Raw genomic sequence first — 57,671 nt, forward strand, 5'->3', positions numbered from 1 at the left:
TCGTGGCAGATCGGCGGTCTGCGAGACCAGGGCGTCGCGCATCGGCTGGGCCTTCCAGCCGTGCGGCAGGTGGATCAGGCGAACGAAGCGGGTCGTGCGGTCGACGAGGGTGCCTATAGCGGACCGCTGAGCGCGTCCGATGATGAGGTCTCCCTCCCAATCGCCGGGCGTTTCACGATCATTGACCGTGGCGGGTCGGTCATGGACGAGCGTCATGTTCTTGATCTTGTTGGGTGAGACGACGCCACGGCGTTGCCGCTTGCGGCGGGTGCGTCCGGTGCGCAGTCGGCCCTCACGCTTGCCCAGAAGGCCAGCGAACAGGCCACGGTAGATCGTCTCCGGACAGGCCCGCATGCGAGGGTTGTTCGGGTGCTCGCGTGCGAGGTGTCGAGCAATCTGCTGCGGGGACCACTTCTCGTCGAGCTTCTCGCGCACTGCCGCGCGCAGGGGTCCGTGGTCGCGGAGTTTCTCTTCTTTGGGGCGTTGGCGACGCAGGAGCGCCTGGTTGTGTGCCCACCAGGGTTCGTACTCCCCGTTCTCCTTCCGGCCGCGTCCAATCTCCCGGTAGACCGTCGAAACGCTCTTGCCGATCTCGGCGGCGATGACGACCGGGCTCCGCCCGGCGCGCAGACCGTCGGCGATGGCGATCCGGTCGTCCTGGGTCAGGAAGCGTGGCGAGATGGGAGGGTCAGGAATGATCATGCTTCCAGCATCGATGAACCAGTTGGACCCGCAGCTCACCGATACGCCCACTTGGCGGGCGGCCGCTGCCCCCTTCAGGCCCTTGCGCCGCAGCTCGAAGTACCGCCGTCTGGCCGACGACGGCATGCGATTGGCTCCTCCACGAGGCATGCGAACCATCTCCCCTTGGATGTTCGCAACCACCGATCGAATTCAAGCAGGGTCGAGGGGCCGGTTCTGCCACTCGGCCATGCCCTCGAGGACCTTGTCGGTGATCGTGGAGATCGTCTGGCGGGACACGTCGGCGCCATAGACCTCCGCGAGGTGGGCCTGGACCTCGCCGGTCGTCAGGCCCTTCGCCGCGAGCGAGATGACCATCTCGTCCACGCCGGACAGACGCTTCTGCCGCTTCTTGACAATCCGCGGCTCAAAACTGCCTTCCCGGTCGCGCGGCACGACTATCTCGACCGGGCCGACGTCGGTCAGCACCGTCTTGGCCCGGGTGCCGTTCCGCGAGTTGCCGCCGTTCTTTCCTGCTGGATCGTGCTTGTCATAGCCGAGATGGTCGGTGATCTCGCCCTCGAGAGCCGACTCCAGCAGCCGCTTCGTCAGCTGCTGCAGCAGCCCGCCCTCACCGGTCAGCTGCAAGCCCTCGGCCTGAGCCCGGCCCACCAGCTCGTCAATCAGCCGGTCGTCCACAGACTTCGACGGAGCCGCCTCGGACGGCTCGACGGACTCGGCCTCGGTCACGTTCTCACTGGTCATCGATGCATCTTCCTTGATCAGGAGTTACACCGATCGTTTGGCTCTGTCTCACATCCGGTGGTGACGGATCGTGAGTATGGGGTATCTCTACCTTGCAGAGAGTGCGGCCGGTGCTCTGACCTCGATGCTTTGAAGCGGATGGCAGCGCATCGGGGGCGCTGAGCTTGTCGCGCCGGACTCTCACGGACAGACGCCGGGCCGATCGGTCGGCCCCAGGGAACGACCGTTGTGGTGCACGGACCTGCGGATTCGTGATCGATGGCCTATTCGTCGCCGCCGTGACTTTCAGTCACCACCGGATGTGAGCCAGAGCCGATCGTTTTACAGTCCCGGTATCGGTCCGCCTGAGCGCTGCGGCGCTCTGCGGCAGCGACCTGCCCAAATGGCGCAGCACCGCCGACCCGCGCGACGGCCCGGACGGTCACCGGTCCGTGTTCGCGGCGAAGACAGGCCAGGGCCTTCTCGACCTGGGGCCGTCGAGAAATTACTGGTGCGTGTCGGGTCAATCGTCTGTTGTCGTTGCGTGTATGACATAGCGGGCGAGTTCGCTGGGGTCGATAAGGCGGACCGGGAGCGGGTCGCTGTGGTGGCCGTGTCGCTGTAGCAGGGGGCGGGTCTGCTGGAGGAGGGTGCGCATCTGGTTCTCGCCGACGCGGAAGAGGTGGGCGATCAGCGAGGCGGGCAGCCCGCGCTGGTCCAGGACGGAGGCCCAGATGATGTTTTCGACCGCGAGTTTGCGGTGGCGGGGTCGCTGGCCCGGTGCGAGTTGGTCGATCAACTCACGAACTCTGCTGACGAGTTGGTCGAGGGCTTGCCGGGTGAGACCGGTCAGCACCGGGTGGGTGGCCAGCGCCGCGTCGAAGGTGTGGGCCTGGCGGGGATGGGCTCGGCGCCCTTGCGGCTGCAGCGGCACGGCCGGGACGCCGGGCTGCGGCGGAATGGTGTAGTTCCACTCGCCGTGGAAGTCGTCGGGGTCGATACGCAGCGCCGCAAGGTGCTGGGCGTCAATCTCGATACCGGTGGGATAGGCGCCCTCGTCCAGGCGGGCGCTGACACGCAGGCCGGTCGTGGTCGTGGTGGAGGCGATCAGGTTGAGAGCGACTTCGTAGCTGGTCAGCGGGCGGGCGCGCCAGTTCATGGAGATGAAGGAGAACAGGCGATGTTCGACCTTGTTCCATTTCGATGTGCCTGGGGGCAGGTGGCACACGCTGATCTCCAGACCCGTCTCGGTGGCCAGGGCGGCGAGGTTGGCCTTCCAGGCGCGGGCGCGGGAGCTGTTCGAGCCCCCGCCGTCCGCGGTGATCAGGAGTCTGTGTGCGTCGGGGTAGGCCGTTTGGCCTTCCTCCCTCCACCAGCGGCGCAGGGCCGCGACCGCGAACGCGGCGGTGTCGTGGTCGGTGCCCACCACGACGAAGCCGGTATTGCGCCCCAGGTCGTAGATGCCGTACGGGATCGCCGTACCGGTAGCGTGGGAGGGGAAGTCGTGGTCGAGGACCTTCACCGGCGCACCCGGCGGCACCCACTCCCTCCCGGCCTGCGCGAACAGCCCGATCTGCTCCTTCTTCTTGGTGTCCACACTGATCACGGGATCGCCGGCGGCCAGGAACTGGCCCACCGTGTCGTTGAGGTGCCGGAACTGGGCATCACGGTCCGGGTGCGAACTCCCCGCCAGGACCCGCGCGTTCGCGCGCAGGCTGAACCCGGCCTGCTTGAGCAGCGCGGCGATGGTGTCCCGGCCCACCGCGTGGCCCTGGGCGGCCAGTTCACCCGCCAGGTGGCGCAGCGACTTCGTCGTCCACGTCAGCGGCCGTATGGGATCACCCTGGGTACTGTCCTCGACCAGGGCCAGTAGTGCGGCCCGCAGCCCCGGATCCTTCTCGGCCGCGGCCGGACGGCCCGCGCCGGCCCGGCGGGTACGGCCGTGTGGCGCGGGATCCTCCTCCAGCTCGGCCAGCCCACGGGAGACGCAGCCCTTGGAGACTCCTGCCGCCTTCGCGACGGCGGCGATCCCACCGTGACCGAGTATCCGGGCCTCCGCCCCGTACAACAACCGACGCTGACGCTCGTCCAGATGCGGCGTCACCGCCTCCAGCTTCGCCCGCAACGGACCGATCAACTCATCGAAACGCCCCATACCACATCAACGATCCGAAGGCTCGGAAGCAACCCGTAGAAAATCGACGGCCCCAGACTGAGTGAGCTCAGAGGACGTTCTTGCTGCATATGTACGGGTTCAGGGGGCTTGTCTAGCGTCTGAATTCTGCGTAAGCAGGAGGGTGTTAGCGGAATGTCCAACTGGCTGACGCGGACGTGATCCTGCGCTTCATCCCGGTTACTTCGGAAAGCTCCTGTCCGGTTCGAATACATGCTCAAAATCGCTTTTGCCTCGCCTGATCGAGCGATATGCCCGGTCGGACGCCTTGTCCATGAGTATCCCCATGACCTCTTCGCAGCAGCGCAAGCCGTACCTGAGCGACCTCTCCGATGCCCGCTGGACCCTGATGGAGCCGACCCTGACGGCCTGGCGGGCCGAGCGGCAGAAGACCTCGCTCAACCTCGGCGGCAAGGTCACCGACCTGCGAGAAGTAATGGACGCAATCCTCTTCGTCAACCGCACCGGGGTCCCGTGGCGCTACCTGCCGCACGACTTCCCTCCGCACACAACCGTGTTCAGCTACTTCAGCGCCTGGACCGCCGATGGCACGATCGAGAAGCTCGGCGTCCGCTTACACCGGCTGGTCCGTGAGCAGGAAGGACGGGCCGCCGAACCGACCGCCTGCGTCATCGACGCGCAGAGCGTCAAGACCGCTCCCAGCGTGCCCACCGACACCCAAGGCGCCGACGCCGGCAAGAAGATCGTGGGCCGCAAGCGCAGCATCGTCGTCGACACCCTCGGCCTGTTACTGCTGGTCATGGTGACCGCGGCCAGCGTCTCTGACAACGAGGCCGGCAAACAACTGCTGACCCAAATCGCCGCCACACACCCCACGATCACCAAGGCATGGGTCGACACCGGCTACAAGACCAAGGCCATCGAGCATGGCGCCGCCCTCGGTATCGACGTGGACGTCGTCCCACGAAACACCCAGGTCAAGGGCTTCTCGGTAGTCACGCGACGCTGGGTGGTGGAACGCAGTTTCGGATGGATCATGATGCACCGCCGCCTCGCACGCGACTACGAGACCAAGCCCGCCCACTCCGAGAGCGTGATCCGAATCGCGATGATCTCGAACCTTGCGAAACGAGCAACCGGCGAAACGCCCATAACTTGGCATAATCCATGAATTATCCCTCATGCAAACGGGACGTCCTCTGAGGTTGTTCCAGATCAGGACGATCGGGCCGCCGAGCTGGGTATGGGAGGCGATCAGCAGGTCGCGTAGTCGCGCCAGGAGAAACTCTTGCGTCCGTCACGGTTGCCGTTGTCCAGGCGCTGGCGGTAGATCAGCCGTGACCGTCGACCGGGTTTATAACGGTCAGGGCCGCGATCGAGATCCGTCTGCGAGAGCGGCCGCGGCCTCGCACCACGGTCACTCATACCCTGCTCCGGAGGCCGGGAGCCCGTTGCGGGGCCAGGCAGGAGGTAACGGTGGGCAGGTCGGCGGGCGCCGCGGCCCGCCCTTGTCCTGGATCACGATGCCAGGACGCGCCCGGCGGCCACGGCGGATGCCACGGTGCCACCGACGACGACGGCCGAGGCGGCGACCAGCGGGACGCGGGTGCTCCAGGCGTGCAGCACGGGCGAGTTCGAGGCGCGGGCGAGGAGCGCGTCGCGACCGCGCAGCACCGCAAGGCCGACGCCCGTCAGGGTCAGCGCCATGCCGACGCCAAACGCCGCCACCATCGCCATCGCCGCGCCGACTCGGCCGGTCAGCAGCCCGGTGAGGAGGACGAGGAACGCCGACGGGGAGGGGAGCAGGCCGCCGGAGGTGCCAAGCAGCAGGATGCCGCGCCAGGTGAGCAGGGACTTGGACGTTGGGATGTGGTGACTGTGGTCATGTCCGTGACTGTGGTCATGCCCGTGATCGTGGCCATGGCCATGGCCGTGGCCATGGCCGTGGCCATGGCTGTGGCTGTGGCTGTGGCTGTGACCGTGGCTCTGCCCGTGCTTCCGGTTGACCAGGTGGCGCCGGAGCAGGTTGATGCCCACGGCGAGCACGACCAAGGCTGCGATCAGCTGCAGCCAGTTCGTCACCCCGCCGACGTTCGGTGCGTGCTTGGCGGCGAGCCACCAGCCCACGGCGAGTACGGCGACCGATGCGGTGTGCATGACGGCGACAATGGCGCCGAGCCACACCGCGTCCCGTGTCCTGCCTCCGGCGCCTACGAGGTACCCGGCCGCGAGCGACTTCCCGTGACCGGGGGCACAGGCGTGGAAGGCGCCCACCGCCGCCGAGATGAGAAGGGCCACTGGCAGTACGACACCGTGGTCCAGGAGTGCCGCAAGGTCTGTGGTCCACACGGTCGTCGGCGATGTAGACGCAGTGGTGGCGGAGCTGCCGGCTCCGCCGAGGGCAAGGGTAAGCGTGGGGTCGCTCGCCGTATGAAGGCCGCCGCCGCCCTTCTCCGTCACCGAGATCGTGCGATAGGCCGGGTTGACGTCGGTCAGCGCGGTGATGGTGAGGGCGACTGTGTCCACGGGTTTGGGGCAGATGTAGTGCACCACGGCGCCCTTGCTCGCGAGCTGCAGGGTGTCCACTGTGCCCAGCCGGCACTCGCGCCCGTCCTGGTGCACGGTGATGTACGAGCCGAGGTAGGCCGCCTCATCTCCCTTGGCTGCCTGGTGCAGGACGTCCAAGTCGTTCTGCGGGGCAGACCAGGTGATCTCGACGGTACGGCCTTCGGCCTTGACCTGGGCGACCGGCGGTGTGCCGAAGGGGTGCGCCTCCGCCGTGCCTGCGGCGCCGAGCAGCGCCAGCGCGGCGGCCAGGCCGATCAGCAGGAGACGGGCGGCGCGGGTGCGGGTGATGCGGAGAGTGTGCACAGTGATGGTCCCGTCGGGGAGTGGAGCGCCGCGCGTTGCCTCCCCTGGCGGGGGAGGCAACGCGCGGACGGTGGATCAGTGCTCGCGCAGGTGGCGGGCGGCCAGTGCGTGGAGCGTGCCGTCGTCGGTGAGGGCGAAGACCCAGTCACCGCTGACGGACAGCGCCGAGGCCACGCTGGCGCCGAGGTTGTACTCGGTCAGCAGCTTGCCGGTGGCGCGGTCCAGGACGACCAGGCGGCCGTCGCGGGTGCCCGCGTACACCAGGTCCTTGGTGACCAGGGCGTGCATCGCGGGCGAACCGGGGCCCTCGGTGCAGCCCTGGGCGACCCGCCACTTGTCGTCCATCGGACTCCTGCCGGGCAGGTAGCCGACCTTGGTCTCCCAGAGCGGCTTGGACGGGTCGGCCGCGCTGGTGTCGTAGGCGCGGATGACGCCGTCGCGGCCCGCGATGTAGGCGGTGCTGCCCCAGATCGCGGGGCTGGTCAGCGGAGCCTTGCCGGGCTCGCAGAGCCACGGGTCGTTCGCCGCGGCCTGCCACAGGACGTTGCCGGTCTTGAGGTCGAGCCCGCGGGGACCGCCCGCCGTCGCCATCACCAGCTGCGGGTCCCCGTTGGCCGGAGCGGTGAGGGCCGGGGAGGAGTGGCTGTCGATGCCGCCGTCGGTGTCCTTCGCCCACAGCTGCTTGCAGGTCGCGAGGTCCATGGCGACCAGCGTGTTGCTGGAACCCGAGTGCAGGTAGGCGGTGTTGGAGCCGGGCTGGCGGACCGCCGTGCTGTGGAACTGGCCCCAGGCGAACGAGGCGCCGAAGCCGCCGGGCAGCATCCCGCCGGTCTCGGCGTCACGGCAGCGGATCACGTCCGCGTCCTGGTAGACGGCGACCGAGCGGTGGTCCGCGCCCGCAAGCGCGAAGACGCTGACCGGTCCGCCCGCGCGGCCGTAGCGGCGCACGGTGTCACCGTGCTGCTCCTCACGGTCGATCGACTGCCAGACGACGTGGCCGTCCTTGGCACCCAGCGCGTAGATCCGGCCGACGGCGGTGGTGATGTAGACCTTGCCGTCGTGGTAGGTCGGTGCCGACTCGGCGTCACCGTCCAGGTAGGTGCGCCAGATCTCGCGGCCGGACTTGATGTCGTAGGCCAGCATCATGTGGTTCGGCGAGTCGAACGCCCTGGAGGAGACGATCACCTTGCCGTCCGCCACGACCGAACCGTTGAGGTTGAACTGCTCGCCGGTGTTGGCCGCCCACTGCAGGTCGAGCTCGGCGCCCGGGTTGTCGCTGCTGGCGGAGCGACCCGCCTCGTCGCGGCCCTGTCGCAGCCAGTCCTGGCCGGTCTTCGGAGCGGCGATCTTGCCTTCGGGTACCACCGTGAAGGTGTTGGTGATGGTGGGCCACGCCTTGCCCCGGGTGTCGACCGCGGTCATCTCGGCCGTGTAGGTGTCCGGCCGCAGGCCGGGGAGGTGGTCGCTGACCCGGGTCCAGGAGGTCCGGGCCTCCGGGCAGGGCTCCGGGGTGCCGCCGGGGGCCGTGTAGCAGTTCTCGATACCGGTCTTGCGGACCTTGGTGCCGAACTTCATCCGCTTCTCGTGCCAGGCGATGCGGCCGCGCGAGTCGCGAAGGGTCAGCGAGGCCGTGGCCGGGGTGCGCCCGGCGTCCTCGGTGTACAGCTCGATCGGTATTCCGGCGCTGTTGCCGTGCACACTGCCCTGGGCGGGGCTGACCAGCGCGACCGCGTTGCGGACGTCGAACTGGCGGTGGGTGCCCATGACGTAGCCTGTGTCCTCGTTGCGCTTTGTTTTCGGGTCATCGGTGATGCCCTTGAAGCTGAGGATCTTGAAGTCCGGGTGGGAACCGTCGATGCCGTAGGTGCCCTGGTTGTTGATCTCGACTGAACGGTCGAAGGCCCCACGGCGGTACTCGGCCTGCTGGTTGTGGCCGGCGGCGAAGAGCCGCACATCGTACTTGGACAGCTCGTCGACGGTCGGCTGCATGCCGGCCCCCGGACCCCACTGGGTGAACAGCGACCGGTGTGCGAAGACCAGCACCTGCTTGCCGACCGCGTGGCGCTTGAGGTCCTCGCGCAGCCACTCCAGCTGGGGCTTCAGGCCGCTGGAGTCGTAGTTGTCCTCGAGGACGACGATGTGCCGGCCGTTGCGGTCGAAGCTGTACCACTCCGGGCCGAGGTTGCGGCGGTAGTACTCCAGGCTGCCGCCATAGCCCTTCGAGGTTGCGGTGCCGCCGATGTCGTGGTTGCCGACCAGGGGGTAGAAGGGCATGCCGAGCTTGCCGTCGACCAGGCCCTTGTGCAGGATGTCGTAGCCGACCTGGCGGCGCGGCTCATCGGCGTAGTCGGTCACGGTGTTGTCACCGGTCGTGATCGCCATGGTGGCGCCGTCGACCTGGGACATCGCCTCGACCTGACCGGTCCACTGCGGCAGCGTGCTGCGCGCGGCTCCGTCCGAGGTGTTGGACACCTCGATGTCGGAGTTCATCACCCACTTTTCGCTGGGGTTGGCAGCGTTCTTGTCCGGGACGAGGGCGAAGTCGATGGCGGAGCCGCCGCTCTCCGAGACCTTGTGGAAGAACTGCGGGATGTAGTCCTCGCGTAGTGCGGGGGTGTAGCCGTTCGGGGAGACGATGCTGATGAGATCGGTCTCCCGGCGGGTCGGGTCCATCTGCAGGCTGTACGAGCCGTCGGGGCCGGTCGTCGTCCATTCGGAGCCGTCCGTGACGTCGACCCCGGACATCGGAGCCTCGCCCGCGTCGCGCTTGCCGTTGCCGTTGGCGTCCTTGAAGACCGTGCCCGTGACGGTGACCGTGTTCGCGGTCGCCGCTGCCCCCTCGACGAGCGGCGCCGCCGCGGCCAGCTGGGGAGCCAGGAAGGACAACGTCATCGCACCGACGGCGGCCAGCTTGACCCGCCCGCGGCCGGCACGCACCCTGGCGACCAGCTGGGCGACCTGGAGCCGCCCGGTGCGGATCTGCCACACCGCGAGCAGCAGCGCGGCGGCCACCACGATGCCGAGTGCCACCGCTGCCCATGGGAAGGCGGGGAGCGCGTGGGTACCCGAGGCGTCGACGACGGGGGTCTGCGCATTGGCGTTGGCCGTGGTGCCGTCGAACTCGGCGACGACCTGGGTCAGCCCGCCCTCCTGCAGCATCGCGCTCAGGTCGAGCTTGTCGACGTGGCAGTTCCACGCAAGCTCGACCACGACGCCGCCAGGGACGCCGCCGGAATCTCCGGCGACGCCGGAGCCGGTGGCGGGGCAGCTCGACGTGCTCAGCAGGCGCGAGGCCCAGGCGCCCGCGTTCTGCGGTGACACCACGTCACGGTGGACGATCAGCCGCCCGCTGGTGACGTCGCTCTTGGTGGAAATGACGATTTCGCCGTGCTGCGGCGACACATGCGCCGCGGCGGGCTGCACACAGAAGCCCAGGATGGAAGCGAGCAGTACAAGGCCTAGACCTGCTGCTCTGCGAAGGAATCTCATGGGCAAGGAGGCTAGCTTGACTGAACAAGTTTCAGATCCCGGAGAGGGCGATCTTCATCGAACGGTCCCGGGGAATTCATGCGAGGACGCGTGAGGTCTCGACCTCACCCCGCAGTCCGGCCCGCAAACCGCCGCACGAGCAGACCGATGAACACCGTTCGGCCCTCCACTGCCAGATCGGTCGGAGGCCTGCGGTACCGCCCGTGCGCGGCATCCACTACGAGATGCCGGCGGACCTGGACGCCCTCCACCGGATGTACACCCGGCCGCAACTGCGGTACGCCGCCACCGTGCTGGCGAACATGAAGGCCCGCCGAGACCGACCGCCGTGCGCCACCTCTGCCCCATCTCGCCCTGAACTGGGCCGTGACCCTCTTCCACGAAGGCGGCCCGGAGGCGTACGCCTGGAGAGCGCTGAAAATGCGCGTCGAACGATGAACTCCGGGCGAGCAACCTGTAATCTCACCCCCTCCGTATTCCGACCGCTGCGTCCAGATGACACTGCGCGAGGACGCGGCACGGCCAGCAAGCCGCGCGAGGAAGGCGCCGGCCCGGGTGACCTCCCGCTTTGCGCGGTTGGCTTGCACCTTGTAGTTGACGGTTCGCCAGGTGGGTCCGGGGGCGACCCCAGCACCGCGGCCGACAGGCAGCGCTGCCCCACGTGCCACGAGCGCGACATCGTGCGCGAGGACGACTTCGTCTGCGTCTTCTGCGGAGGTCGTGCGCCATAGGCCAGGGCCGATGACAGCCTCGACCAAGTCGGCGAAGAGCGGGTCGAGGGTGCGGCAGCAGCGCGGGCGGGTCAGTCCCGGAATCGTGTGTACGAGCTGGACAGGTTCGGATGTACTGACCCTGCCGCCCTCTGCGCTCAGTCCGAAAAGCCGTCTTATGGAGACACGCAATCATCGTGCGCGGTATGCCGCTGCAACACCAACCAGACACCTGCCACGGATCTCCTGCGGTTAGCAGAGTTGTCCGGACAACTCTCCCTATCGCAAGGAGTGCAACATGCCACCTTCCCGCATCCGATCTGCAGTAGTGGCTGGATCCTGCGCCGTTGTTCTCGCGGCGGTGGGCGCACCGGTCTCGTCCGCCGCACCGACCAGCAGCACCCAGTCGGCCGTGAGCGCATCCACCCTCACCCTGGTCACCCAGCAGCCCCAGGTCGGTCAGAATCTCAACTTCAGCTACACCACCGACGCTCCCGGCGCCACGAACTGGATCGGCATATACCCCGCGAACCGCAAGCCCGGGGATGGGGCCTCGCTCACCTGGCTCTACGTCCCGAACGCCAGCGGCACCGTGACCCTGGACACCTCAGGCCTGCCCGCCGGCTCCTACTCCGCGTGGCTGCTGGCCAACGACGGGTACCAGGCACTCGCCGCGCCGGTGAACTTCGACATCGCCCCCCGTCCCCCGCGCCATGCCACCGTCCAGGGCACTGTCTTCGAGGACAAGAACGGCAACGGCATCCAGGACAAGGGCGAGCAGGAGCTGGCCGGTGTGTCCGTCTCGGACGGTGCAACCGTCGTCCGCACCGACAGCCACGGCCACTACGCGTTCTCCGCTGACCTCAACCAGTGGACCCGCACCATCGTCGACATCACCATGCCGCGGGGCTACTCGGCCACCCTCGGCAGCAACCGGGTTCCACGCTTCTTCCGCGACCTCGGCTCACCGGAGGCCGACACCACCATCACCCAGAACTTCGATCTGCGGCGCGACAAGGCCAGCGAGCGGCCCGACTTCACCTTCACCCAGATCACCGACACCCACGTGACCAGCCCCGACGGTCCGGAGGCGCCCGCAGACGGTGATGGCGTCACCCCGGGCAAGCTCGCCAAGCAGCTGGACGACATGGCCGCACTGCCGACCAAGCCGGCCTTCGTCCTGGCCACCGGAGACCTCAGCGGCGACGGCGCGCCCTCCCACTGGCAGGCATACCTCAAGGGGTCAGCCAACTCCAAGCTCCCGATCTGGCCGCTGACGGGCAACCACGACCACGGCGGTGGGGACAGCGGCCTCGCCAACTACCGTGCGCTGCTTGGGCCTTCCTGGTACTCCTTCGACTACGGCAACACCCACTTCATCCAGCTCGAGAACAACGGCGGCCTCGGCGATCCGGTGCAGATGGCCTGGTTGAAGCAGGACCTGGAGCTGAACGGCAAGAACGCCGACGGCACCAGCAAGCAGATCGTGGTCAACACCCACGAGCCGCTGGACACCCCCGATCCCGGCGGCTCCACCGGGCAGATCAACGCCCTGCTCGGACTTCTCAAGGGGTACGACGTCAAGGCCATCTTCAACGGCCACATGCACACCAACTTCACCGACCCCCACCTGATGGACGGCGCGGTGGAGTACAACACGGCCTCGGCGACCTACAACGACGACCATTCCCCCATCGGCTTCCGCGAGATCGCGATGCGCGACCGTAAGCTGACTGCCGAGTTCCGGATGTTCAACCAGGAGCACGCGATCGCGGCCACCTCGCCTGCGCCTGGCTCCCAGGTCGGCCAGGGCCGTACCGAGTTCCAGGTGGACGCCTACAACACCTCCAGCCATGTGGTGCGGGTCGAGGTGCGCATCGACGGCCACGAGGACCAGAAGCTGCGCCCCACCGGCAAGTTCTCGTGGTCGGCGCCGTGGGACACCCGCGAGCTGAAGCTCGGCGACCACACCGCGAAGGTCACCGCATTCGACGACGCGGGCCGCAGCTGGTCCACAACGAGCCGCTTCACCGTCGTGAAGAAGGCCGAACAGGTGCGCCCGGGCGCAGACGTGCCCGAGTTCCACGGCGACGCCCTCCACACCGGAGTGCAGCCCGGGAGCCTGGGCTCCGGCAGCCTCACCAACGCCTGGACCCACCGCAGCGGCGCCACCATCGGTATGTCCTCCCCGGTGGTCGCGAACGGAACCGCGTACATCGGCACCTGGGACACCGACGGGTCCAAGGGCAACGGCGTGGACGCCGTCGACGTCGCCACCGGCCGGACGAAGTGGCACTTCGCCACCGACAGCCTGGTCCAGTCCACGCCCGTGGTGCACGACGGGACCGTCTACGTCACCGAGATGCGTGGCACCCTGACCGCGCTGGACGCGGTGACCGGCGCGAAGAAGTGGAGCTACGCCCTCCCCGGATCCTCGGAGACCGGCCGCTACGACGGCTATGCCTACGGCGGCGCGACCGTCTCCGGCTCCACCGTCTACTACTTCGGCTACACCACCACGGGCAGCCACCTCGTCGCCCTGGACACTGCCACCGGTAAGCAGTTGTGGAACTCCCCGGTGGACAGCGGCTGGTGGAACAGCAGCACCCCCACCGTGGTCGACGGCAAGGTCTACATCCACGACAGCCGCGGTGGCCTGCGTACCTACGACGCCGCCACCGGTAAGCAGCTCGTCTCCGCCGGAGCCGTCGGCGGTGTCCACCACTCCACTCCCGTGGTGGCCGACGGACGGGTGTTCACCACCGGGATGAGCAACATCCTCCTGGCCCGGGACGCCGCCACCGGCAAGGAGCTGTGGCGCTACCAGAGCACCGGAGTCTCCAAGGACGACGCCGCCCAGCCCGGTGGCTCTGCGGCCGTCGACGGCCACACCGTCTACGCCAGCTTCACCAACGGCCGCATAACCGCTTTCGACGCCGCCACCGGCACCAAGCTCTGGGACTTCCAGAGCGGCAGGGCCTTCGTCGGCTCGCCGACCATCAGCGGTAACACGGTGTGGATCGGCGGCACCGACGGCCACCTGTACGGCCTGGACAAGACCACCGGTGCCAAGCTCCAGGACCTGGGCCTCGGAGCGCCCATCCTGTCGACCCCGACCGTCACCGGTAACACGCTGCTGATCGGCGCCTGGGACGGCAACCTCTACGCCTTCACCGCTCGCGGCTGACGCTCCCGCCGCACCGAACCCGAGCCGACTGCGGCCCCGGCACACCGCCGAGGCCGCAGTCGGCTGTTTGCTTCCGCAGCCGGCAGCCCATCTCGGCCGGGGGCAGCCCGACCGGCTCCCGGAAGAGTGCGGCGGCGGACGCTGCGCGAGCGGCCCGCAGTTCGCCGAGCCCGGACACAGCGGTCCGCACCAGCGTCGGCGCCACCCGCGGGCGACGGCCGAGGGGAGGTGAGGCGAAGCCGGGAGCAGGCCCGCAGGGGAGCGCAGATCCCTTCGTGACGCGACGCCGAGTCGATTCCCGGGCGGTCGGTGCGCAGCAATACGGATCGGGTCCTGGCCGCCGTCGGCGGCCAGGACCCTGGTCAGTCGTGGGGTGATGTGTCAGGCGGTCCGGGGTGGCGGTCCGTCGGCCCGGGCCGCCAGGTCCTGGAGCAGCGCCAGGTCGGCGTGGTCGAGGCCGGCGATGATGTGCCGCCCGGGCCCTGCCGGTACGGGGATCAGCGACGGCACCACCAGGATCGGGCAACCGGCCGCCGCCGCGGAGGCGGCCCCGACCGCGGTGTACGACTGCGACACAGGCGCGCGGCGGCACCCCCAGTGCCGCGGCGGCGGCGAGGTAGGGGTCGGGGGCGGGCTTGGTGCGCGGGGTGTCCTCGACGGCGACCGTGACGTCGAACCGGTGTCGCCCGATGGTCGTCAGCACGGTGTCCAACACGGCGCGCGGGGAGGCGGACACCAGCGCGGCGGGAATGCCCGCCTCGCGGAGCGCGTCCACCAGTTCCAAGGAGCCGGGTCGCGGCACCACCTGCGCCGCGACCCGGTCCGCGAACTCCCTCAGGAGCTCGCCGGCGAGGTGCGCCGCGGGTGCCCGCCCGCCGGTGCTGCGGTACAGGTGGCCCGCGGTGTGCTCCACGGATCGGCCGAGTACATCAGGTGTGTCGGCTTCCCCGAGGGCGTATCCGAGGCCGCAGGCCACCGACTCGACGGTGTCCCACCAGACCCACTCGGTGTCCACCAGGGTGCCGTCCATGTCGAAGAGGACGGCCTGCAGCCGGACTGACTCAGCGGTGTGTGGAGGCAAGGTCTGCTCTTCTGGTCAAAAGTGACGTAGCGTCAGCGAATACTCTGTCAGGTGCGGCGGGAGTCCACCAGCACCGGTCGGTCGGGGAGGGCCACGGAGACCGACGCACCCGCGCCGAGCGCGGCTGCGTCGGGTGTGGACAGGCCGGCCTTGATCTCGGTGCCGTCGGCGAGCCGTACGGTCAGCCGGGTCATCGCGCCCAGGAAGGTCGCGGCCACCACCCTCGCCCCGCCGTCGGCGTCGGACCGCACGGCAACGGCCTCGGGCCGCACCAGCACGTCCAGCTCGGCGCCCGCCGCCGCCCCGCCCGCCACCGAAAGCCGGCGGCCCAGCACCTCGACCTCGCCCTCGCCGGCCGCGCGGCCGGGCAGCCGGTTCATGGTGCCGACGAACTCGGCGACGAACGCGGTCGCCGGGTGCGCCCGATCGGCCATCGACAACGCCTCCTCCTGGTCATGGGTGACGAAGACAGTGGTGATGCCGAGGTCCTGCTGGAGCCGACGAATCTCCTCGCGCAGCGTCAGCCGTACCTTGGCGTCCAGTGCCGACAACGGCTCGTCCAGGAGCAGCACCCGCGGCCGCAGCGCCAGCGCACGGGCCAGCGCGACGCGCTGCTGCTGGCCGCCCGACAGTTGGTGCGGGTAGAGGCTGCCATGGTCAGGCAGGCCGACCAGCTCCAGCAGCTCCGCAGTGCGGGCCCGCCGCTCGGCCGCGCCCGCCTTGCGGATCCGCAGCCCGAAGGCGACGTTGTCGCGGGAATTGAGGTGCGGGAAGAGACTGTACGACTGGAAGACCATGCCTGCGTCGCGGCGGTGCGCCGGCACCCGGGTGACGTCACGGCCGTCCATCAACACCTGGCCGGATTCGGGCTGCTCAAAGCCCGCGAGCATTCGCAGCGCGGTGGTTTTGCCGCAGCCGGACGGGCCTAGCAGGGCGAGCAGTTCACCGGGCCGCACCGAGAGGGTCAGCCCGTCGAGAGCCAAGGTGGTGCCGAAGGACCGGCGCAGTTCGACGAATTCCAGCGCGGCGCCGGTCTCCGGGGCCTCTGTCGGGGTCCGGCCGGTCGAGCCGAGGTCGGCCGTATGCGGATCGATCACGGGGAGACGACCCCCTTCCGGGGAGTACGAGCGGTGCGGCGGCGCCCTCCGGCCGGCGCGAGCAGCAGCAGGAGCAGCCAGGTGAGCAGCAGGCTGAGCACCGACACGGCCACCGACAGCTGGGCGTCGGCGCCTGCGATCCCGGCGATCCACACCGCGAAGGGCTGGAAACCGAGCAGCTGCGCGACGGTGAACTCGCCGAGCACCAGGGCGAAAGTGAGGAAGGACGAGGCCAACAGTGGCGCCCGCAGGTTGGGCAGCACCACCCGCAGCACCGCCTGCGGCCATCCGGCGCCGCAGTTTCGGGCGGCCTCCACCAGGGTGCGTACGTCGACCGAGCTCAGCCCGGCATCCAGCACCCAGTGCACGAACGGCAGCGCCATCACCGTGTACGCGAGCACCAGCACCACGGGGAAGGCCGGGTTCTGGATGGCAACGAAGGTCGCGAAGAACGGGGTGCTCGCCAGGTGGTCGGGCGCCCACTTGAGGACGGTGCTGATCCCGGCCGTCAGCGCGACCGCGGGCACCACCAGCGGCAGTGAGCACACCACCTCGACCACCGGGCGCAGCCGGGGCACTCCCAGCCGTACCGCGAGCAGCGCGGGCACCACCAGGAGTAGCACCAGGGCAATGGTGGCGGCGGCCAGTTCGAGGGAGAGCAGCAGGCCGTCGCCGAAGCCGTCGGCGCCGACGATGCGGGTGTACGCGCCCAGGGTGAGGCCCGGGCCGGGGACGTCCACGGCGGTCGGTACACCGCCATCACCAGACCGGCCACCAGGACCATGTCCAGGCTGAGCGCGCGCGCCGTATTGGCCTGGCCGACCAGGACGTTGCCGGAAAGGGCGTCGGCGATCTGCAGGGTGACCAGCGGCACCGAGCTGCCGACCATGGCCGCGGCGCTCGCGTACGCGGCGAAGGCAGTGCCGAAGAGCAGCACCAGGCCGCCCAGCAGCGACGGTGCCGGCAAGGGCAGTGCGACGTACCGCCAGTACTGCCAGGCGGTGGCGCCGTTGTTCTGCGCTGCCTCCCGCCACTGGACGCGCAGGCCGTCGAGCGCGGGCACGACGGTGAGCACCATGAGCGGGATCAGGAAGTACAGGTACGTGATCACCAGGTCCCAGAAGCTGTACAGGCTCCAGCCGTGTTCGGTCAGGTGCAGGTGCTGTGTGATCACGCCGGCGTTGCCCAGGGTGGCGACGAAGGCGAAGGCGAGCGGCACCCCGCCGAAGTTGGCCAGCACGCCGGAGGCGGCGAGCACCGCCTCGCGCAGCACCCGGAACCGGGCTGTGACCACGGCCTGCGCGAGCAGCAGCCCGAGCACCGCGCCTGCACCTGCGGAGACGGCGGACAGTTCGACGCTGCCGCCTAGTAGGGCTTTGTTAGGTGCGGTGGTGTGGTTCGGGTGCCGGGGCGGGTTGGCCGCATATGGAGCAGGCGCCGGTCCAGGTGGCCAGGAGGGCTTGGAGTTCGCGGAGGACCGCGTAGAGGGTCAGGCCGGCGCAGGGGCTTTTGGGTCGAGTCTGAGCAGGGTGCAGAAGGCTTGGGCGAGGGAGGCGAGGGTGGTGTGGCGGTGCCAGCCGGGGAAGTTGCGGCCCTCGAAGTGGTCCAGGCCCAGGCCGTCCTTGAGTTCGCGGTAGTCGTGCTCGATGCGCCAGCGGATCTTGCAGATGCGGACCAGCTCGCGCAGTGGGGTGTCGGCGGGCAGGGTGGACAGCCAGTAGTCGGTGGGCTCGGCGGCGCCGGGCGGCCACTCGGCCAGCAGCCAGCACTCGGGCAGGGAACCGTCCACGGCGCGGCGGATCGTGCGGTTGGCCGGGCGGACGCGCAGTGCGAGGAATCGTGAGCGCATCTCGGCGCGGGGGTTGTTCCTGGTGGTCTTGCTGCCCTGGCGCCAGGTCACCGTCCGTAGCGTGGATCGTCCTTCGTCCAGGGCGAGTTGGCGCAAGGTGGTGTGGGGGTCGGGGTACGCCGGGCCGGGCGGGCGGCCCTGGCCGCTGTAGGGCGGGCGCCGGGGGACGGCGTCACCCGGGTAGGCGGTGGTGCTGCCCTTGACCGCGACCGCGTAGGCCAGCCCACGTTCGCTCAGGCCCTCGCGAAAGCCTGTCGCGTCCCCGTAGCCGGCGTCGGCGACCACCGGCAGGTCGGGCAGCTCCCAGTCCCCGCGAACCTCGTCCAGCATGTCCAGGGCCAGGCGCCACTTCTCCCGGTGCCGCTCGCTGTCGGGGATGCCGGCCTTCGTCCGGCGGCGGCGGATCGCCTCGGCCAGCAGCGCATCGTCCGCGTTCTTGGCGTCGTCCCAGCTCTCGGGCAGGAACAGACGCCAGTCGACCGCCGAGGAGGCACGGTCGGACACCAGGTTGACACTGACCCCGACCTGGCAGTTTCCGCGCTTGCCCAGCGCGCCGCAGTACATCCGCGCCACCCCCGGCGAGTCGTAGCCGTCCTTGGGGAAGCCCACGTCATCGATCGCGTACGCCTCGGGCGAGATGTGAGCCGCAGCCCAACGGGCCAGCCGCTCACGGACCTTGCCCCAGTTCCAGGTGGAAGAGGAGACGAACTGCTGGAGCTGCTGATGGTCCACACCCAGACGCTCGGCCATCGGCTGCATCGACTTGCGCTTACCGTCCAGCATCAGCCCGCGCAGGTACAACTCACCCTTGGCCCGCTGGTCCCGCCGCGCCAGTGAACCGAGCATCTCCGCCGCGAACGCCTCCAAGCGCGGGCGGACCGTCTCCATCTCCTCAGGTGTCACACCTGAAAGAAGATCACAACCCTACCCCTGGCCGAACATTCGGGGTACCTAACAAAGCCCTACTAGTACTGCAACCGTGTTTGGTGTGACGGCGGTTCAGTTCATGGGCTGTGGCCTCGTCGTTTGTAGTGGCTGATGCGTGCTCGGTGTTGTGCTCGTCGTCGCCAGTGGGACCAGTACAGGACGTGGGCGACGGGAGGAAGGAGACGTGCTGTGAGGTGCGCGGTCAGGCGGCGGATCTCGGGCAGGCTCAGCGGGACGAGGAGCTGTTCACCGGGTTTTGACCCCCTTTTTTGAGCTCCTCCGCGCGGACCGTTGTCAGATAGGCGTGGGCAGCCATGGCGAGGGTGATGTGCCGGTACCAGGCGTGGTATTTGCGGACCTGGTAATGGTCGAGGCCGCATTCGTTCTTCGCGGTCTGGAAGCATTCCTCGATCGTCCACCGGCGGCCGGCCACGGCCAGGAGGGTGTTCAGGGTGGTGCCTTCGGGTGCGAAGCATACGTAGTAGGCGATCTCGGTGGGATCGGTGATGCTGCGGCGGGCGAGGACCCAGTGCTCGACGCCCTCCTCGCGCCACGGACGGATCGGCGCCCGGGCCCAGTCGTAGACGCGCTCTCCGTGGGTGCCTCGTCCGCACGAGCGGCGCTTCCACGCCTGCCGGGGCAGGCCGGCGACCAGTTCGTCCACGGGATGGTCCATGTGTGAGGCGGTAACGACGGTGTCGGTGCGGCGGGTTGCCAGCACGTGGAACACCCCGCGCTGTTCAAGCCAGTAACGCAAGCCCTTGACCTGCCCGTACGCCTCATCAGCGGTCAGCCACGCGAACGGCACCCGCGCGGCGAGTGCTCGCTCGATCATGGCCTTGGCGTGCTCGATCTTCGTGGCGAAGGCGACCTCGTCGGGGACCGCGGCGGCGCGGCACCGTTCCCGGTCGTCGGTCCAGGACGCGGGCAGGTACAGCTCCCGGTCGATCAACGTGTGACCGGTATCGGTGGCATAGGCGAGGAATGTGCCGACCTGGCTGTTCTCGACCCGGCCCGCCGTGCCGGTGTATTGCCGCTGGACCCCGGCCGAGCGGACACCCTTCTTCAGGAACCCCGTGTCGTCCACCACGAGCACCGCCTGCCGGTCGCCGAGGTGTTCAATCACGAACTCCCGTACGTCGTCACGGACTTCGTCAGCGTCCCAGTCACACGTATTGAGCAGTCGCTGCAAACGGTCCGGCCGGTCATGCCCAGCGCGCTCGGCGACCGTCCACGCGTTCTTCCGCTCCAGCGACGACACCAGCCCACGCATATAGGCCAACGCGGACTCCCGGGGCTCCGAGCGCTGAAACCGGTGCACGAACCGCTCATGCACCTCCTCCAGCCCCGCCGCCCACCGCCACACGTCACCAACCTCGAGATCCCCACCCATGACAGGAACAACGACCACTACGACACACCGTCACACCAAACACGGTTGCAGTACTAGCGCGGTCAGGTACGCGCCGTGCAGCGAGGCGCTGAGGTTGGCGGTGGTGTAGCGCGAGGCGCCCGTCGTCGGGTCCTGCGCGGTGAACGCGCCGTTCAGCATGGCCAGCGCCGGGACGCCGAAGCACAGCGCGGTGAAGGCAAACAGTGGTACGGCCGCGAGCGCGGCCGCCGAGCGACGGCGCGGTTGCGGGGCCGGGCGGGACAGCCGGGATTCGGTACGGGGCCCGGGCGGAGCCGGTTCCGGGCCCCGTACCGCGGCGTTCGGCCTCACGCCGACGGACACGACGGCGGGGGAAACGGTGGCGGAGGAGTCGGCCATGGGCTGGGTCACCCGGCCACGGCCTTGCCCCAGCCCTGGGCGACGACCTGCTTGGCCTTGTCCAGCTGGGCGTCGGACGGGAAGGAGGGGGCGCCGTCGACGTGGGGCAGATTGGCGGCGGCCGCGCTGTCGACCGTGCCGCTCCGAGTCATCGAGGGCATGAGCGCCGGGCGGGCGTAGCCCTTCAGGAAGAGATTCTGGCCCTCGGCGCTGTAGAGGTATTCCTCCCACAGCCGGGCGGCCGCCGGGTGCGGGGCGTCCTTGTTGATGGCCTGCGAGTAGTAGTACTGGGCGTACTGGCCGTCGGGGGGGATGACCACCTTCCAGTCCACACCCTTGCTTCGGAACTCGTCGGCGTAACCGGCGTTGAGGTAGTCCCAGTCGATGCTGATCGGGGTCTCGCCCTTCTCGACCGTGGCCGGGGTGGACTCCACCGGGTTGTAGTTGCCGGCCTTCTTGACCTTCGCGAAGAAGTCCAGGCCGGGCCGGATATCGTGGAAGGAGCCCTTGTTCGCCAGGGCTGCGGCGAAGACGCCGCCGAAGGCGGAGCCCGACTTGGTCGGATTGCCGTTCATGGCGACCTAGCCCTTGTACTGCGGCTTCAGCAGGTCGGCGAAGGACTGGGGGCACTCCTTGACGCGCTTGGCGTCGCAGCCGATCGAGACATAACCGCCGTAGTCGTTGTACCAGCGGGCCTGAGTGTCGCGCTGCGTGGCCGGGATCTCGTCGAAGGCCGCGACCCGGTACGGGGCGAGCAGCCCCTGCTGCGCTGCGCTGAGCGCGAACGACTGGCCCAGGTCCACCACGTCCGGGGCGCGGCCCTGGCCCTTGCGCGAGGTGATGGCGTTGATCTCGTCCTGGCTGGCGCCGTCCGGGTTCTCGTCGTTGACTTTGATGCCGTACTTCTTCGTGAATCCGTCGATCACGGCGCCGTAGTTGGCCCAGTCGCGGGGCAGGGCGATCGCGTTGAGCACTCCCTCCTTCTTGGCCGCCGCGACCAGTGCGTCCATACCACCGAGGTCCTGCGCCGAGGTGGCGGTGGCGGCGTGCGGGCCGTTCGCGCAGAGAACAGGTTCACAAGGTCTCATGAGGGTGCATGAGCTGCCCGGAAAACAGTGATCGGGTACTGCCCGGACCCAGGCAACTTGTCCAAACAAGATGTCCCAAGTGCGTCGGAGCGCGATGACCTTTCGGTGAACGGAGAACAGATGCTCCCCTCTCGGTTGAAGGCTCTTTGAGACGATGCGGGCCGCGTGGGGGTGCGGTCTCCGCTGTGTGCAGGACGAGCGTGCCCGATGCGGCGGGATCGCCTACCCTGTGGGCACACGCCGGTGGCGCGCAGAGCGGAGCCGGTATCGCGGATGAGAGGGCTAGGTGTGGCGGCACGGCACGAGCAGATCGCCGGCGACCTGAGGGTTGCGATCGACCGCGGCGACTACCCGGTGGGGGGCCAGCTCCCGACCGAGGGCGAACTCGCCGAGCGGTACCAGGTATCCCGCGGCACTGTCCGCCAGGCGCTCGCGGCTCTGGTGGCCGAGGGACTGGTCGGCTCACGACAGGGCACCCGACGGGTGGTGCTCGGTGCCCGCCGCAGTCAGAGCTTCACCGAACTGCGCAGCTTCGCCCAGTGGGCACGGGCAGCCGGACACAAGGCCACCGGCAGCGTCATCGAGACCGCCCGGCGCCCGGCCTCCACCGAAGACGCGCTGCGCCTCCAACTCCCCGCGGGCGCAGAGGTGTTGTACGTCCTGCGGGTGCGTGGCCTGGACGGACAGCCGGCCCTGCTGGAGCGCACCGTCTACGCCGGCTGGATCGCGGACGCGGTCGAGCGCATCGAGCCCGACTGCGAGTCGGTCACCCAGCGGCTGCTCGACGAGGTGGGCGTGGCCTTCGCGCACGGCGAGCACGTCATCGACGCACTTGCGGCGGGCACCCGCGACGCGGAACTGCTCGGCGTACGCCGCGGCACCCCGCTGCTGCGGGTCCGCCGGGTGACCACCACCCACGCCGGCCGCCCCGTGGAGTGGTCCGACGACCGCTACCGGCCGGGAACGGTCACCTTCCGCATCCACAACTCCATCGGTGCCAACCCGCTCGTCCGCCAGCCCGGCGAATGAGCGCGGCGTGGTCCTTCAGAGGCAGATGGGCGTTCGCCGCCGGCGTCCGGGGCGACTTTTGGGCCCCGTGCCGCTCCATAACGTCTGCACTGGCTGTGATCGGGGACGATGGCCGTGGCCGCTGGTAGGGCACTCTGGGTACATATGCTTCGCGTTCCTCCGCCGCCAAGAATGCCGAAATACTGATCTTGCGACACGAGGTCGCCGTCCTGCGCCGCCAGATCGCCGCCCCGATGCGATCGGGCTGCAGTGACTGTACGCCCTGTTCGTCATGGAGGTACGCACCCGCACAGAGTCTGCGCCATCGTTACTGTGCGGGCCGATGGTGGCCCGCCGACGACGAGGTTGTCTTGTTCAGGTGCGCGAAGGTGCGAACCCACCGCTATTTGTATCGCGGGAACAAGATCCCCTCGCCCTGGCCCAGCGGGACCACGGAGACAGCGGCCGCCTGAGAAAGCTTGTGGAGAGCCGGATGCCTGGAAATCGGGCACGTCCGGTTCGGGAGGCGGACCGGGGAAACCCACCAACGGCAACGTCGGCCGGGCGCCCCGGTCCGACCTCACACGCTCTCCGAGCGGGCCGGGCATGCGACCGCGGACCGCATGCAGTGGCAGGCCTCCTTCAGGCGCGCGAGCGCCAGATCGAGAAGACGGTCGGCGCGGTCGTCCAGGCCGAGGTGCTCGGGGAAGTCGGCCAGCACGCTGTGGTGGAAGCCGGGATCGTCCGGCTCCATGGCCGGGGCGTACTTGAAATCGATGCGGCAGCGGACTGCTTCCGCTGCCTGACGGTCCGACAGATCGAGCAGGGACTGCAGCACACAGACGGTGGCCAATTGGGCGGGCGAGATGCCGGGGCGTCGGCCTCGCGGAACATGCGCAGCACCGCGTCGGAGGAGGTCAACGCCTCCACACAGCCTCGGTTGCCGCAGGCGCACTTCGGACCATTCGGCTCGATCGGCAGATGCCCGAACTCGACGGCCAGTCCACCGGCGCCGGAGTGGAGAACTCCACGGAGCATCAGCGCACCACCGACGCCGCGCCCGACCGAGACCACGGCGAACGAGTCGACCTCCCTCCCCACTCCGAACCAACGCTCGGCAATAACGGGGGCGTTGACGTCGTTGTCGACCACCACCGGAAGCCCGGTCGCCGCGCTCAGCGGGGCCGCGACGGCTACGTCGGTCCAGCCCAGCCGAACCGCCGAACGGCACACGCCGTTTACCGCGTCGACATGGCCGCCCACGCCGACCCCGATACCCAGCACCCTCACCTCGGCACTCGCCGCCTCCGCGATGAGCCGAGCCGTCAGGTCCGCGGCCACCGAGAGCACATGGGCCGGCTCCAGGGAATCGAGCACATGCTCCAGGCGGAGCAGCGGACGGGCGCCGAGGTCGGTGAGCACAGCCGCGACGTGTGTGCGCGCGATCTGGATCCCGACGACCAGGTGCTGTTCGGTGTTGACCCGCAGCAGGCGCTGAGGTCGCCCCAGACGGGTGGCGCTCTGCTGCCCGGTCTCGCTCAGATAGCCGCCCTCGATCAGCGGCGACAGCAGCCGGGTCACCGTGGAGGGCGACAGCCCGAGCCGCTGCGCGATCGCCGTTCTCGAGATCGGGCCCGCGGTGAGCACCTGGGCGAAGATCTCGGCTCCTGTCTGATCCGGGACCAAAGCCGTCAAGGCGGTCACGTCATGCCTCCCCATCGCTTCGCTACCTCACTGGTGGCGTGAGTTTGGCGAAGATATTTTCGTGTGTCAAGAAAAGAACTCGAGGGGGCAGGATCCGGCCCTCGGTGCCCATGGAACGCATCAGGCCCGCGCAAGCGAGGCCCGGACCAGGAGGCCCGCGCCTCCACCTCCACGTCAAGCGCCCCGCGCGAGCACGGCCCGGGTGATCTGACCAGCAGCCACCCCGCCCAGCAGGGGCGCCCCGGAGGCGTCGACATGGTCCGCCAACGGCTCGACGGCCCTGTCCGCCAACCTGTGCCCGCCAGCCCGCCAGCCCGGCGCTCACCATCGATAGCCATGTCCGTCTTCCACTGGCCGACGAGTGCACGCTGTGCCCCTCGCGGGTCGCGCGCGAGATCCCGGCCGCCGGCGCCGTCCAGACCATGTACGACAAGCTCAAGAACGGTAAGGAGTTCCCGAAGAAGGTCAGTGGGCGGTGGCGTCACTGCCCCAGAGCGACACGGGCGAGCCGCGGGTTGTGCGGGCGGCGTCCCGGTCCGTCGTCGATGCGGGCGTGACCAGCATGTCCAGGAGCAGGCCGGGGCAGTCCGTGATGAGGTGCCGCTTGCGGCCGTTGACCTTCTTCCCGCCGTCGTAGCCGCGTGAGGCGTTCCTGACGGTGGCGTCGGCCTTCACCGACTGCGAGTCCACGATGGCCGCCGTCGGCTCCGCCTCCCGGCCTTCTGCCGAGCGGACACGCTCACGGAGCCGGTCATGCAGTTCCTGGCTCAGGCCGTGGTCGCGCCAGCGGCGGAAAAACGCGTAGACGCGGGGCCAGGGCGGGAAGTCGACAGTCAGGGAACGCCACTTGATCCCGTTTTCGACCAGGTAGCGGACCGCGTCGAGTACTGGCGGTGGCAGTAGCCCTCGGGCCGGCCACCTCGGCTCTCCATCCACGCCAGCGTCGGAAAAGCCTTCCGGACCACCGCCGACTCCGCATCACTCATGTCCGAGTCGTAATAGGGCTCCCGGCCGGGCTGATCGGCCGCGTTCCCAAACCTGTGGGCGAGACAGTCACACCCTGGGGTGGACGAGCTGGACTCCACCAAGGTGACCACGCAAGACTGCAACAACAAGAGCCTCCCTGTCGCTCTGGCTTCAACAACCGCGAGCTACCAGGAGGCTCTTCCTTCGTGCGTGCACAGCGGCGCACTCACCCGATCCAGCACTCTGTTCAATCCAGAACGACCGCACGATCGGAAAGACAACAGCTTGTCTCGCGCAGGGACGCCTGGGGCCACGGCACAGCCGGCCGACCTCACGGGTCGCGTCGATGACAGAGGTGGCCGACCTCACTGGCCCCGCGCCGTTCACCTTCGGCCGGCTGACGACGATTTGGTGGAGTCGTCGCGGATGTCACTCGGTACATCACTCGGACTCGGAAAACGTCCCGTTCTCTCCCATGTGCGGTGGTTCGGCGGCCGTCGTGATCTCAACTCGGCGGAACCGCCCCGCGACCGAGGAGATTCCGTGCCGTGAATCCGAGCAGCCTGCGCGCGGCCGAGGTGTCGACCGGCGCCGCGCGACCCGGCAGCGGGCGCCGCAGCGCGGTGGTGGGGTGGTAGCGGCGCAGCAGTTCCTCCGTCGGGTACGGCACGATGATCTCGGGGGCGCAGAGGTGTACCGCGTGCGCCGCACGGCCGGGTACGTCCAAGGCCAGCAGTGCGGCCCTCGCCGCGTCATGGACCTCGAGGTACGTCCACAGGTCCCTTGCCCCCGCGGCCGGGTCGGCCGTGAGCCGGGCGGCGTGCGCGTGCAGCCGTTCCTCGAATCCGCCCACGTACGGATAGCGCAGGCACACCACGCTCGTCCCGTGCCGCCGCGCCATCATCTGCGCTGTCAGCTCGTCGACCTGTTTGGAGAGGCCATAAGGGTCGGCCACCTGGGAGGCCATCGCCTCATCGACCGGTGCGTACGGCGGATGCGGATCCTCAACGTCCGTCCAGGGCAGGCCCGTGACACCCCAGGAGCTCGCCACCGCCGCATGCCGGATCCCGGCCCGGCCGGCCTCCTCCAGGACGGTGAAGGTGGAGAGGCTGTTGCCCCCGAAGACCTCAAGCGCGGTGTTGCGCTCGGGAGTCGGGATCGCCGCCAGGTGGATGACCGCGTCGGCGCCCTCCAGAGCCGCCCGCACGGTCTTCGCGTCGGCGGCGTCACCGGTCACGACCAGGCGCGCCGCCAGATCGCCGGGATCATCGAGGACCAAGGCGTTCGCCTCGATCCCGCGCTCGGCGAGCAGCGCGAGGACCGCTCGCCCGATCCGCCCGGCGGCCCCGGTAACCATCACTCTGCCGACCATCCGGTCACTCCTCTGCGTCGGTGCTTCTACTCGTAGGCGCGCACGGCGACGACGTGTGCCGACGCCGCCCCGTTGGTGGCTTCGACGACGACCCGGATCGCCGATGTGGTGAGCGGCTCCGCCGGCGTGTGCACCTCGCGTCGCCGCCGATTCTGCGCCGCACGGGCGATGACGCGCCAGGTGCCGTCAGTATCCAGTGCCTCGACGCGGTAGTCGCGAAGGAGGGTGGGGAGGGTGTCGAAGGGCGTGCGGTGGTGGTGCAAGTTGATCAGGTCCTCGTTGACGTCGTCGTCGGCTATGACCTCGATCCGGCCCAGGGCGACCGGTTCGGGCCAGGCCAACTCGAGCCAGGGGGAAGGAACGTCCGCCAGTGGTGCGGAGACCCACATGTGCGGTCCCGCGTACGGGCGGGCATAGCCGTCGGTGGCCTTGGCGGGGGAGTAGGCCGCGGTCTCTCCTGTGCGGAAGCAGAATGTGCGGCGCAGCAGACCCGTGTCCGTCCACTCGCGCAGCAACTGCGGCGATTCGTCCGACGGGCGCGGCGGGACGCGCGTGAAGCACAGGACGCCGGGGGCCGGGCGGTCGGAGCGGTGCAGGGCGAGGGCGTCGTTGGCGCGGACGACCAGGAAGGCGTTGCGCGGGGTTTCGGGAGACCAGTCCAGGCCCGTCTTGAGCCACTGCCGGGCACCGGCGGTGACGGGCAGGGTGGTGGAGGTGACGAGGCAGCGCGGGACGTAGTTCTGGCCGAGTTCGGGGTCGTACAGATCGATCACGATCTCGGTGTCGCGGTCGGCATCGACGAGCAGTTCCACCCCGGAGAGGTCCGGGTCCGCGGGGAGGACGAGTCCGGCATCCGCCGCGAGCGGCCATCGCTCGTCGGGGTCCTCGACTGCCAAGCAGCTCAAGGTGGATGAGGCCGTGGCCGTAGCCCGCAGGGCCAGGTCCTCCGGGTCCGTCGAGGCGAGGCCGATGAGCGAGGCATCCTGGCGCAGCAGCTCCCTGTGCAGCTCGGGTACGGGGAGTTCGCGCGGGGTGACATCCCCGGTGGCGCAGAGGGCCGCCGCCGTGCCGGCCGCCTGGCCGATCGTGGCGCAGGTCGCCATGACGCGGGTCGAACCGAAGGCGACATGGCTGGCGGAGATGTTGCGCCCGGCGAAGAGCAGGTTCTCGGTGTTCACCGAGTAGAGGCTGCGGTACGGAATGTGGTAAATGCCGTCCGCGTAGAGCTGTTTGGCACCTGCATCGGTGGCGTACATGCCCTGCGGCGGATGCAGGTCGATCGACCAGCCGCCGAAAGCGACCCGGTCGGCGAACTCGGTCTGGCCGAGGATGTCGCCCTGGTGCAGGACGTAGTCGCCGAGGAAGCGCCGGTACTCCCGTTTACCGGGGACCGAGCCCACCCACTCCAGGGTCATGTTCGCCGCGTCGAACTCGCCGGAGTTCTTGATGTGGTCCCAGATGCCGTGGATCACCGACCACAGTTCGTCGCGGATGCGTTCGTTGTCGTGGACGGTGTCGAGCTCGCCGCCGAACTCGATCCACCAGTACGCGCAGCCGTTGTCGCCCGCCTTGATGATGCGGCGCTGCGGGATGGAGGTCCGGGTGATGTCCTTGGCGAAGTTCGGCGGCACGAATTTGACCGGGTGACCGGCATCCTTCGTGTAGAAGAGGAGAGTTGAGCCCAGAGTGATGTCGTCGGCCGTCTCCGGAGCCCATGCCTCGTCGTACTCGGCGCGCGATTCCCGGCCGATGCGGTGGTGGGCGCCCGCCAGGTGGCCGATCAGGCCGTCTCCCGTGCAGTCGAGGAAGAGCGAGCTCTCGAAACGTATCCGCCGCTCCGAGCCCATCATCCAGCCGGTGACCGAGGTGATCCGCCGGGCCGCGTCCGGACCTTCGGCGTCGACCTCGCGCACGTCGGTGTTGAGGTAGAGCGTGATGCCGGGCTCGGCGCGCACGGCGTCCAGGACCACGGCATCCCAGTAATAGGGGTTCCCGTCCGGGTTGCGGAACTGGTTCTCCACGAGCAACTCGCCCATGATGCCGCCCTCACGGGCATGGTGATTCTTGCCGTGGCCGGTCGCGCCGCACACCCAGACCCGGACCTCGCTGCTCGCGTTGCCGCCGAGCACCGGCCTGTTGTTGATCAGTGCGACGCTCCGGCCGAGCCGGGCCGCGGCGATCGCCGCGCAGACCCCGGCCAGGCCGCCGCCGACGACGGTGATGTCGTGCCGTGCGGTTTCATTCCTCATGTCGTACGTCACTTACTTCCAGTCGGGATTGGCGGCGAGACCGTAGTAGACGCGCGGGGCGCCGTCGAGGGTGAGGGTGATCTTGCTGTTGGAGGCTTTCAGAGAGCGCTCCTGGCCGATGCAGTTCAGCTCCCGCACCCTGCCGTTGACCGTCCCCGAGTGGGCCACGACCGTGGTCCTGGTCGTCCAGGTGTCGATCCATGGCTCGGGCGATGCGTACCAAGGATCCTCGCCGTGCTCGGAGTTGAGGATGTACCCGTCCTTGCGGCTCCAGATGATCGACACCGGTCCGCCGGGAGTGGTGAAGAGGAGCCCCTTGATGTCCTGGTCCGCGAAGGCGAGATGCCGGACGAACTCGGCCTCGTCCAGGACCCGGGCGGCGGTCGCGAAGGCGAGGAGCGAGGGCTTGGCGCTGGTGTCGCGGTTCATCAGGCCGTAGTGGTACTCGGGGTTGGCCGGGTCGGCCTCCTGCGGGTGGTGGATCACCGAGTCGTGCAGCTGGTACCAGTTGACGGCGCGCACTTTCTCGGACTTGGCGAGAGCGAGCGTGAGCAGCGTGTTCTCGGCGGCGTGCCGGTAGGTGTCGCTCCACCACGCGTTGGGCCGGGTCGGTGCGTACGCCTCGGTGAGCCACAGCTCCTTGTCGCCGCCGTACTCCTCCAGGACCTGGTTCGCCTTGCGCAGTGCGCCGAGGAAGTTCCAGTACGAGCCGGACGACCCCTGCGTCCACTCCTCGGGCGGCGGCGCGAAGTCGGGCGTGAAGTTGCCGCGACCGGGGTGGAAGGCGAAGGCGTCGATGAGGTCCCAGCCGCCCGCGTCATGGAAGTTCTTGGTCCATACGTAGTCCATGCCGCCGAGGCCGGCGTTCATGACCTTCATCCGCGAGCCCGCCGCGTCGAGACGCGTGGTGACCTGGCGCAGACCGTCCCGGACGTAGGCGTCGGCGCCGCGGCCCGACATCCAGGGCTGGTTGACCTCGTTGCTCACCTCGAAGTACGCGGCCTCGGCGTCCAGGGCCTTGGCGACATTCGTGTCGGCCCAAGCCGCGATCTGCTCCGGACTACCGCCCACGGGGATGCCGCTCAGCTCCACGTTGTGCCCGATGCCGTTCGCGTCCAGAGTCGCGGTGTCGATGCCCGGGGCACCCGCGTAGGCGATGCGGATCCACTTGATGCCGAGCGTCCTGACCAGCCCGAGTACTGCGTCCTTGCCGGGCTCGAGCAGCCAGGGGTAGTTGGCGAGGCCGAACATCGACTCCTTGCCCGCCTTGTACGCGAACTCCGGGAGCACGCTCAGATTCGTGCGGGCCAGCGCCTTGTCACTGCCGCTGACCGCCTGCACCTCGGTGAACACGATGTTCTGCGACGGCGAGGTCAGGGGAAAGGAGGCGTTCCAGGCGGCGCCCGCCGCGAGGCTCTTGCAGAGCGTTCCACCGGCGATCTTCTTGCCGCCGAAGTCCCGCGCCCACCACGTCAGGGTCACCGTCCTGGCCGCGGCGGAGCCGTTGACAACCTGCGCCCTGAGCGTCATCGTCTGCCCGGCCGCCTTGTAGAGGTTGAACGGCTGGTCGGTCCACACTTCCACGCCGAGGGGCCTCTTGGCCGCGAGCGCTCCCGCCCCGCGCGGCCGCAGATCGCCGAGGACCAGATCGGCCTCGGTGACCGCAGTGCTCGCGCCGGTCGAGGTACCGGGGGAATGGAGCCACGTGGCGTTCGTGCTCGCGGGGTTGGTCGACGAGAGGCAGAAGAAGCCCTTCGATCCCGCCCACGTCTCCACGTACGCGCCGCCCGCGTTCACCTCGTACGGAATGCCGCCTCGGGCGTCCCGCTCCCAGACGGTCAGCGCTTCGTACGACTCCGCCGCGCTCGCTTCGTACACCGTGCGGGAGAACATGAAGCCGGCCGGTGTGAGCGTGCTGGAGCCGCCGACCTCCCACTTCATGTGTGCCTTGCGAGGGGTGACGTCGAAGGTGCCGCGCACCGTGACTCCGGACACGCCGCTCGCCATCGTGTACGTGACCTGAATCGCGGGCCGCCCGTCGGGGAGCGTGATCCGGGCGGGCGCACCGCCGAAGGTGCGCTGCTGCCCGAGCACGGTGTCCTTGATCATGAAGTGGCTGAGCAGGATGCGGTCGGCGCCCGCACCGTCCTGCACGAGGACGCTGCCGTCGCTACGGCCGACCAGGGTGATGCCGTCGGCCTCGATGGTGACCGGGTCTGCGGCGTACGCGGGAACGGTCGGCAGCAGCGCGGCGCCGGTGGCGACGGCCGTGCCCTGGATGAATCTGCGGCGGGCGACTGACATGGAGGTGCCCTTCTCTTGGTCGGGGTGTTCCGGATGCTCCGAAGGCTCCGAAGCGGAAGGTGTGGTGGGGGAGTTGAGAGCTCGGCCGTTGGCTCCGGCGGAACTCAGCCCTTGACTCCGGTGAAGCCGAGCCCGGCGACGATGTACTTCTGGCAGACGACGAAGACGAGCACCGGCGGGGCGACGGCGAGCACCATCGCGGCGATCAGCTGGTCCTGCGGAGCCTGCGTGGCGAGCTGGGCGAGAGCGACGCTGATCGGCTGCTTCTCGGGGTCGGTGATGGCCACCAGCGGCCAGATGAAGTCCTTCCAGGAATGCATCACCGCGAGCAGACTGATCACCGCGAGCACCGGCATGCTCATGGGCAGCACGATCTTGGTGAGCAGTTGCCAGGTACTCGCCCCGTCGACCCGCGCCGCGTCGAACAGCTCCTTCGGCAGGGCGTCGAAGAACTGCTTGGCGAGTAGCACCGTGAAGGCGTTCGTGCCGGCCGGCAACCAGATCGCCCAGTAGGTGTCGCCCAGGTTGAGGTGCAGGAACGGCACATCGATCACGGTCATGAAGAGACTGACCATGTTCACCGTGTACGGCACGAACATCGTGGCGAGGATCGCCCCGTAGACGGCCTTGCCGAACCTCGGCCTGAGCACCGAAAGGGCGAAGCCCGCCGTGGCCGAGACGAAGAGCTGCACGAACCACGATCCGCCGACCACCAGGAAGGTGTTCATCAGATAGCGGCCGACACTCAGATCGGTGTACGCCGCCGAGAAGTTGCCCAGGGCCGGCCGGTCCGGCCAGAGGGCCAGGGGCTGAGTGGTGAGCTCGGTGGGCGTTGAGACCGCGCCCTTGACCATCCAGTACAGCGGTCCGATGCCGATGAGCAGCAACAGGATCAGAGAGAACACCTGGATGGAGCGCACTGCGGCGCGTACGCCGGGGCGTTGGCGGTCGCTGGTGGAGACGAAGGTGGTGAGTGTGGTCATGACGTGCTCCAGCTGCGGGTGGCCCGCAGATACACCGCGGAGAGCAGGGCGAGGGCGAGCACCATCAAGAAGGAGAGCGCGGCGGCCTGGCCGTACTCGCCGTCCTGGAAGGCGTACCGGAAGATCAGCAGCAGGACCGTGAGGGTGGAGTTCTCGGGTCCGCCGCCGGTGAAGACGTACGGCTCGGTGAAGACCTGCACCGTGTTGAGCAGCTGGACGAGCAGCAACAGTCCGATGACAGACCTGAGCTGGGGCAGCATCACATGCCAGATCCGCCGCCAGATCCCGGCGCCGTCCACCTCGGCGGCCTCATAGAGTTCGCCGGGGATGCCGACCATCGCCGCGAGGTAGATCAGGACCGCGCCGCCCATGCCCGCCCAGGTGGCCTCCAGGACCAGCGAGAGCATGGCGCTGTCGGAGGACTCCAGCCACGAGTACGGGCCGAGCCCGACCTTGCCGAGGACGTTGTTGAAGAGCCCGCTCCCCGGATCGTAGAACCACTTCCAGAGCAGGATCGCCACCACTGGCGGGATGACCACCGGCAGATACACCAGGAAGCGGTAGACGCCCGCGCCGCGCCGCACCGTCGACATGATCGCGGCCAGGATCAGCGGCGCCGGGAAACCGATCAGCAGGCCGAGAACCACGAAGAACAGGGTGTTCCCGACGGCGGTGCCGAGCAGCGGATCGTCGAACAACGTACGGAAGTTGTCCAGGCCGACCCAGACCGCGGGCTCGACCAGGTTGGTCTTCTGGAAGCTGAGCAGCAGGCTGCGCACGATCGGCCACCAGGCAAAGAGCCCGAAGACCAGCAGCGCGGGGACGAGGAACAGCCAGGCCGTGAACTGTTTGCGGGAGCCGGTGCCACGCCGCCGCTGCGGCAGGGTTCGCGGCACGGCCTCCTTGGCCACAGCGGCCGGGCGCCGGGACGGAGTGAGCAGGGCCATGGGCCGGCTACTTCTGGTCCGCGGCGAGCTTGGCATTGACGTCCTTCTCGGCCGAGGCCAGCAGGGAGTCGATGTCGGCGTCGCGCTTGGTGAGCACAGCCTGGACCACCGGGTCGAGCACGGTGTACAGCTTCTGCGCCTGGTACGGCGGCTCCGGCTTCAGTTTCAGCGTGGAGAGACCGTCGATGTACGGCTTGAAGTTCTGCAGCTTCACATTGACGTACGGCTTGATCGCTGCGTCGATCTCGGTCTGCCGTTTCTTGTCGAAGACCGGAAGCGTCGGCACGCCCACCGCGGACTTCGGGTCGGCAGAGAGCGCCTTGGCCTGCTCGGCGGCGATGTCGGTGCTGTACTGCGGCTTGGCGTAGGCGAAGGTCAGCCACTCGACGGCCGCTGCCGCATGCTTCTTGTCGGCGGACTTCGGGACCATGTAGATGTCACCGCCGATGAGCGTCGCGTCGCCGCCGGACTGCGGCATCGGGGCCACTCCGAAGGCGTCGGTGTTCTCCATGCCGAACTGCATCTTCGCCAGTCGGTACGTCCCCGGGCTGCCCATGAACATGCCGACCTGCCCGGCCGCGAACTGCTTGATCACGTCGTTCTGATTGTTGAGCAGGGATTTGCCGAGCGAATCGTCCTTCCAGCGCATGTCCTTGAGCAGCCGCAACCCCTTCTTCGTCGGCTCCCCGGTGAGCGTGGCGGCGTACGTGCCACCCTGCTCCTTCTCCAGCTCGCCACCGAAGGCGTACGACAGCATCGTCAGCTGCCAGCCGCCCTGGTTGTCCTTGGACTCGTGGACGAAGCCCGCCTTGCCGGTACTGTCGCTGATCCTCTTGGCGGCTGTGCGGACTTCCGCCCAGGTGGTCGGCGGTCTGTCCGGGTCGAGGCCGGCCTTCTCGAAGAGCTCGCGGTTGTAGACCAGGCCCTGGGCGTACGGATTCTGCGGTACGCCGTACACGTCGCCGGCGCTGTCGGTGAGCGGCTGGAGGACCTGAGGGTTGAACTCCTTGAAGCGCTTCCACTCCTTGAGCTGCCCGGTGATCGGCTGCACCTGCTTCTGCTGGATGAGCCGCTGCGGCTCGGTCAGCGGCACCTTGATGACGTCCTCGACATTGCCGCCGGACAGCTTCGCGGAGAAGGTCAGCGGGTCGAAGACCGTGGTCGAACCCTTGACCTTGATGCCCGGGTTGGCCTTCTCGAAGTCGGCCACCTGCTTCTTGAACAGGGCGACCCCCGGCTTGTCGGTGGCCGGCGGCATGCCCTGCACCCGCAGCACGAGATCGCCGTCCCCGCCGGCACTGCTCGGGGTGAGGGAGGAACAGCCTGCGAGGGTCGCGGTCAGCGCCATGCAGCCAAGTATGGCCGCACAGCGGAAGTTTCTGGGCATAACAGCTCCAAGAAGGGCAGGAGTGGGCTCGGTGCGGTGTAGTGCGGTGCTTTGCTCGTTGTGGTGGTGTGCGCCGTGGATCAGTGGGCGGGTGCGGGGCCCGTCGAGGCGCGGGGGATCAGGCGGGAGCCGATCTCCACGAAGGGGGAAGTGACTTCAAGGCCTTGTCCAGTACGGCCTGTTGTGCTCGCGATCGTCTCGATCAGGAGGTCCCCCGCGCGCGTGGCGATCTCTTCGGGGTCGATCCTGATCGTGGTGAGGCTGGGGGTGGAGACGGAGGCGAGCAGCGTGTCGTCGATGCCGATGACGCTGACGTCGCGCGGCACGCTCACGCCGAGGTTGGCCATCTGGTGCAGCACGCCGAGGGCGACCAGGTCGTTGTGGGCGATCACGGCCGTCGCTTCGTGGGCGGCGACGAGGGTGGCGGCGTGTACGCCCGTCTCGAACCGCGGCTCGTACGGGCCGAGCTCGGACAGGGAGAGGTCGAGCGCTTCGAAGGACTCCTGGATGGACTTGCCGCGGCTCAGCTCGGCGCGGGACGCGTTGATGAAGACGCAGCGCCGATGACCGTACGCCTTCAACTGCTCGGCGGCCTGTGCGATGCCGGCGGACAGTGAGATCCGGACCTCGGGGATGCCCGGCACATGACGGTTCACCACCACCAGCGGCATCTGGCCCGCGAGTTCATGGAGCCGGCCCTCGGTGAGGGTGGAGGCCCACAGGATCAGGCCGTCGACACGCTTCGATACGGCCGCGATGGCGGCCAGCTCGTCCGCCTCGCGCTCGTCGCTGTCGGCGACCAGGACCGTGTAGCCCAGGTGCCGGGCGCGGGCCTGCATCGCCTTGATGATCGGCGGGAAGAACGGGTTGGCGATGTCCGGGACGATCAGGCCGAGTGTTCCGGTGCCGCCGCCGCGCAGTGAACGGGCCGCCGGGTTGGGGGAGTAGCCGAGCTTGGCCGCGGCGTCGAGGATGCGCTGCCGCGTCGTCGGCTGCACCTGGTCGGGTGCGGTGAACGCGCGGGACACCGTCGACACCGAGACGCCCGCAGCGCTCGCCACCTCCCGGATCGTGACTGCCACGGACGGCCTCCTCGTCGTCTTGAGCCGGGAACCCCGGTCCTCTCGCACCTGGACCCTGCGAATGCGGTTGATGTTTGCGAACGTTCCCAGGGCGTGTCAAGACGCGTGTCGGGACTGTTACGTCGAGGAAAGCCTTCTGAATGCAAGGGTCTTGCGCTTCGACTCGACTGCTGCCGATGATGTGTTCTCAAGAACGGCACTGAAATTGCGGGAACGTTGTCATAGAGGAGTGGAATGAAGATCACCGGCCTGGAAGTGCTGACTCTCCCCGACCACGGCGACAGCATGATGCTGGTCGTGGTCGACACCGACGAGGGCATCCACGGCCTGGGCGAGGTCGGCATCAGGTCGCGCCAGCGGGCGGTCGCGGGCGGTCTCGAGCACCTGGCGGAGCTGATCGTCGGCGAGGACCCGCGACGGATCGAGCACCTCTGGCAGGTGATGTTCCGGCGCGGGTTCTTTCCCGCCGACCGCATACTCGGCGCCGCCATCGCAGCGGTGGACGTGGCGCTTTGGGACATCCGCGGCAAGGCGCTCGGCGTACCGGTGCATGAACTCCTCGGCGGCCGGGTGCGTGATCACGTACCCGCCTATGTGCATGTCGGCGACGGCTACCACGATCGCGCGTGGTTCCTGGACCGCTGCCGCGACCTGGTCGCCCAGGGCTGGCGCCATCTGCGATTCGCCTCGCCGCACGATGCGGACGGCACGCTCGACGCCCGTCGGTGCCTGCGCGACTCGGTCGACCTTTTCCACCAGGTGCGGGACGCGGTCGGCGAAGAGGTGGAGCTGATCCTCGACGTCCATACGCGCCTGGATCCGCCGGAGGCGCTCACCCTGTGCCGGGAGATCGAGGCGGCCCGCCCGTACTTCGTCGAGGACCCACTGCGCTGTGAGAACCCGGACAGCTACCGCATGCTGCGGGCCCGCACCGGCGTACCGCTGGCCGCAGGTGAACAGTACGGCTCCAAATGGGAGTTCAGGACACTCATCGAGGGCGACCTCATCGATTACGCGCGCGTGGACGTCGGGGTGGCCGCGGGCCTGACCGAGGCGAAGAAGATCGCGGCGATGGCGGAGACCCACCACATCAAGCTCGCCACCCACAACCCGCTCGGCCCGGTCACCGCCGCCTCCTCGCTCCAACTCAACCTGGCCTGCCCCAATGCGGCGATCCAGGAGCACCAGACCGACCCCGATCCGGCCATCGCCGCCCTCTTCACCGCGCGGCCGACGATTCTGCCGGGGCGGGTGGAGCTGAGCGAACTGCCCGGCATCGGCGTCGACATCGACCGGGAGGCGGCACGCCGGTACCAGGCCGCGGCGGCCGAGCGCCCGCACTTGCGCACGACGGACGGGGCGTTCACCAACTGGTAGCCGAGCAGGGCCGGTCGGCCGCTCGGGCCCGCCCCTGGGGATTCGAAGGCCGCGTACAGCCCTTGGGCCCCATCCGGTATCGAACAGGACGCCAGACAAGGGGCGGGCCCCTTCCGGACAACACCCGCGCCTGTCGGTGGAGGGCGTATCCCCAGGCGATGTCCAAGACGGTCAGCATCTCGCCGTCGCACAGGGCGACCTCGGATGGCGGCCCGTGACGATCTCGAAGCAGTCGGAGGGCCGCTTCGTCCCGAGGTGGGGGCTGATCCTCAGTCATTCCACCGGCATGGACGCTCTTACGGACCCCAGCCATCGAGCGAAGAGTCGCAACCCGGAGACCTGCCTCGTCGGCGGGGATCGCCCGTACGCCGAACCAGGGGTGCCATGTTCATGCCGCTGACTGGGCGGCCGGGCACCATGACAACGGGACATTCGCATCACCGTCCCGGCGGGCCCACAGCCCGCGTCTGCACACTGAGTACGAATTCCGACTCCAGGAAGTGAGGCGAGTTCCGTCGTGTCGTTCAGAGGAGCCGCGAGACCGGTCGAACTGGGCCTTGTCGGCATAGCGTTCATGGGCGTGCTGGTCGGCGCGTCGGCGGCGCCGGCCGGCAGTCAGGAACGCGAGAAGCTGCAGGTGACGGCCGTGTCGTCGCGACCCGGCACGGTGTCGGGAGACGACGCCCTGATACGTGTCGAGGTGCCCGCCTCCATAGCGGCAGACCAGGTCCGGGTCGAGGTGGAAGGCCGGGACGTGACCTCGAGCTTCCGGCCCTCCGGCGACAACGCGCTGATGGGCGTGGTGAAGGAGCTGTCCAAGGGCGACAACAAGCTCACGGCCAGGGCTCAGGGCGCGGACTCCGGACAACTGACCCTGAAGAACCACCCCATCACGGGGCCGGTGTTCGCCGGGCCGCACGAGCAGCCGTTCGTCTGTGACACCGCCGAGTTCAAGACGGTCACCGGCGGCACCCTCGGGCAGCCGATCGACAAGGACTGCTCGGTCAAGACCCGCGTCGATTACATGTATCGCACCACGGCTGGCAAGTTCGTTCCGTTGCCCGACGAGAAAGTCCGTCCCGCCGACCTGGCGACCGCCACGACGAGCGTGGGTAAGAAGGTGCCGTACATCGTCCGTGTAGAGACCGGCACCATCAACCGCGGCATCTACGAGACGGCCGTGCTGCACGACCCGAACGCCGGTACCCCCGACCCGCTGCAGCGTGGGCCAGGCTGGAACGGGCGCCTCGTGTACGGCTTCGGCGGGGGCTGTAACGGCGGCTGGTACGTCCAGGGCCGCAACACCGTCGGCATCATGAACGACACGTATCTGAGCAAGGGCTACGGCGTCGCATCGTCCACGCTGAACGTCTTCGGCAACAACTGCAACGACCTGCTGGCCGCCGAGACCATGAGCATGGTCAAGGAACGCTTCGTGGAGACGTACGGCGACCCGGCCTTCACCATCGGAAACGGCTGCTCCGGCGGCTCGTACCAGACCCACCAGATCGCCGACAACTACCCGGGTCTGCTGGACGGCATCCTCTCCGGCTGCAGCTTCCCCGACGTCGGCTTCGGGACGATTCAGACGCTCAGCGACGCCCAGCTCCTGAACCACTACTTCAAGGAAGTCGCGCCGGACGCTTTCACCAAGGAGCAGCAGAAGGCGGTCTCCGGGTTCGGCAAGTGGGAGAGCATCGGCAGCCTGGCCAGGGCCGACGGCCGTATCGACCCCACGGTGTTCTGCCCGCCCCAGCTGCCCGAGGGGCAGCGCTACGACCCCGACACCAACCCGGACGGTGCCCGCTGTGACGTCTACAGCCACACCGTGAACGTCTACGGCGAGGTACCGGAGACAGGAAAGGCGCGCAGGCCGCTCGACAACACCGGTATCCAGTACGGACTTGAGGCCCTGAACAAGGGGACCATCGACATGGACCAGTTCATCGACCTGAACCGGCGCATCGGCGGCCTCGGCGACGATGCCAAGCCCGCCGCGGAGCGCACCGTCGCCGACCCCAAGGCGGTACGGACGGCCTACCGCACGGGCCGCATGCTGAACGGCGGTGCCGGCCTCGCCGACGTTCCGATCATCGACTACCGCGACTACACGGACGACGCGGCGGCCGGCGACATGCACATGCGCTTCCACTCCTTCTCCACCCGGGCGCGCTTGGACAAGGCCAACGGAACCCACGCCAACCAGGTCATGCTCACCCGCGCCAACGGGCACGGATTCACTCTCGCCGGGATGCTGTCCGACATGGACCAGTGGCTCACCGGCATCAAGGGAGACTCCGGCAACGACGCCCCCATCGAGAAGATCGTCCGCCACCAGCCGCAGGGTCTCACGGACGCCTGCTGGACCCGTGGCATCGGTGCGAAGAAGATCGCGGAGCTCCAGGTCGAGGGCATCGACAACACCGAGTGCAACACCCTCTACCCGGTGTGGACATCGCCGCGGATGGTCGCCGGAGCCGATGTGGCCAACGACATCGTCAAGTGCCGCAAGCGTCCCGTGATCCGCTCCGACTACCGAGTTCCGGTGACCGACGGTCAGTTCAAGGATCTGAAGGCGATCTTCCGGGACGGTGTCTGCGACTGGTCCAGGCCCGGGGTGGGTCAACAGGACCTCGCCGGTACATGGCTCTCCTTCGACCGGAAGTGACAGGATCGCGGCAGGTGAGCCAGGACTGGGGGCAGTGCGACCTCTCGCAGTAATCGCACCACCTCGCCGGTTCCGGCCCGCACCCTGCGGGCCGGAACCGCAAAAGCCCGTCGCGGCTGGCCGCGACGGGCTGGTCAGCGACTCGGAAACGGATGGCCGGCCTGGGAACCGCCTACGACACCGAGCCCGCGCCGCGCACAGTGGACGATGCGATCGCCGACCCCGGCCGGCACGACGCCGCCCGTCCCGTGCCCCCGAGCGCTGCCCCGGGCCGAAGGCCAGGTCGAAGTGGTTGTGCGGCTCAGTGAACAGCACTGCCGCCGAGGTGGAGGCTGCCGTGTTCGACCAGGCCGGGCACCGCGACCCCGGGCACCGTCGACCCTGGGTCGCGCTGCGCACGATACCGATACGCGGGATCGGAGTCCCATTGGAGTCTGGCCATCCCGGCGTCGACGATTCCGGGCGACACGGCGTTGCTGCGGATGCCCCGCGGGGCGAGTTCGCTGGTGAACGTGCGCATCAGCGATCGGACGGCGGCCTTGCTGGCCGAGTACGTGTGACGATCAGGATCCCGGCCGCCTCGACCGCGAGCCAGCGCCGCGCGGCTTCCGACGCGAGACGCCGCGGTCCTGCTGATGCCGACCCGGCCGACGCCGGGCGCTGGCCCGCCGACGAAGCCGAACACCACTGAGTTTGTTCATCAGTTGAACCGTGCCCGTGCTTCTACACGCATTCGTGTGCTGCGAAGTGAGGCGCAGGGCGGGGAAGTCGCCGGTTAAGCCTTGCGAGCGACGGCACACCACATGGGCAGGGCGTCGTCCGGAGTGTCGGACGGTCCGGGACGCCAGCGGGTCAGGGTGACAACGCCCGGCTCCAGGATGTCCAGGCCACCGCAGAATCGTTCCACCTCTTCGTGGGTGCGGGGGGTGGCGGAGGCGTGGCTGGCGGCGCGCTCGTTGTAGATTCGCATGGATTCGGCGACTTCGGGGGCGGTGACGTCGACGGCCGGATGGGACAGGACGAGGTGACTGCCGGGGGCAAGGCGGTCCAGCAGCCGGCGGGTGACGTCCCACGGGTCCTCGGCGTCCTTGATGTACTGCAGGATCGCCACCAGCATGAGGCCGACCGGCTGGTCCAGATCCAGGGTGTGGGAGGCCGCGTCGAGAATCGTGTCGACGTTCCGCGCATCGGCCAGCGCATAGTCGGTCTGCCCCTCGGGGTTACTGACCAGCAGCGCCCGCGCGTGGGAAAGGACGATCGGATCGTTGTCGACGTAGACGACACGCGATTCGGGAGCGGTCCGCTGGGCCACCTCGTGGGTGTTCTCTGCGGCGGGAATGCCCGTACCGATATCGAGGAACTGACGGACCCCGACCGACGCGAGGTGACGTACGGCGCGGCCGAGGAAGGCCCGGTTGGCCCGGACCGACGGCACAATCGTCGGGTTCGCGCGGGCAGCGAGTTCGGCTGCCTCCTGATCCACCGGATAGTGATCCTTGCCGCCCAGCCAGACGTTGTAAACGCGGGCGGGGTGTGCGCTCGTAGGGTGTGGTGCGGACAGTGCGTAGTCGTTCATCGTTCGTCACCTCGTGCGGCCGAAACGGCCAGGTCGGACCCAGGTTCGGCAACGGTACCCGTGTGATCCGCCCCTCACTGCCGATCAGCGGAAATCGCTTGGCGAGCGTTCTGCACTGGCGCGTTCCATGGCGGACCGTGCGGTACGGGCCACAGGGAACGGCAACACGACGGGTTCAGAGGTTCAGAGCACCGCGATAACCGACCGGGCCGCAGAGGATCTTGGGGAGTTCGCTGGTGTCCAGGACATCGATCCTGTGGTGCGGTTCGCCGTGTGGGCGAGCCCGTTCCCACACGGCGTCGAAGAGTGCCTGGGCGACGTTGGCGAGCCCCCCGCGGAACGAGGCTGGGGGCGACCTCGCTGCCGGAGCACCGCAGCGGAAGCATCGCCGTCTCGCCTTCGCAGACGATGAGCTTGAGCGGTACACCATCGACGGTCCGGATCCACATGCCCCGGGCGAGGGACTCGTCCACATCGTCGGCAGGATCTGAAGCGTTGATCCACCCTGAGTCCCCAGGCTGTGAGGCCATGACCAGCCGAAACGGCGGTCGTGGGCCTGTTGTCGTTCGATGGGGGCGCGCGCCATTCAGGAATGAGGCAGCAGTCGCCACGGTGGGGGCCTGGTGCAGCGCCGCGCTGATCCTGCGAGGGTCAGGTGGCCTTGAGTGGGGTGCCGTCGTAGGTCCATCGGAAGGTTAGCCGGTAAACTGCTCGGCGACCTTCCGCAGCTCCGGGTCCTCCGTGCCGACGATGAGGCGCTTGTCGATCACGGCCTCCTCCGACACGGTAGGCAGCGGCACCATCTCGATCAGAAGCCGCTTGCCTGCTCGCGCCAATGCGCCGACTGCCCGCCCCGGAGTTGTTCACGGAGCAGTGCGCCGGCAACGGGCTGCTCGCCATCGCCTGGCCGGACGGAGACACCTGGGAGGTCCGGCTTGCGGCCCGCGACGAGGGGCTGCTCAGGTACGCCGGGGGTGGAGTTCGGGGGAGGCGAGTGGCGCCCCGTCAAGGACTAGATGTGGCGACGGGCCCACCGGACCCGGAACGGGGCACGGAGGTTGGTCTCTCCGCGCGGGGCGAAGACACCGACCGTGAACGAGTCGGCCGATCGTGACCGACGATGGGTGGGGAGAGCGCCGAGCTGAGCTGTGCCGGTCCTGAGCATCGACCGTGGCCGTGTTGCGGGACGGGCGGCTGCCGGGACGGCTTTTGACTGGTGACGCCTGGGTGATCGTGCCCATATGGCAGGCTCGTGTGCATGAGACCCGACCTGGCACTCGTCCGCGAGCTGATCGAGGAATCGCCGGTGATCAGTGCCCGGCCAGGTGCCGGCGTGCCGGCCGCGTGGATCCGCGCGGCCGAGTCCGTCGTGGGCACGCTGCCGCCCTCGTACCGGTGGTGGCTGACGGAGTACGGCAGCGGCACGTCTGGCGGTGCGCGGATAGCGACTGTCCCTTCACCCGGGACACGTTCCGATGGGGACGACGACATCACCGGCGGATGGCGCCTCGACGGGGACCGGCTCTGCTTCTGTGCCGAGCCCGATGGTGGTGACACCTACCACTTCGCGCTCGACCGGCAGGCGGGCGAGGAGTACGCGGTGGTCCGCCGCGACCGCGTGAGCGGCCAAGAAGAGCTGGTGGCGGACACCTTCGCGGGATTCCTGACCGTTCAGGTGGCCCTGAGCAACGGATTCGGTGCCGGGTTCACGTCCGCACTGGCCCGGCTCTGGAGGTCGACGCCGGGGGTCCTGCTGCCCAACGGCGTGCTGATCTATGGCCCACACACCATCCTCGAGCGCAACGAGACCTACCAAGTAGGCGAATACGCGCCGGACTGGGTCCTCATCGGGGACGACAGCGGAGGCAGTGGCCTGTTCATGCGGCGCCACCCCTGTGACCGAACAACGGTCTATCTCCTCGATCTCGGGGCCGGCGAGCGGGACATCGACAGCTGCGGCGTCAGCGAGAAGCTGACCGACAACCTCCTCGACTGGCTACGGTGCGACGGGATCCGAGAGGGCCGCGCGACCACAGAAGGCGCCAGAGATTCCTGAGCGATCGGTCGGACTGCGAAGCTCTCGATCGTCAACAGGGCGAATGTCGCCCCAGCGCGGCCTAACCTGTCGACGAGTGTTCGATGCCGAAAGTCCAATCGAGCATAGTTCGGAAGAACTCGATAACTCCCTGTTCTTCGCTGTACCAAGCGCATGCCAAGTCGTTGACGCGTTGCCACACGATCAGATCCGTGTGGTTGGGTTGCTGGAGCGGGATCGCCCAGCTAACGATGTTCTGTTCCTCCTCGGCGATGAACAGATATCCGTCCGCGATCTCCAGCTCTTCCAGCGTGAAGATTGAACCGCCGACTTATATGGGGAAAGCGGGACGCGGTCGGGTTGGCCGCTCGTAGCGTGCCGTAGGACGCCGGTCCGGGTGACTCGTGAACCGTCTGCCGCTCTTCGGGGCTGGCTCTCCCGGGGTATGTCGCCGGTCCGGTGTCCGTCCGCGGTCTGACTCAACAGAGGCGTGTCCCGGCCAGGTTGGTTCCGGAAGTCGGCGTGTCGACCGTGGCTGTCCCCGTCGTCCGACTGTGAGGAATCAGGTCCCGTGATACTGCTCGGTGTCGACCCACACAAGTCCACCCACACCGCCACCGCCGTCGAGCCGGTCTCGAACCAGCAGGTCGGGTCGATGCGGATCGAGGCCAGTCTGGCGGACTACCGGCGGCTGCTGGCCTGGGCCAAGCGGTGGCCACAGCGGAAGTGGGCTGTGGAGAACGCCAACGGCCTGGGCCGGCATCTCGCCCAGTGGCTCATCGCCCGCGGTGAGAGCGTCGTCGACGTGCCTGCCGCGGCGACCAGCCGGGTGCGCGAACTTTCCCGCGGTGGACGGCGTAAGAACGACCAGATAGACGCAGCGGCCGCAGCCACCGTTGCTTATCTGCAGGGAGAAGGGCGGGATCTCGCGCCTGAGGATCACACCACGGCGCTGGCCCTCCTGGACGAACGGCGTGTGAACCTGGCCCAGGCCCGGGTGCGCACGGTCAACCAGCTCCACGCGCTGCTGCGTGACCTGCTGCCCGGCGGCGCCCCGACCCAGCTGTCCGCGGACCTGGCCGCCAAACTGCTGCGATCCGTCCGCCCCGCCGGCGATATCGAGACCGTCCGGAAGGACATCGCCTGGGACCTGGTCGCCGAGATCCGGAAACTGGACAAGCAGCTCACGGACAACGCTGCCCGGATGCAGAGCCTGGTAGAGGCATCGAGCAGCACGCTGATGGACACCCCGGGCATCGGGCCGGTCATGGCCGCTCGGCTGATCGGCCGCACCGGACGGGCTCACCGCTTCTCCACCTCGGCGGCATTCGCGAACTATGCCGGTGCCGCCCCGGTGGAGATCGCCAGCGCGGACAAAGCCCGCCACCGGCTCTCCCGCTCCGGCGACCGCCAGCTCAACTCCGTCCTCCACACCATCGCGGTCGTGCAGATACGGATGCCGAAATCACCCGGACACGCCTACTACCAGCGCAAACTCTCCGAGGGTAAGACGCCGAAGGAAGCGAAGCGGTGCCTGAAACGCCGCCTGGCCGACCACGTGTGGCGCGTCATGATCGCCGATGAGCGAAAAGCCAAGTCGCTCCCTAACCAAGGGACTTGACAAGACACAGAGGCACCCCGGGTTCGGTAGAGATCTCAGATTGTGGTTGTGACCTGGGGCTTCGTGGATTCCATGTAGTGATTGGCCTCGTACTCGACGGGCGGGACGTGGACTATCTCACCGTGGAGTCGGCGGTGGCAGTACCAGTCGATCCACTCGGCGGTGGCGAGCTCGACCTGAGAGAGCGTCTTCCAGGGCCGGCCGGGTTTGATCAGCTCGGTCTTGAACAGACCGATCGTCGATTCCATCAGGGCGTTGACGCTCCTATAGTTGTCAACTCGCTGTGGGGACGGTCCGTGGTGCGGGTCGGATCAGGTGGTAGACCTCGCGGATGACGTAGCGCTTGAGGCAGCGGATGATCTCGCGTTTCGTCTTGCCTTCGGCGGTGCGGCGGGTGACGTAGTCGATCGTCGGTTGGTGGAATCGCATGCGGACGATGACGGTCCGGTAGATCGCGGCGTTGAGCTGGCGGTGGCCGCCGTGGTTGATGCGGTGCCTGCCGCTGGTCATGCCGGAGCCGGTGGGCACAGGAGCGATGCCCGCAAGCTTGGCGAGGGCGGCCTCGGACTTGATGCGTTCAGGGTTGTCGCCGACCACGACGAGGATCTCCGCGGCGGTGTCCACACCGATGCCGAATGGTTCGAGTAGTTGCGGGGCGGCACGCAGGGCTTCGGCGTAGTCGGCGGGCGCCCGTTTTGTGGTCACGCGAGGCCGAGGAGTGCGAGGGGTCGGCGGGCGTCGCGTGCGTTGCGGCGGAGGCCGGCGACGATGTTCTTGACGCCGCTCAGCCGGAGAGCGCCGACGGCGAGGTTGCGCCAGGTCGCCATCGCGCGGGGTGCGTTGCCGGTCCGAAGCTGGGAGGCGTCCTCGGCGAAGGTGGTGTCGCGGACGTGGTGCAGGGCCTCGATCTTCCAGTGGTCGCGGATCAGTCTCGCGAGTTGGACGGGGGTGGCCTGCTCGGCGGTCAGGCTGGTGACCGCGTAGACGGTCGTGATGGTGGTCTTGCCGGTCTTGCGGTCGGTGCGGCGGCGCTTGATCTGGACGGCCTGGCGGGCGCCGGGGAAGAGCAAGTTGTTCACGGTGGCTACCTTGATCCGGCGGATCTCCGCGCGGCCGTGGCCGGCGCCCCGGGTGCGGTCCTGGAACGGGATGTCCTTCCAGGGAAGGGACTTCAGCTGCTTGCGCAGCTTCTTCTGGTTGCCCTTGACGATTGCGATGTAATGGGCCCCGCGGCCCAGGAGGTAGGCGGCGTGCTCGCGTTGCGTATGGAGCGCGTCGCTGGTGACCACGGTTGCGGCCAGGTCGGCGACGGTGTCGAGCAGCGGCTGGAAGCGGGTGACCTCACCGGTCTTCTCGCCGACGTCGAGCTGGGCCAGGACCAGCCCGGTGGTGTGCTCCACCGCGGCGAGCAGGTGGATCCTCCGCCCCTGGGCCTTCGCCGCGCCGCGCAGGGACTTGCCGTCCACGGACAGTCCGCGCAGCCCGGTGCTCTCGGGCCGGCGGTCGGTAAGCCATCCGCCCACCGCCCGGTCCAGGGCATCACCGTCGATGCGGGCGAGCAGTCGGCGGACCGTCGCCTCCGAGGGCACCAGCCTCCGGGGCAGTACTGGATCGGGGCGCACGCCGAGTCGCTCCAGCACGTGCGGCGGCGCGTCCGCGATCCACTCGCCGACCGCCAGCAGCGAGGTCGCGCCGGTCAGCACCGCGCACGCGGTTAGCGTGAGCACGACGGCCAGGGCATGGCGCACGCCGCGCGGATCGCGCGGATCCGGCACCTGAGCCAGCCGCTCCAGCAGGCCGGGCACCTCCCCGGGCCCGACGTCGGACTGCTCGCGGAGCCGGTCAAGGGCAGGCGGAATCAGGGATGAAGCGTCGGCAGGCACGGTCTTCCAGGCAGGTCACGGGGCGTAGAACACTCCATGATCACGGGAACCTTCCCTGTATCGTCCCCCGGTCACATCAACGCCGCAGCCCCGCCTGCCACCCAGGTCTGCCAGACATGACGGGTGTTCGGCAGGTCAGGGCGGTCAAGGAGCCAGAGCACATACCCGGCATGGCACCGGGCCCACGAACTGTCCGAATCGACTGCACGATCGAGCCTGCCCCGTAGGTCAGCGCTGTCGACAGCCCGGGCAACCCGCACGTACTCGCGATCCTTGCAGCGATACGCCCGGTGGACGACGATCTCGACCAGGTCGGTGAGCTTCGCCTTGATCGCCTCCTCCTGGCGAGCACGGGCCACCTCCCGGATCAGGCTCTCCTTCGTACCCCACGCCTTCGCATGCCGCGTCCACTCCAGCGGGTACCTCGCCTCCCACTCCAGGAAGAGCAACGCATAGGGCAGCCCCGGCCACGTCGCCAGATCCCCACCCACAGGACCACCCCACACCCCATCAGGCAGTGAACGCCTCTGGGCTTGCTGATACCTCCGGCGCGCCTGCAGAAAGGCCGGCTCCCGGTACCGCTCGTCCACTCCCAGGGGCCGCGTCAGCCGCCACAACTCGTAGTACCGGGCGCGCGCGTCCGCGACCTTCCTCCGGGCCTCCGCCAGATGGACGAGCGCTGCACCTCTCGCAGCCGGATCCTCCGCTATAAGTCCGAACGCCCACCCCAGTCGCTCAGCCCATGCACAAGCGTCGTCCGCATCTGTACCTGCCTCTTCAGCCACGCACGGGATCATCTCCTAGCGCAGCCAGCTTGCTCCACCCGACGCTGCAGGGGAGACGCAAGGGCTCCGAAGCGCAACGGACGTGAGCAGGAACCGCCCGCTCGCCCTCTCTTCATCTCAAGTGATCACGAAACGGACGCCCGCCGACTACGCCGAAACCCTGGGGCGGCACGGTGGACCAGCTCAGCAATCATTTTCGTCAGTTCCTTGGCCTCGGCGTCGAGGTACTGCCACCGTTTGGCCAGTGTTCGAAGGGCGTGACGCAGTGCGTCCTCGGGGCCCTCCAGCTGTCGAGGACGCAGGCCCGCCAGGTGCCGGGCCAGAGCGATTTGCGTTTTGCCCGCGGTCTCGTTGCGCAAGGGATCAGGAGCGTGGACAAGCATCGCTTTCATGGTGACCATCGCCGCCGAGCGCTGTTCGACGGCCTGGTCATGGGCGATCTTGAGCTGCCGGATCATCTCGGCTTCACCGTCGGCGCTCTTGGGCGTGGCCGTCACGAACCCGGCCAGGACGGCTCGGGCGGCGTTCTCGGCGTCCAGGGTGTCGGACTTGCCGTTCATCCGTCGCAGCCGCCGGTCCGGGCGGCCAGCCTCGACCACCTTGTGCCCGGCCCGTCGAAGGAACGAGGCCAGGGTGGCGCCGTAGGAGCCGGTGCCCTCGATTCCGAAGGCCAGAATCCTGCCGTATGAGCCTGCCCAGTCCAGGAGTTGCTGGAATCCGCCGTCGGTGGGGATCGTCAAGGTCGCCAGGATCCCGCCGATCGTGTCCATCACTGCAGCGACGTGCACATGCTTGTGTGTGTCGACGCCGATCACGACGTGCCCGGACCTGTGCTGCTCGTTGTTATCCACCGCGTTCCCTTCGGTCGGTAGCGTGGGATGCACGCTGTCGCCGGCCGGAGGGACAGGACTGTCACGGGGACGCTTTGACGAGTTGGCTCCAGGCTCCTATGAGGTCACGTCCGTCCGGCGGCAGCGCTTGTTGCGTGCCCGGCCGGACGGTCGACAGATCAACGCCAGGACACCCGTGGGGTCGGTCGTAAGCAAGAGTCAGACCGTCACGGCCGGGGCTACCCGATCCTTGCGGGATCCGGTACGAACAGACTGACAGTCGTAGGCGTCGCCGACCGAGCCGATCGATGCCGCGATCCCTGCTCGGTCCAGATGCTCGGCCAGCGCGAACGATGTGTACTGCGATCCCGCGTCCGAGTGATGTATCAACTCGCCCTGTGCGTAAGGCAATCCGTCCCGGTCGCGCTGCCACAGCGCCATCTCCAGGGCGTCCAGGACGAGCCTGGTCTCCTTGGTGGCAGCAGCGGACCAGCCGACGATGCGACGGGAGAAGGTGTCCACGACGAAGGCGACGTAGACGACCCCGTTCCAGGTGGCGACGTGCGTGAAGTCGGCGACCCAGCAGCGGTTGGGAGCACTGGCAACGAAATCACGGTCGAGGAGATCCGGGGCCCGCTCGGCAGCCGGATCGGTGATCGTCGTGATCACCATCCTGCCGCGGACGGCGCCGGTGATGCCGAGCTCGCGCATGAGGCGCTCGACGGTGCAGCGGGCCACGGCGTGTTCCTGCCGGTTCAGCTCGCGCCAGATCTTCCGGGCCCCGTAGACGCGGTAGTTGGACGTGTAGACCTCCTGGATCCGCTCCTTGAGTTCCTCATCGCGCACGGAACGGGCGGAAGGAGTCTCGAGGCGTTTCTTGTGGGCGTAGTACGTGGAAGGGGCGATCTTGCAGTCGTGCTCGGTGAGGGTTCTGCAGATCGGCTCGACGCCGCCGAAGCGGTACCGGTGCTCGTCGATGAACGCTACGAGCGTGTGTGTGGCCGGTCGAGCTCGGCCGCGAAGAAACTCGCCGCGGCCTTCAGGATCTCGTTGGCCCGCTTCAGCTCGGCGTTCTCCTTCTTCAACGCCTTGAGCTGGGAAGACTCCTCCGTCGTCGTCCCCGGACGCGTCCCCGCGTCGATCTCGTGCTGCTTCACCCAGTTCCGCAAACGTCTCGCGGGACCCGATGCCGAGCCTGTCGGTCACCGACTCTGGTGCGCAATTCCGGGTGGGTGGTCAGGCTGTGAGTCGGTAGCTGAGGCGGGTGAGGTTGCTGGTGCGGCTGCGGTCCAGTGGATGCTCGGTCCAGTGGGCGTCTAGGCGGACGACGTTGATCGCGGTGGCGGAGAAGGCGTGCTGGAGGCGGACTTTCGGCAGCCCGCGGTAGCGGGCCCGGCGGATGCCGGTGATGTCGAGTGCCTGGTTGATGGTTCCTTCCACTCCGGCCCGCAGGGCGTACTTGTCCTTCCAGGTCTTGGTCTTCTGTTCGGCGCGGGCGGCGGCGAGGACGGTGTGCAGGTGCTCGGGGTAGAGGGTGAGCATGCGGTTGCCGCGCCGGGCCGAGGTGCACTCGGGTCGGACGGGGCATGCTTGGCAGTCCGTCTTAGCGAACTCGACGACGATGGCGTCTCGTTCGCGTTGTCGCACCGGGTGCCATCCGGTGCTGGTGTTGCCCTGGGGGCAGCGGACCCGTCGGGCTTTCCAGTCGATCCGGAAGGCGCTCTTGTCGTAGCCGGCGTGGCTCTTGGCCTGGGCGGATCGGTCGAGGAGGACGGGAGTGACCATGACGGTTCCGCGGCTGCGGGCGGTCTCGATCAGTTCGGCGGAGGGGTAACCGGAGTCCAGGTAGTGCTCGGCGGGCGGCAGGCCGCGGTCGGCGAGTTGTTGCTGGATCGGCGCGGTGGCCTTCACGTCCGGCACCGTCGACAGGGTGGTGGTCACATCCGTGATCAGGTTCGGCCGTCCCCGGACTTCGGCTTCGGCTTCGGCTTCGGGGGGAGTGTTGTCGCAGCTCTCGGTGAGATGGACCTTGTAGCCGAGCCAGAACAGGTCGTCGCCCTTGGCGGACCAGCGGGCGTCGGTGTCGTAGGGCGAGGCGAGGCGGAGATGGCCGGGCGGGACACCGTCCTCGTCGGCTTCCCGCTTGCTGACCACCTCCTTGCCCCGGCTGCTGGTGCGGACGGTGTAGGTCTGCACGAGGACTTGGCGCATGATGTCCACGGCCCCGATCTCCCGCAGCCAGGCCGGCGCGTCGGGCGACCAGACGGCCCGGCACAGCCGCAACGCGTCCTGTCCGTAGACCTGGGACAACTGGTCGCGCTTGACCTTGGAGCCGGGCAGTTTCCAGCTGTCGACCCGAGGTCCGTAGCGGTGGGCGAACTCCGGCACGTCCACGGCCCGGGCCAGCCAGTCCGGTGCCGCGACCGACAGCGCCTCCAGCGCAGCCCGCACGCTCTCCCCGGCCAGCTCCAACCGGTTCAAGTCCCGTACCGCGCTGACCACATGGGTGGAATCGGTGCGCTGCTTTCCTCCCGCGGCCACCAGCCCGGCGTCCACGCAGTACTCAAGGAGCCGGTCGAAGACGACACGCTCCATGCCGTTGCCGACCAGGCGGGCCCGGAACCGGGGCAGCACACTGTGGTCGAAGCCGGTGTCCGTCAGCTCCAGGCCGAGGGCGTACTTCCAGTCGATGGCCCGTATCGCCATCGCCGCGGCCTGCCGATCAGTCAAATTCTCCGCGAACTGCAACACCGTGACCAGCGACAGCATCCCCGGCGACAGACCCGGCGCCCCACGCACCCCGAACGCCTCGGCGAACGGCTCATCGGTGAAGACCTCCCCGAGCCGGTCCCGCACCCGGATCGCCAAACTCCCCTGCGGGAACGCCGCCCGCGCGACCCGCACCGTCTGCTCCGGCACCGGCGGCAGCCCCATCGGCCGCAACGACATCACAACCCACCCTCCACGGCCGGACGACACGTAACGACCGCAGGAACGATCATCACCTACCGGTCAAGCAGCCGCAGAGAATTGCGCACCAGAGTCGTCACCGCCTGCAAAGCGGTCGTCTCGTTCGGGTGCTCGTCGCGCACCTCGGCGACCATGCGCACCGCACGGCGCCGCAGCTCGAGGGGATAACGGGAAGGTCGTGCCATGACTCGATCCTTTCATGAAACCGAGCCTCTACCGATCCCGGGGCGGTTCAAGATCGCGTTGTGTGCGTTGAGTAGTTCCTTGCAGGACCCGAGCTGGTGATGGAACGCGCTGAGCTCGGGCGGGAGGCTCATGCCGAGCCGATGTTCTGTCTCGGCGATCACGGTCAGCGGCCTGGCGTCGGCTGGTGTCCATGCTCGTCCGAGGTATCGGGTCGAAAACTTCCGCAACGACCCGTCGTAGACACCTTCGCGCTTTGCTGTCATCGCCGCAGGCTATCGGTTGGTTTGCTCTGGACTTCGCCCGCACTCGCTAGCGGTTGCCGCCCGCCTGGCCTGATGCGGCGCCGGCTCCGCTGGGCGACCGTGCAGATGTGCCGTACCTCGTACGCGAGCAGCAGCGCTCTGCGCGATTGCCGACACTGGCGGCATGTCCTTCGACCCGGTCGCGTTCGCCGCGCACTTCCGCTCGCTGTCCGGCCACGGTCGCCAGGAGGCCATTTACGGTCTGGAGACGCGATATTCCCCGGAGATGCTCGATGTCCTGTTCGCCATCGCCGCCGATCAGGATGAGTACGACCTTGCCTGCATCGAGGCCGTCAAGGTGCTTGTCCTGGCCTTCATCACCGAACTCGCCGTCCACGATCCCCATGACGACGTGCGCCTCCACGCTCCTGGCCCTCGAATGGCTACCGACACCGGCGAGCGTGAGTGAACGCCATCGCCGAGACCGATCGGAACCCGCTGGTGCGGGACACTGCTCAAGCCTTCCTCGACGACGCCACCGCCCGAACGAAGGAATCCTCCACAGCCTGGCACGGTGCGGCGTAACACTCCCGGCCCATCGACGACTCCAGGGAGAGGCCTCACAGGATTCGGGCCATGACTTGGATTCAAGCCAATCTTGATCCAGGAACGCTCTGCGGTGCTCACCGACGGATTTCCGAATCACGGTGAGGGAGTTGGGAGTCTCCGCTGGCCGTCACAACTGCGGCGTGTGTGCGACAGCCGTTCCTCGGTCATCGCTGCGCGCTCTCCGGATCTTGCCGCAACTGGTCGAGAAGCTGGTCGATGGCTGCCTTCGCCTCCATCACCGACGCGCCGGTCGCCTTCCGCCAAGTGTTTATCGCTTGGATACGGTAGCCCGCACGTGCGTGGGCAATGGCCAGCCGCGCGTGGAGCGGCTGGCCCGGCAGCCGGGCGGGAACGGGTCGGCCGCGTGGCTCCCCGCTGCGGCCGCTGGGGTCGAGCTCGTCGAGTGAGGAGTGCAGCCCGTCGATCGGTGCCCGCACCGTCGACCGGGCGGTGCGGACCGCCACCAGTTCCCAGCGGACGTCCATCTGCTCGGACCAGTCCTCGTCCAGTCCGATGCCCAGCAGTCCCGGATCGTCGATCAACTGGCAGACGTTGTAAAGGAGGTCATGCTGCATCTGCCGCACCACATCGGTCACATCGTCCGGATTCACGCCGCACGCCAGGATCCGGTGCAGCGCCGCCGCCGATGCGCTGCCGGGAACACTCCCCTGCTCGTGGCCTCCTGACCGGGACTCGATCCACGACGGGGAGCCGTCGGTGTAGGCATCCTCGTCGACAACCATGTTCCACATGGCGGTAAGGAACGACTGGCGTGCCTGTGCCGGCCAGTCATCGGTATGGGGATCTTCGTCTTCGGCCATGCGCCGATACTGCCAGCCGTTGGTGGGAGCGTCGCCGACGGGATAGACGGGATAGATGGGTTGTGCCATCGCTGCCCGCTTCCCGCTGGCACCTGGAATTGCGGCTGCCGGATCGTGCGAGGGATTGCGGGCGGAGGATATTGTCGAGGTCGGCCTGCGTGAGGAGTCCCTGTGCCAGGACGATGTCGGCGACGGCGCGGCCGGTGACGAGCGTTTCCTGCGCGGCGGCGCTGGCCTGGGCGTAGCCGATGTGCGGGTTGAGGGCGGTGACGTTGCCGATGGTGTTCTCCACCGTGGCCCGGAGGTGGTCGCGGTCGGTGGTGATGCCGAGGGCGCAGCGCTCCGCCAGGGTCAGGCATCCGGCGTGCAGCTGGGTGAGGTCGAAGAGGCAGTGGGCGACGACCGGTTCGAAGGCGTTGGGCTGGAGCCGGCCGGCTTCTGCGGCGAAGGTGATGGTGACGTCGTTGCCGACGACTTTGAAGGTGATCAGGACTCTGGTGCGCAATTCTCTGCGGCTGCTTGACCGGTAGGTGATGATCGTTCCTGCGGTCGTTACGTGTCGTCCGGCCGTGGAGGGTGGGTTGTGATGTCGTTGCGGCCGATGGGGCTGCCGCCGGTGCCGGAGCAGACGGTGCGGGTCGCGCGGGCGGCGTTCCCGCAGGGGAGTTTGGCGATCCGGGTGCGGGACCGGCTCGGGGAGGTCTTCACCGATGAGCCGTTCGCCGAGGCCTTCGGGGTGCGTGGGGCGCCGGGTCTGTCGCCGGGGATGCTGTCGCTGGTCACGGTGTTGCAGTTCGCGGAGAATTTGACTGATCGGCAGGCCGCGGCGATGGCGATACGGGCCATCGACTGGAAGTACGCCCTCGGCCTGGAGCTGACGGACACCGGCTTCGACCACAGTGTGCTGCCCCGGTTCCGGGCCCGCCTGGTCGGCAACGGCATGGAGCGTGTCGTCTTCGACCGGCTCCTTGAGTACTGCGTGGACGCCGGGCTGGTGGCCGCGGGAGGAAAGCAGCGCACCGATTCCACCCATGTGGTCAGCGCGGTACGGGACTTGAACCGGTTGGAGCTGGCCGGGGAGAGCGTGCGGGCTGCGCTGGAGGCGCTGTCGGTCGCGGCACCGGACTGGCTGGCCCGGGCCGTGGACGTGCCGGAGTTCGCCCACCGCTACGGACCTCGGGTCGACAGCTGGAAACTGCCCGGCTCCAAGGTCAAGCGCGACCAGTTGTCCCAGGTCTACGGACAGGACGCGTTGCGGCTGTGCCGGGCCGTCTGGTCGCCCGACGCGCCGGCCTGGCTGCGGGAGATCGGGGCCGTGGACATCATGCGCCAAGTCCTCGTGCAGACCTACACCGTCCGCACCAGCAGCCGGGGCAAGGAGGTGGTCAGCAAGCGGGAAGCCGACGAGGACGGTGTCCCGCCCGGCCATCTCCGCCTCGCCTCGCCCTACGACACCGACGCCCGCTGGTCCGCCAAGGGCGACGACCTGTTCTGGCTCGGCTACAAGGTCCATCTCACCGAGAGCTGCGACAACACTCCCCCCGAAGCCGAAGCCGAAGCCGAAGCCGAAGCCGAAGCCGAAGCCGAAGCCGAAGCCGAAGTCCGGGGACGGCCGAACCTGATCACGGATGTGACCACCACCCTGTCGACGGTGCCGGACGTGAAGGCCACCGCGCCGATCCAGCAACAACTCGCCGACCGCGGCCTGCCGCCCGCCGAGCACTACCTGGACTCCGGTTACCCCTCCGCCGAACTGATCGAGACCGCCCGCAGCCGCGGAACCGTCATGGTCACTCCCGTCCTCCTCGACCGATCCGCCCAGGCCAAGAGCCACGCCGGCTACGACAAGAGCGCCTTCCGGATCGACTGGAAAGCCCGACGGGTCCGCTGCCCCCAGGGCAACACCAGCACCGGATGGCACCCGGTGCGACAACGCGAACGAGACGCCATCGTCGTCGAGTTCGCTAAGCCTCGATCCGCCGAGGTGGTTTGAGAGTGGTCTTTTGATCGGCTTTGGGTCGGGTGGTCGGGTGAGGGCAGGTTGTGTCCGCTGGTCTGCCCAGCTTTTCCACGGGTTCGGTTCCGGTCGGGCCCTGGTGGGCGGGGTGATCAGGGGCTGTTCGTGTCAGCCGGGTGGTCCGTGGACGGTGTCGAAGAGGTGTGTCCAGGCGTGTTGCCAGGGCCAGTTGTGTGGCAGGTGCAGGGTGATGCGTCGTGCGGAGCGGGCGATCCGGGCCGGGACCTGGACCAGGTGGGCGCGGAGGGTGGCGGTGGTGGCCTTGGTATGGAAGGGCGAGGTCAGTGCACCGGCAGCCCGCAGCAGGTTGTAGGTCATCGCCCACAGGGTCAGCCAGGCCGCGTTGGCGTGGAAGTGTCCGGAGGGCAGGTGGGCCAGGGCGCCGGCTTTGCTGTCGGCGATGACCTGCTCGATTACGGCGTGGTGGCGGTGTTCCCGCTCGGTCTGCAGGGTTTCGGTGGGCCGGTCGGTGAAGAAGGGGTGGTAGCGCCAGACGGGGAACAGTTCGCCCTGTTCATCGATGACGGCGGGTTTGGCCAGGTCACGGACCCGGCGCACGATCAGCCGGGCAGTGACCCGCTCGCTCTTCTCCCGGCTCGTGAAGGCGGTGTACTGGGGTATCTCGGCAACTTCGGCGTCCGAGATGAGCTCACCGGTTTCGGGGTCGGGCACCGCGGTCGGGTAACTGATCTGCTGCCAGGCATCCTCGGGAATGCTGTGGACGGCCCGTTTGATGGAGGGGTTCATGCCGGTGGTGATGGAGAAGTGCGCTCCGGCCCGGCGGCAGGCGGCGATCACCGCGGCGTTGTAGAACTGCGAGTCCGCGCGCAGGATCCGGGTGCCGGTGCAGCCGGCCTCGGCGGCGGTGGACAGGGCCTCGGCCACGAACTTCGGGGCGCCCCGGGAGTCGGCGGCCTTCCCGCGGCGCATCCGCACCGTGGCGATCACCGGCCGGGAGTACGGGGTGCAGACCGTGGCCAGCAGGGGGTGCAGAGTACGAATGCCCTTGAACCGGCCGTACTCGGCGCCCTGCTTGGCCCGCCCGTAGACCCGCTTATGGGTGCTGTCGACGTTGATGAACGCCAGCTTGTCCGCACCGGGCAGCAGCGGAGTGTGCGCGGCCAGCGCGGCAAGAAACGTCCGGTGCACGGAGTGAAGTTGAAGCGCATGGCCGTGGGTGAACGCACGCAGGAACGTGCCCAGCGTGGACGGGGCGCGAATACCGCCGAACAGGGCCGGCATCGCGCCATGCCGCAGCACGTCCAGGTCGTCGATGCTGTCCGCACCCGCGACCATCCCGGCCACGATGCCGGTGACCTTGGCATCCGCCGCAGCCCCCGCACCGTTCCTCGCTCCGGTCAGCTTCACCTTCGCAGCCACCAGGTCCGACAGGCCGCACCGCTCGGCCAGCCGCATCACCGGAACCAGCCCCGCATACGCGACCAGATTCGGGTCATCGAACGCAGCGGAGACCGCTGCCGGAGTGTGGGAAACTTGCATCTACGAGGTGCCTTGCTGATTGTGCGTGCTGGAAGCGTCAGAACTCCCATCATCGCAGGTCAGCAGGCACCTCTTCTCGTTTCCTCATCCACAGGACACGAGCCGCTCGGCGGATCGAGGCTAAGACGGACTGCCAAGCATGCCCCGTCCGACCCGAGTGCACCTCGGCCCGGCGCGGCAACCGCATGCTCACCCTCTACCCCGAGCACCTGCACACCGTCCTCGCCGCCGCCCGCGCCGAACAGAAGACCAAGACCTGGAAGGACAAGTACGCCCTGCGGGCCGGAGTGGAAGGAACCATCAACCGTGCGACACGAGGGCGCACGATACGAGTGAACACACCGAGTGGAGGTTCGATGTTGAAGGTGTAGTTCCGGGCCAGTGTCCAGGGTCTGTCCCCACCCTGACGTGCGTTGCGGGTAACCGCGGGGTGCGGAGCTCAGGGGGTCAAGCCCAAGGGTGCCCGTGCCATCCGGGGACCACAGGCGAAGGGGAAGACTGGACGGGCGAACGACGAGTGAACCCCTGGTTGATGTCTCGTCAGGTATCAGCTCCGGATGATGGATCGCTCTGCCGGAGTCCAGGAACCGGCCGTTGAGAGGCGGCAAGCGGCGACTGTAAGAGGTGAGTTGCAGTCGTAGGACACCGCTGTTCCCGGGGCATAGGGGGCGCCCACCCCAGTCGGATCTCGTACGTGTGCAACGCGGAAACCCCGTCGGGGTCCGGGGCCGGTTATCCGGTGCCCGGTTGGCCGACCGCGAGGAGAGCTCAACTCCCCGGCGGGAACAGGAGGACCCAAGAAGCGAACGCCGGCGGCCGAAAGGCAGCGGGAAAGCGGGACACGATGACCGGCCCCTCCGCCGGTCGTCTCGTATAACCGGCCGGATACGGGCAGCTGCCCGGACCCGAAAGGGTGCTGA

General features: G+C 68.4%; 42 protein-coding genes and 9 pseudogenes (1 of these 51 only partly in view). 11 read left to right on the forward strand and 40 right to left on the reverse strand.

The window, feature by feature from the left end:
* The 3 genes and pseudogenes from OG306_RS38205 to OG306_RS38215 form a co-directional block, all read right to left on the reverse strand.
* A protein-coding gene (locus OG306_RS38205; protein ID WP_432762221.1) for an IS30 family transposase crosses the window boundary here: on the reverse strand, window positions 1-852 show its 5' portion. The gene continues 306 nt to the left of window position 1, outside the view; the window shows 852 of its 1,158 coding nt (coding positions 1-852); its start codon is at window positions 850-852; the stop codon falls past the left edge of the window.
* Between the two features lie 51 nt (window positions 853-903).
* A pseudogene (locus OG306_RS38210) lies at window positions 904-1,446 on the reverse strand (transposase); the annotation flags it as partial.
* A gap of 502 nt (window positions 1,447-1,948) precedes the next feature.
* Window positions 1,949-3,580 (reverse strand): ISAzo13 family transposase, encoded by a 1,632-nt coding sequence (locus OG306_RS38215; protein ID WP_371665041.1) that lies wholly within the window; start codon window positions 3,578-3,580, stop codon window positions 1,949-1,951.
* A gap of 304 nt (window positions 3,581-3,884) precedes the next feature.
* On the opposite strand from OG306_RS38215, the gene OG306_RS38220 reads away from it, so the two are divergent.
* On the forward strand, window positions 3,885-4,730 hold the full coding sequence (locus OG306_RS38220) for an IS5 family transposase (RefSeq protein ID WP_371666149.1): 846 nt from the start codon (window positions 3,885-3,887) through the stop codon (window positions 4,728-4,730).
* A gap of 30 nt (window positions 4,731-4,760) precedes the next feature.
* On the opposite strand, the pseudogene OG306_RS38225 reads toward OG306_RS38220, so the two are convergent.
* From OG306_RS38225 to OG306_RS38235, 3 genes and pseudogenes are all read right to left on the reverse strand, one after another.
* Window positions 4,761-4,974: pseudogene (locus OG306_RS38225) on the reverse strand (IS630 family transposase); the annotation flags it as partial.
* Window positions 4,975-5,077: 103 nt separating this feature from the next.
* Window positions 5,078-6,430 (reverse strand): hypothetical protein, encoded by a 1,353-nt coding sequence (locus OG306_RS38230; RefSeq protein ID WP_371666150.1) that lies wholly within the window; start codon window positions 6,428-6,430, stop codon window positions 5,078-5,080.
* Window positions 6,431-6,505: 75 nt separating this feature from the next.
* A complete protein-coding gene (locus OG306_RS38235; RefSeq protein ID WP_266751187.1) occupies window positions 6,506-9,919 on the reverse strand; it encodes a PQQ-binding-like beta-propeller repeat protein in 3,414 nt (1,137 codons plus the stop codon).
* A gap of 1,122 nt (window positions 9,920-11,041) precedes the next feature.
* Between OG306_RS38235 and OG306_RS38240 the strand changes: the two genes are divergently transcribed.
* Window positions 11,042-13,816, forward strand: coding sequence for a PQQ-binding-like beta-propeller repeat protein (locus OG306_RS38240; RefSeq protein WP_371666151.1), 2,775 nt, complete (start codon window positions 11,042-11,044; stop codon window positions 13,814-13,816).
* A gap of 381 nt (window positions 13,817-14,197) precedes the next feature.
* Here the strand turns inward: OG306_RS38240 and OG306_RS38245 are convergent, their stop codons facing one another.
* The 9 genes and pseudogenes from OG306_RS38245 to OG306_RS38285 form a co-directional block, all read right to left on the reverse strand.
* Window positions 14,198-14,392 carry a hypothetical protein gene (locus tag OG306_RS38245; protein ID WP_323187893.1) on the reverse strand — a complete coding sequence of 65 codons (195 nt, stop codon included), beginning with the start codon at window positions 14,390-14,392 and terminating at the stop codon, window positions 14,198-14,200.
* A gap of 49 nt (window positions 14,393-14,441) precedes the next feature.
* Window positions 14,442-14,846, reverse strand: a pseudogene (locus tag OG306_RS38250) (HAD family hydrolase); the annotation flags it as partial.
* 98 nt (window positions 14,847-14,944) lie between these two features.
* Window positions 14,945-15,991: an ABC transporter ATP-binding protein gene (locus OG306_RS38255; RefSeq protein WP_371666303.1), complete on the reverse strand. Its 1,047-nt coding sequence runs from the start codon at window positions 15,989-15,991 to the stop codon at window positions 14,945-14,947.
* Window positions 15,991-16,734: pseudogene (locus OG306_RS38260) on the reverse strand (ABC transporter permease); the annotation flags it as partial. The gene OG306_RS38255 and the pseudogene OG306_RS38260, both read right to left, overlap by 1 nt.
* Window positions 16,716-17,357 (reverse strand): annotated as a pseudogene (locus tag OG306_RS38265) (ABC transporter permease); the annotation flags it as partial. The pseudogenes OG306_RS38260 and OG306_RS38265, both read right to left, overlap by 19 nt.
* Window positions 17,358-17,483: 126 nt before the next feature.
* Complete coding sequence (locus OG306_RS38270) at window positions 17,484-18,746, reverse strand: IS701 family transposase (RefSeq protein WP_371665068.1); 1,263 nt, start codon at window positions 18,744-18,746, stop codon at window positions 17,484-17,486.
* 250 nt (window positions 18,747-18,996) lie between these two features.
* Complete coding sequence (locus OG306_RS38275) at window positions 18,997-20,163, reverse strand: IS701 family transposase (RefSeq protein ID WP_123461599.1); 1,167 nt, start codon at window positions 20,161-20,163, stop codon at window positions 18,997-18,999.
* Between the two features lie 51 nt (window positions 20,164-20,214).
* A pseudogene (locus OG306_RS38280) lies at window positions 20,215-20,427 on the reverse strand (ABC transporter permease); the annotation flags it as partial.
* 122 nt (window positions 20,428-20,549) lie between these two features.
* Window positions 20,550-21,599: pseudogene (locus OG306_RS38285) on the reverse strand (ABC transporter substrate-binding protein); the annotation flags it as partial.
* A 318-nt stretch (window positions 21,600-21,917) separates the two neighbouring features.
* Between OG306_RS38285 and OG306_RS38290 the strand changes: the two are divergent.
* The gene (locus OG306_RS38290; protein ID WP_266751191.1) at window positions 21,918-22,658 is read left to right on the forward strand and encodes a GntR family transcriptional regulator; all 741 of its coding nucleotides are present in this window, start codon (window positions 21,918-21,920) and stop codon (window positions 22,656-22,658) included.
* Window positions 22,659-23,342: 684 nt separating this feature from the next.
* Here the strand turns inward: OG306_RS38290 and OG306_RS38295 are convergent.
* The 10 genes and pseudogenes from OG306_RS38295 to OG306_RS38340 all read right to left on the reverse strand — a co-directional run.
* A pseudogene (locus OG306_RS38295) lies at window positions 23,343-23,514 on the reverse strand (transposase); the annotation flags it as partial.
* Window positions 23,451-24,356, reverse strand: a pseudogene (locus tag OG306_RS38300) (ROK family protein); the annotation flags it as partial. The pseudogenes OG306_RS38295 and OG306_RS38300, both read right to left, overlap by 64 nt.
* Window positions 24,357-24,806: 450 nt before the next feature.
* On the reverse strand, window positions 24,807-25,277 hold the full coding sequence (locus OG306_RS38305; protein WP_266904437.1) for a transposase: 471 nt from the start codon (window positions 25,275-25,277) through the stop codon (window positions 24,807-24,809).
* Window positions 25,278-25,812: 535 nt separating this feature from the next.
* Entirely contained in the window at window positions 25,813-26,679 is an 867-nt protein-coding gene (locus tag OG306_RS38310) for an NAD-dependent epimerase/dehydratase family protein (protein WP_266904436.1), read from the reverse strand.
* 26 nt (window positions 26,680-26,705) lie between these two features.
* Complete coding sequence (locus tag OG306_RS38315; RefSeq protein ID WP_266904434.1) at window positions 26,706-28,928, reverse strand: FAD-dependent oxidoreductase; 2,223 nt, start codon at window positions 28,926-28,928, stop codon at window positions 26,706-26,708.
* A gap of 12 nt (window positions 28,929-28,940) precedes the next feature.
* Window positions 28,941-31,232: a hypothetical protein gene (locus tag OG306_RS38320; RefSeq protein WP_266904432.1), complete on the reverse strand. Its 2,292-nt coding sequence runs from the start codon at window positions 31,230-31,232 to the stop codon at window positions 28,941-28,943.
* A gap of 104 nt (window positions 31,233-31,336) precedes the next feature.
* Window positions 31,337-32,215 carry a carbohydrate ABC transporter permease gene (locus OG306_RS38325; RefSeq protein ID WP_266904430.1) on the reverse strand — a complete coding sequence of 293 codons (879 nt, stop codon included), beginning with the start codon at window positions 32,213-32,215 and terminating at the stop codon, window positions 31,337-31,339.
* A complete protein-coding gene (locus OG306_RS38330) occupies window positions 32,212-33,162 on the reverse strand; it encodes a carbohydrate ABC transporter permease (protein ID WP_266904428.1) in 951 nt (316 codons plus the stop codon). Before OG306_RS38330 ends, OG306_RS38325 begins: the two co-directional genes overlap by 4 nt.
* 7 nt (window positions 33,163-33,169) lie before the next feature.
* Window positions 33,170-34,510 (reverse strand): ABC transporter substrate-binding protein, encoded by a 1,341-nt coding sequence (locus OG306_RS38335; protein WP_266904426.1) that lies wholly within the window; start codon window positions 34,508-34,510, stop codon window positions 33,170-33,172.
* 119 nt (window positions 34,511-34,629) lie between these two features.
* The gene (locus OG306_RS38340; protein WP_266904424.1) at window positions 34,630-35,631 is read right to left on the reverse strand and encodes a LacI family DNA-binding transcriptional regulator; all 1,002 of its coding nucleotides are present in this window, start codon (window positions 35,629-35,631) and stop codon (window positions 34,630-34,632) included.
* Between the two features lie 234 nt (window positions 35,632-35,865).
* Here OG306_RS38340 and OG306_RS38345 point away from each other — a divergent pair, with 234 nt between their 5' ends.
* Complete coding sequence (locus OG306_RS38345; protein ID WP_327258352.1) at window positions 35,866-37,008, forward strand: mandelate racemase/muconate lactonizing enzyme family protein; 1,143 nt, start codon at window positions 35,866-35,868, stop codon at window positions 37,006-37,008.
* Between the two features lie 517 nt (window positions 37,009-37,525).
* On the forward strand, window positions 37,526-39,676 hold the full coding sequence (locus tag OG306_RS38350; RefSeq protein WP_327258351.1) for a DUF6351 family protein: 2,151 nt from the start codon (window positions 37,526-37,528) through the stop codon (window positions 39,674-39,676).
* Between the two features lie 301 nt (window positions 39,677-39,977).
* Here OG306_RS38350 and OG306_RS38355 read toward each other — a convergent pair whose 3' ends face one another.
* The 3 genes from OG306_RS38355 to OG306_RS38365 form a co-directional block, all read right to left on the reverse strand.
* The gene (locus tag OG306_RS38355; protein WP_371666152.1) at window positions 39,978-40,364 is read right to left on the reverse strand and encodes an SDR family oxidoreductase; all 387 of its coding nucleotides are present in this window, start codon (window positions 40,362-40,364) and stop codon (window positions 39,978-39,980) included.
* A gap of 87 nt (window positions 40,365-40,451) precedes the next feature.
* Complete coding sequence (locus OG306_RS38360) at window positions 40,452-41,252, reverse strand: SAM-dependent methyltransferase (protein ID WP_266904421.1); 801 nt, start codon at window positions 41,250-41,252, stop codon at window positions 40,452-40,454.
* 695 nt (window positions 41,253-41,947) lie between these two features.
* A complete protein-coding gene (locus tag OG306_RS38365) occupies window positions 41,948-42,088 on the reverse strand; it encodes a hypothetical protein (protein WP_266904419.1) in 141 nt (46 codons plus the stop codon).
* Between the two features lie 422 nt (window positions 42,089-42,510).
* On the opposite strand from OG306_RS38365, the gene OG306_RS38370 reads away from it, so the two are divergent.
* The 3 genes from OG306_RS38370 (at window position 42,511) to OG306_RS38380 (ending at window position 44,908) form a co-directional block, all read left to right on the forward strand.
* On the forward strand, window positions 42,511-43,308 hold the full coding sequence (locus tag OG306_RS38370; RefSeq protein ID WP_266904417.1) for an SMI1/KNR4 family protein: 798 nt from the start codon (window positions 42,511-42,513) through the stop codon (window positions 43,306-43,308).
* Between the two features lie 76 nt (window positions 43,309-43,384).
* Entirely contained in the window at window positions 43,385-43,609 is a 225-nt protein-coding gene (locus OG306_RS38375) for a hypothetical protein (protein WP_266904415.1), read from the forward strand.
* A 249-nt stretch (window positions 43,610-43,858) separates the two neighbouring features.
* Window positions 43,859-44,908: an IS110 family transposase gene (locus OG306_RS38380; protein ID WP_266904146.1), complete on the forward strand. Its 1,050-nt coding sequence runs from the start codon at window positions 43,859-43,861 to the stop codon at window positions 44,906-44,908.
* Between the two features lie 35 nt (window positions 44,909-44,943).
* Here OG306_RS38380 and OG306_RS38385 read toward each other — a convergent pair whose 3' ends face one another.
* The 9 genes from OG306_RS38385 to OG306_RS38425 all read right to left on the reverse strand — a co-directional run bounded on the left by OG306_RS38385 (window position 44,944) and on the right by OG306_RS38425 (window position 51,561).
* Window positions 44,944-45,156: an IS3 family transposase gene (locus tag OG306_RS38385; RefSeq protein ID WP_371666153.1), complete on the reverse strand. Its 213-nt coding sequence runs from the start codon at window positions 45,154-45,156 to the stop codon at window positions 44,944-44,946.
* Between the two features lie 25 nt (window positions 45,157-45,181).
* Window positions 45,182-45,613: a transposase gene (locus tag OG306_RS38390; RefSeq protein ID WP_266904410.1), complete on the reverse strand. Its 432-nt coding sequence runs from the start codon at window positions 45,611-45,613 to the stop codon at window positions 45,182-45,184.
* Entirely contained in the window at window positions 45,610-46,791 is a 1,182-nt protein-coding gene (locus OG306_RS38395; RefSeq protein WP_266904408.1) for an ISAs1 family transposase, read from the reverse strand. The genes OG306_RS38390 and OG306_RS38395 overlap by 4 nt, the downstream gene beginning before the upstream one ends.
* A 71-nt stretch (window positions 46,792-46,862) precedes the next feature.
* Window positions 46,863-47,576 carry a hypothetical protein gene (locus tag OG306_RS38400; RefSeq protein WP_266904407.1) on the reverse strand — a complete coding sequence of 238 codons (714 nt, stop codon included), beginning with the start codon at window positions 47,574-47,576 and terminating at the stop codon, window positions 46,863-46,865.
* A 125-nt stretch (window positions 47,577-47,701) separates the two neighbouring features.
* Window positions 47,702-48,427: an IS110 family transposase gene (locus OG306_RS38405; protein WP_266904405.1), complete on the reverse strand. Its 726-nt coding sequence runs from the start codon at window positions 48,425-48,427 to the stop codon at window positions 47,702-47,704.
* Window positions 48,428-48,625: 198 nt separating this feature from the next.
* A complete protein-coding gene (locus OG306_RS38410; RefSeq protein WP_266907528.1) occupies window positions 48,626-49,384 on the reverse strand; it encodes an IS3 family transposase in 759 nt (252 codons plus the stop codon).
* Window positions 49,385-49,389: 5 nt separating this feature from the next.
* Window positions 49,390-49,563 carry a hypothetical protein gene (locus OG306_RS38415; protein WP_266907808.1) on the reverse strand — a complete coding sequence of 58 codons (174 nt, stop codon included), beginning with the start codon at window positions 49,561-49,563 and terminating at the stop codon, window positions 49,390-49,392.
* A gap of 79 nt (window positions 49,564-49,642) precedes the next feature.
* Window positions 49,643-51,355, reverse strand: a complete 1,713-nt coding sequence (locus OG306_RS38420; protein WP_371666106.1) for an IS1182 family transposase — start codon at window positions 51,353-51,355, stop codon at window positions 49,643-49,645.
* A 56-nt stretch (window positions 51,356-51,411) separates the two neighbouring features.
* Window positions 51,412-51,561 (reverse strand): hypothetical protein, encoded by a 150-nt coding sequence (locus OG306_RS38425; RefSeq protein WP_266904399.1) that lies wholly within the window; start codon window positions 51,559-51,561, stop codon window positions 51,412-51,414.
* Between the two features lie 427 nt (window positions 51,562-51,988).
* Between OG306_RS38425 and OG306_RS38430 the strand changes: the two genes are divergently transcribed.
* On the forward strand, window positions 51,989-52,273 hold the full coding sequence (locus OG306_RS38430) for a hypothetical protein (RefSeq protein ID WP_266904397.1): 285 nt from the start codon (window positions 51,989-51,991) through the stop codon (window positions 52,271-52,273).
* Between the two features lie 304 nt (window positions 52,274-52,577).
* Here the strand turns inward: OG306_RS38430 and OG306_RS38435 are convergent, their stop codons facing one another.
* Both OG306_RS38435 and OG306_RS38440 read right to left on the reverse strand, forming a co-directional pair.
* A complete protein-coding gene (locus OG306_RS38435) occupies window positions 52,578-53,234 on the reverse strand; it encodes a hypothetical protein (protein WP_266904395.1) in 657 nt (218 codons plus the stop codon).
* Complete coding sequence (locus OG306_RS38440; RefSeq protein ID WP_323187776.1) at window positions 53,203-53,739, reverse strand: hypothetical protein; 537 nt, start codon at window positions 53,737-53,739, stop codon at window positions 53,203-53,205. The genes OG306_RS38435 and OG306_RS38440 overlap by 32 nt, the downstream gene beginning before the upstream one ends.
* Window positions 53,740-53,820: 81 nt before the next feature.
* Here OG306_RS38440 and OG306_RS38445 point away from each other — a divergent pair, with 81 nt between their 5' ends.
* Window positions 53,821-55,227 carry a transposase gene (locus tag OG306_RS38445; protein ID WP_371666154.1) on the forward strand — a complete coding sequence of 469 codons (1,407 nt, stop codon included), beginning with the start codon at window positions 53,821-53,823 and terminating at the stop codon, window positions 55,225-55,227.
* Window positions 55,228-55,359: 132 nt separating this feature from the next.
* Here the strand turns inward: OG306_RS38445 and OG306_RS38450 are convergent, their stop codons facing one another.
* A complete protein-coding gene (locus OG306_RS38450) occupies window positions 55,360-56,751 on the reverse strand; it encodes an IS1380 family transposase (RefSeq protein WP_266904391.1) in 1,392 nt (463 codons plus the stop codon).
* A gap of 113 nt (window positions 56,752-56,864) precedes the next feature.
* On the opposite strand from OG306_RS38450, the gene OG306_RS38455 reads away from it, so the two are divergent.
* The gene (locus OG306_RS38455; RefSeq protein ID WP_266907527.1) at window positions 56,865-57,122 is read left to right on the forward strand and encodes a transposase; all 258 of its coding nucleotides are present in this window, start codon (window positions 56,865-56,867) and stop codon (window positions 57,120-57,122) included.
* Window positions 57,123-57,671: the final 549 nt, after the last annotated feature.

It is taken from the genome of Streptomyces sp. NBC_01241 (assembly GCF_041435435.1).
Lineage (GTDB): Bacteria > Actinomycetota > Actinomycetes > Streptomycetales > Streptomycetaceae > Streptomyces.

Excerpts from the sequence above, each read along its gene's own strand:
- OG306_RS38215 (WP_371665041.1), bottom strand. The coding sequence starts at position 3,580 with ATGGGGCGTTTCGATGAGTTGATCGGTCCGTTGCGGGCGAAGCTGGAG.
- OG306_RS38220 (WP_371666149.1), top strand. The coding sequence starts at position 3,885 with ATGACCTCTTCGCAGCAGCGCAAGCCGTACCTGAGCGACCTCTCCGAT.
- OG306_RS38235 (WP_266751187.1), bottom strand. The coding sequence starts at position 9,919 with ATGAGATTCCTTCGCAGAGCAGCAGGTCTAGGCCTTGTACTGCTCGCT.
- OG306_RS38275 (WP_123461599.1), bottom strand. The coding sequence starts at position 20,163 with ATGGGTGGGGATCTCGAGGTTGGTGACGTGTGGCGGTGGGCGGCGGGG.
- OG306_RS38310 (WP_266904436.1), bottom strand. The coding sequence starts at position 26,679 with ATGGTCGGCAGAGTGATGGTTACCGGGGCCGCCGGGCGGATCGGGCGA.
- OG306_RS38315 (WP_266904434.1), bottom strand. The coding sequence starts at position 28,928 with ATGAGGAATGAAACCGCACGGCACGACATCACCGTCGTCGGCGGCGGC.
- OG306_RS38320 (WP_266904432.1), bottom strand. The coding sequence starts at position 31,232 with ATGTCAGTCGCCCGCCGCAGATTCATCCAGGGCACGGCCGTCGCCACC.
- OG306_RS38325 (WP_266904430.1), bottom strand. The coding sequence starts at position 32,215 with ATGACCACACTCACCACCTTCGTCTCCACCAGCGACCGCCAACGCCCC.
- OG306_RS38330 (WP_266904428.1), bottom strand. The coding sequence starts at position 33,162 with ATGGCCCTGCTCACTCCGTCCCGGCGCCCGGCCGCTGTGGCCAAGGAG.
- OG306_RS38335 (WP_266904426.1), bottom strand. The coding sequence starts at position 34,510 with ATGGCGCTGACCGCGACCCTCGCAGGCTGTTCCTCCCTCACCCCGAGC.
- OG306_RS38345 (WP_327258352.1), top strand. The coding sequence starts at position 35,866 with ATGAAGATCACCGGCCTGGAAGTGCTGACTCTCCCCGACCACGGCGAC.
- OG306_RS38360 (WP_266904421.1), bottom strand. The coding sequence starts at position 41,252 with ATGAACGACTACGCACTGTCCGCACCACACCCTACGAGCGCACACCCC.
- OG306_RS38370 (WP_266904417.1), top strand. The coding sequence starts at position 42,511 with ATGAGACCCGACCTGGCACTCGTCCGCGAGCTGATCGAGGAATCGCCG.
- OG306_RS38385 (WP_371666153.1), bottom strand. The coding sequence starts at position 45,156 with ATGGAATCGACGATCGGTCTGTTCAAGACCGAGCTGATCAAACCCGGC.
- OG306_RS38420 (WP_371666106.1), bottom strand. The coding sequence starts at position 51,355 with ATGTCGTTGCGGCCGATGGGGCTGCCGCCGGTGCCGGAGCAGACGGTG.
- OG306_RS38425 (WP_266904399.1), bottom strand. The coding sequence starts at position 51,561 with ATGGCACGACCTTCCCGTTATCCCCTCGAGCTGCGGCGCCGTGCGGTG.
- OG306_RS38430 (WP_266904397.1), top strand. The coding sequence starts at position 51,989 with ATGTCCTTCGACCCGGTCGCGTTCGCCGCGCACTTCCGCTCGCTGTCC.
- OG306_RS38435 (WP_266904395.1), bottom strand. The coding sequence starts at position 53,234 with ATGGCCGAAGACGAAGATCCCCATACCGATGACTGGCCGGCACAGGCA.
- OG306_RS38445 (WP_371666154.1), top strand. The coding sequence starts at position 53,821 with ATGTCGTTGCGGCCGATGGGGCTGCCGCCGGTGCCGGAGCAGACGGTG.
- OG306_RS38450 (WP_266904391.1), bottom strand. The coding sequence starts at position 56,751 with ATGCAAGTTTCCCACACTCCGGCAGCGGTCTCCGCTGCGTTCGATGAC.